Annotated in this window: 56 protein-coding genes (2 of these 56 cut by a window edge); 33 read left to right on the top strand and 23 right to left on the bottom strand. The window is 59.7% G+C overall.

The features are described 5' to 3' along the window. The 9 genes in view from puuE to FGF54_RS10325 are tightly spaced (at most 53 nt apart) and all read left to right on the top strand, a layout consistent with a single transcriptional unit that may run on beyond the window. Positions 1-545: the 3' portion of an allantoinase PuuE gene (gene puuE / locus FGF54_RS10365; protein ID WP_142780201.1), read on the top strand. The gene continues 379 nt to the left of window position 1, outside the view; only the last 545 of its 924 coding nucleotides appear in the window; its start codon lies beyond the left edge, outside the window; its stop codon occupies positions 543-545. Next, positions 545-1042, top strand: coding sequence for a 2-oxo-4-hydroxy-4-carboxy-5-ureidoimidazoline decarboxylase (gene uraD / locus FGF54_RS10360; RefSeq protein WP_142779605.1), 498 nt, complete (start codon positions 545-547; stop codon positions 1040-1042). Before puuE ends, uraD begins: the two co-directional genes overlap by 1 nt. 53 nt (positions 1043-1095) lie before the next feature. Continuing rightward, positions 1096-1386 carry a nucleotidyltransferase family protein gene (locus FGF54_RS10355; protein WP_035220685.1) on the top strand — a complete coding sequence of 97 codons (291 nt, stop codon included), beginning with the start codon at positions 1096-1098 and terminating at the stop codon, positions 1384-1386. After that, positions 1383-1745: a DUF86 domain-containing protein gene (locus FGF54_RS10350; protein WP_035220083.1), complete on the top strand. Its 363-nt coding sequence runs from the start codon at positions 1383-1385 to the stop codon at positions 1743-1745. Before FGF54_RS10355 ends, FGF54_RS10350 begins: the two co-directional genes overlap by 4 nt. Before the next feature lie 3 nt (positions 1746-1748). Then, positions 1749-2249, top strand: coding sequence for an ureidoglycolate lyase (locus tag FGF54_RS10345; RefSeq protein ID WP_142779604.1), 501 nt, complete (start codon positions 1749-1751; stop codon positions 2247-2249). Further along, positions 2246-2602 (top strand): hydroxyisourate hydrolase, encoded by a 357-nt coding sequence (gene uraH / locus FGF54_RS10340; protein WP_035260925.1) that lies wholly within the window; start codon positions 2246-2248, stop codon positions 2600-2602. The genes FGF54_RS10345 and uraH overlap by 4 nt, the downstream gene beginning before the upstream one ends. A gap of 5 nt (positions 2603-2607) precedes the next feature. Continuing rightward, a complete protein-coding gene (locus FGF54_RS10335; protein ID WP_142779603.1) occupies positions 2608-3357 on the top strand; it encodes a metallophosphoesterase in 750 nt (249 codons plus the stop codon). Between the two features lie 52 nt (positions 3358-3409). Beyond that, positions 3410-3661 (top strand): type II toxin-antitoxin system Phd/YefM family antitoxin, encoded by a 252-nt coding sequence (locus tag FGF54_RS10330; protein WP_035260938.1) that lies wholly within the window; start codon positions 3410-3412, stop codon positions 3659-3661. Positions 3662-3712: 51 nt separating this feature from the next. Further along, positions 3713-3997 (top strand): Txe/YoeB family addiction module toxin, encoded by a 285-nt coding sequence (locus FGF54_RS10325; protein WP_206696310.1) that lies wholly within the window; start codon positions 3713-3715, stop codon positions 3995-3997. Positions 3998-4000: 3 nt separating this feature from the next. On the opposite strand, the gene FGF54_RS10320 is transcribed toward FGF54_RS10325, so the two are convergent. Next, positions 4001-5293: a D-alanyl-D-alanine carboxypeptidase gene (locus tag FGF54_RS10320; protein WP_168208129.1), complete on the bottom strand. Its 1293-nt coding sequence runs from the start codon at positions 5291-5293 to the stop codon at positions 4001-4003. Between the two features lie 189 nt (positions 5294-5482). Here FGF54_RS10320 and FGF54_RS10315 point away from each other — a divergent pair, with 189 nt between their 5' ends. Further along, positions 5483-6067, top strand: coding sequence for a TetR/AcrR family transcriptional regulator (locus FGF54_RS10315; RefSeq protein ID WP_142779601.1), 585 nt, complete (start codon positions 5483-5485; stop codon positions 6065-6067). Next, on the top strand, positions 6064-6408 hold the full coding sequence (locus FGF54_RS10310) for a multidrug efflux SMR transporter (protein ID WP_003524247.1): 345 nt from the start codon (positions 6064-6066) through the stop codon (positions 6406-6408). The genes FGF54_RS10315 and FGF54_RS10310 overlap by 4 nt, the downstream gene beginning before the upstream one ends. Before the next feature lie 204 nt (positions 6409-6612). Here FGF54_RS10310 and FGF54_RS10305 read toward each other — a convergent pair whose 3' ends face one another. From FGF54_RS10305 to puuD, 5 genes are all read right to left on the bottom strand, one after another. Then, positions 6613-7746 carry an alpha-hydroxy acid oxidase gene (locus tag FGF54_RS10305; protein WP_168208055.1) on the bottom strand — a complete coding sequence of 378 codons (1134 nt, stop codon included), beginning with the start codon at positions 7744-7746 and terminating at the stop codon, positions 6613-6615. A gap of 79 nt (positions 7747-7825) precedes the next feature. Beyond that, positions 7826-8545 carry a sulfite exporter TauE/SafE family protein gene (locus tag FGF54_RS10300; RefSeq protein ID WP_142780200.1) on the bottom strand — a complete coding sequence of 240 codons (720 nt, stop codon included), beginning with the start codon at positions 8543-8545 and terminating at the stop codon, positions 7826-7828. A gap of 167 nt (positions 8546-8712) precedes the next feature. Then, entirely contained in the window at positions 8713-9642 is a 930-nt protein-coding gene (locus FGF54_RS10295; protein WP_142779599.1) for an IS110 family transposase, read from the bottom strand. 338 nt (positions 9643-9980) lie between these two features. Further along, entirely contained in the window at positions 9981-11291 is a 1311-nt protein-coding gene (guaD, locus tag FGF54_RS10290; RefSeq protein WP_142779598.1) for a guanine deaminase, read from the bottom strand. After that, positions 11288-12550, bottom strand: a complete 1263-nt coding sequence (gene puuD, locus FGF54_RS10285; protein ID WP_142779597.1) for a urate hydroxylase PuuD — start codon at positions 12548-12550, stop codon at positions 11288-11290. The genes guaD and puuD overlap by 4 nt, the downstream gene beginning before the upstream one ends. Positions 12551-13056: 506 nt before the next feature. On the opposite strand from puuD, the gene FGF54_RS10280 reads away from it, so the two are divergent. Next, positions 13057-13395 (top strand): hypothetical protein, encoded by a 339-nt coding sequence (locus FGF54_RS10280; RefSeq protein WP_003524238.1) that lies wholly within the window; start codon positions 13057-13059, stop codon positions 13393-13395. Here FGF54_RS10280 and FGF54_RS10275 read toward each other — a convergent pair. The 5 genes from FGF54_RS10275 to FGF54_RS10255 all read right to left on the bottom strand — a co-directional run bounded on the left by FGF54_RS10275 (position 13371) and on the right by FGF54_RS10255 (position 20337). Then, positions 13371-14300: a LysR substrate-binding domain-containing protein gene (locus FGF54_RS10275; protein ID WP_020810938.1), complete on the bottom strand. Its 930-nt coding sequence runs from the start codon at positions 14298-14300 to the stop codon at positions 13371-13373. The two genes, FGF54_RS10280 and FGF54_RS10275, sit on opposite strands and share 25 nt — an antisense overlap. 237 nt (positions 14301-14537) lie before the next feature. Then, positions 14538-15386 carry a xanthine dehydrogenase accessory protein XdhC gene (gene xdhC / locus FGF54_RS10270; RefSeq protein WP_142779596.1) on the bottom strand — a complete coding sequence of 283 codons (849 nt, stop codon included), beginning with the start codon at positions 15384-15386 and terminating at the stop codon, positions 14538-14540. 10 nt (positions 15387-15396) lie between these two features. Further along, a complete protein-coding gene (xdhB, locus tag FGF54_RS10265) occupies positions 15397-17736 on the bottom strand; it encodes a xanthine dehydrogenase molybdopterin binding subunit (protein WP_168208053.1) in 2340 nt (779 codons plus the stop codon). Positions 17737-17951: 215 nt separating this feature from the next. After that, complete coding sequence (gene xdhA, locus FGF54_RS10260; protein WP_142779595.1) at positions 17952-19421, bottom strand: xanthine dehydrogenase small subunit; 1470 nt, start codon at positions 19419-19421, stop codon at positions 17952-17954. A 139-nt stretch (positions 19422-19560) separates the two neighbouring features. After that, positions 19561-20337: a 3-hydroxybutyrate dehydrogenase gene (locus FGF54_RS10255; protein WP_059754597.1), complete on the bottom strand. Its 777-nt coding sequence runs from the start codon at positions 20335-20337 to the stop codon at positions 19561-19563. 232 nt (positions 20338-20569) lie between these two features. On the opposite strand from FGF54_RS10255, the gene FGF54_RS10245 reads away from it, so the two are divergent. From FGF54_RS10245 to sbmA, 4 genes are all read left to right on the top strand, one after another. Then, on the top strand, positions 20570-21631 hold the full coding sequence (locus tag FGF54_RS10245; RefSeq protein WP_003524232.1) for an LLM class flavin-dependent oxidoreductase: 1062 nt from the start codon (positions 20570-20572) through the stop codon (positions 21629-21631). 54 nt (positions 21632-21685) lie between these two features. Then, a complete protein-coding gene (gene map / locus FGF54_RS10240) occupies positions 21686-22438 on the top strand; it encodes a type I methionyl aminopeptidase (protein WP_065655656.1) in 753 nt (250 codons plus the stop codon). 296 nt (positions 22439-22734) lie between these two features. Further along, on the top strand, positions 22735-23925 hold the full coding sequence (locus FGF54_RS10235) for an MFS transporter (protein WP_142779594.1): 1191 nt from the start codon (positions 22735-22737) through the stop codon (positions 23923-23925). A 182-nt stretch (positions 23926-24107) separates the two neighbouring features. Next, the gene (gene sbmA, locus FGF54_RS10230; RefSeq protein ID WP_142779593.1) at positions 24108-25382 is read left to right on the top strand and encodes a peptide antibiotic transporter SbmA; all 1275 of its coding nucleotides are present in this window, start codon (positions 24108-24110) and stop codon (positions 25380-25382) included. A 46-nt stretch (positions 25383-25428) separates the two neighbouring features. Here sbmA and FGF54_RS10225 read toward each other — a convergent pair whose 3' ends face one another. Further along, positions 25429-26412 carry a polysaccharide deacetylase gene (locus FGF54_RS10225; RefSeq protein ID WP_142779592.1) on the bottom strand — a complete coding sequence of 328 codons (984 nt, stop codon included), beginning with the start codon at positions 26410-26412 and terminating at the stop codon, positions 25429-25431. Positions 26413-26562: 150 nt separating this feature from the next. Here FGF54_RS10225 and FGF54_RS10220 point away from each other — a divergent pair, with 150 nt between their 5' ends. The 5 genes from FGF54_RS10220 (at position 26563) to FGF54_RS27725 (ending at position 30594) form a co-directional block, all read left to right on the top strand. After that, positions 26563-27147 carry an NnrU family protein gene (locus FGF54_RS10220; RefSeq protein WP_065655660.1) on the top strand — a complete coding sequence of 195 codons (585 nt, stop codon included), beginning with the start codon at positions 26563-26565 and terminating at the stop codon, positions 27145-27147. Positions 27148-27303: 156 nt separating this feature from the next. Continuing rightward, positions 27304-27975, top strand: coding sequence for a tetratricopeptide repeat protein (locus tag FGF54_RS10215; RefSeq protein ID WP_142779591.1), 672 nt, complete (start codon positions 27304-27306; stop codon positions 27973-27975). 133 nt (positions 27976-28108) lie between these two features. Beyond that, on the top strand, positions 28109-29539 hold the full coding sequence (gene der / locus FGF54_RS10210) for a ribosome biogenesis GTPase Der (protein ID WP_142779590.1): 1431 nt from the start codon (positions 28109-28111) through the stop codon (positions 29537-29539). 198 nt (positions 29540-29737) lie between these two features. Next, on the top strand, positions 29738-30346 hold the full coding sequence (locus FGF54_RS10205) for a DUF2026 family protein (RefSeq protein WP_142779589.1): 609 nt from the start codon (positions 29738-29740) through the stop codon (positions 30344-30346). Between the two features lie 119 nt (positions 30347-30465). Then, positions 30466-30594, top strand: a complete 129-nt coding sequence (locus FGF54_RS27725; protein ID WP_256366662.1) for a hypothetical protein — start codon at positions 30466-30468, stop codon at positions 30592-30594. Positions 30595-30766: 172 nt separating this feature from the next. On the opposite strand, the gene FGF54_RS10200 is transcribed toward FGF54_RS27725, so the two are convergent. Together FGF54_RS10200 and FGF54_RS10195 are read right to left on the bottom strand one after the other, a co-directional pair. Continuing rightward, positions 30767-31816, bottom strand: a complete 1050-nt coding sequence (locus FGF54_RS10200) for a bifunctional monoglucosyl/glucuronosyl diacylglycerol synthase (RefSeq protein WP_035240305.1) — start codon at positions 31814-31816, stop codon at positions 30767-30769. Between the two features lie 172 nt (positions 31817-31988). Continuing rightward, positions 31989-32909, bottom strand: a complete 921-nt coding sequence (locus FGF54_RS10195; RefSeq protein WP_168208052.1) for a sugar kinase — start codon at positions 32907-32909, stop codon at positions 31989-31991. A gap of 155 nt (positions 32910-33064) precedes the next feature. Here FGF54_RS10195 and FGF54_RS10190 point away from each other — a divergent pair, with 155 nt between their 5' ends. From FGF54_RS10190 to FGF54_RS10180, 3 genes are all read left to right on the top strand, one after another. Then, positions 33065-34729 (top strand): alpha-glucosidase family protein, encoded by a 1665-nt coding sequence (locus tag FGF54_RS10190; RefSeq protein WP_142779588.1) that lies wholly within the window; start codon positions 33065-33067, stop codon positions 34727-34729. Then, a complete protein-coding gene (aac(6'), locus tag FGF54_RS10185) occupies positions 34726-35184 on the top strand; it encodes an aminoglycoside 6'-N-acetyltransferase (protein ID WP_142779587.1) in 459 nt (152 codons plus the stop codon). The genes FGF54_RS10190 and aac(6') overlap by 4 nt, the downstream gene beginning before the upstream one ends. A gap of 494 nt (positions 35185-35678) precedes the next feature. Then, the gene (locus FGF54_RS10180) at positions 35679-36041 is read left to right on the top strand and encodes a hypothetical protein (protein ID WP_246666940.1); all 363 of its coding nucleotides are present in this window, start codon (positions 35679-35681) and stop codon (positions 36039-36041) included. Positions 36042-36107: 66 nt separating this feature from the next. Here the strand turns inward: FGF54_RS10180 and ade are convergent, their stop codons facing one another. Beyond that, positions 36108-37802 carry an adenine deaminase gene (gene ade, locus FGF54_RS10175; RefSeq protein ID WP_142779585.1) on the bottom strand — a complete coding sequence of 565 codons (1695 nt, stop codon included), beginning with the start codon at positions 37800-37802 and terminating at the stop codon, positions 36108-36110. A 278-nt stretch (positions 37803-38080) separates the two neighbouring features. On the opposite strand from ade, the gene FGF54_RS10170 reads away from it, so the two are divergent. Beyond that, the gene (locus tag FGF54_RS10170) at positions 38081-39025 is read left to right on the top strand and encodes an HD-GYP domain-containing protein (protein ID WP_142779584.1); all 945 of its coding nucleotides are present in this window, start codon (positions 38081-38083) and stop codon (positions 39023-39025) included. On the opposite strand, the gene FGF54_RS10165 is transcribed toward FGF54_RS10170, so the two are convergent. Together FGF54_RS10165 and FGF54_RS10160 are read right to left on the bottom strand one after the other, a co-directional pair. Next, entirely contained in the window at positions 39022-39534 is a 513-nt protein-coding gene (locus FGF54_RS10165) for a GNAT family N-acetyltransferase (RefSeq protein WP_168208051.1), read from the bottom strand. The genes FGF54_RS10170 and FGF54_RS10165 overlap by 4 nt on opposite strands. Beyond that, the gene (locus tag FGF54_RS10160) at positions 39531-41720 is read right to left on the bottom strand and encodes an anthranilate synthase (protein WP_142779583.1); all 2190 of its coding nucleotides are present in this window, start codon (positions 41718-41720) and stop codon (positions 39531-39533) included. The genes FGF54_RS10165 and FGF54_RS10160 overlap by 4 nt, the downstream gene beginning before the upstream one ends. Positions 41721-42056: 336 nt before the next feature. Between FGF54_RS10160 and FGF54_RS10155 the strand changes: the two genes are divergently transcribed. Continuing rightward, a complete protein-coding gene (locus FGF54_RS10155) occupies positions 42057-42980 on the top strand; it encodes an extensin family protein (RefSeq protein WP_142779582.1) in 924 nt (307 codons plus the stop codon). 56 nt (positions 42981-43036) lie between these two features. Here FGF54_RS10155 and FGF54_RS10150 read toward each other — a convergent pair whose 3' ends face one another. After that, a complete protein-coding gene (locus FGF54_RS10150; RefSeq protein ID WP_142779581.1) occupies positions 43037-45277 on the bottom strand; it encodes a TonB-dependent hemoglobin/transferrin/lactoferrin family receptor in 2241 nt (746 codons plus the stop codon). 358 nt (positions 45278-45635) lie between these two features. On the opposite strand from FGF54_RS10150, the gene FGF54_RS10145 reads away from it, so the two are divergent. Both FGF54_RS10145 and FGF54_RS10140 read left to right on the top strand, forming a co-directional pair. Continuing rightward, positions 45636-46157 carry a TIGR00645 family protein gene (locus FGF54_RS10145; RefSeq protein WP_003524933.1) on the top strand — a complete coding sequence of 174 codons (522 nt, stop codon included), beginning with the start codon at positions 45636-45638 and terminating at the stop codon, positions 46155-46157. A 100-nt stretch (positions 46158-46257) separates the two neighbouring features. After that, on the top strand, positions 46258-46974 hold the full coding sequence (locus tag FGF54_RS10140; RefSeq protein WP_142779580.1) for a helix-turn-helix transcriptional regulator: 717 nt from the start codon (positions 46258-46260) through the stop codon (positions 46972-46974). Positions 46975-47007: 33 nt separating this feature from the next. Here the strand turns inward: FGF54_RS10140 and FGF54_RS10135 are convergent, their stop codons facing one another. From FGF54_RS10135 to FGF54_RS27200, 4 genes are all read right to left on the bottom strand, one after another. Further along, positions 47008-48159 carry a DUF2333 family protein gene (locus FGF54_RS10135; protein ID WP_142779579.1) on the bottom strand — a complete coding sequence of 384 codons (1152 nt, stop codon included), beginning with the start codon at positions 48157-48159 and terminating at the stop codon, positions 47008-47010. 238 nt (positions 48160-48397) lie between these two features. After that, complete coding sequence (locus tag FGF54_RS10130; protein WP_142779578.1) at positions 48398-48850, bottom strand: pseudoazurin; 453 nt, start codon at positions 48848-48850, stop codon at positions 48398-48400. 113 nt (positions 48851-48963) lie between these two features. Continuing rightward, positions 48964-49545 (bottom strand): thymidine kinase, encoded by a 582-nt coding sequence (locus FGF54_RS10125; protein WP_080851141.1) that lies wholly within the window; start codon positions 49543-49545, stop codon positions 48964-48966. Between the two features lie 98 nt (positions 49546-49643). After that, the gene (locus FGF54_RS27200) at positions 49644-49934 is read right to left on the bottom strand and encodes a hypothetical protein (protein WP_168207949.1); all 291 of its coding nucleotides are present in this window, start codon (positions 49932-49934) and stop codon (positions 49644-49646) included. On the opposite strand from FGF54_RS27200, the gene FGF54_RS10120 reads away from it, so the two are divergent. The 4 genes from FGF54_RS10120 to FGF54_RS10100 all read left to right on the top strand — a co-directional run bounded on the left by FGF54_RS10120 (position 49933) and on the right by FGF54_RS10100 (position 53876). Beyond that, on the top strand, positions 49933-50835 hold the full coding sequence (locus tag FGF54_RS10120; RefSeq protein WP_371733880.1) for a choline ABC transporter substrate-binding protein: 903 nt from the start codon (positions 49933-49935) through the stop codon (positions 50833-50835). The genes FGF54_RS27200 and FGF54_RS10120 overlap by 2 nt on opposite strands. Positions 50836-51120: 285 nt before the next feature. After that, positions 51121-51972: a choline ABC transporter permease subunit gene (choW, locus tag FGF54_RS10115; RefSeq protein WP_059754593.1), complete on the top strand. Its 852-nt coding sequence runs from the start codon at positions 51121-51123 to the stop codon at positions 51970-51972. Next, positions 51969-53015, top strand: coding sequence for a choline ABC transporter ATP-binding protein (choV, locus tag FGF54_RS10110; protein ID WP_065655676.1), 1047 nt, complete (start codon positions 51969-51971; stop codon positions 53013-53015). Before choW ends, choV begins: the two co-directional genes overlap by 4 nt. Before the next feature lie 540 nt (positions 53016-53555). Beyond that, positions 53556-53876, top strand: a complete 321-nt coding sequence (locus FGF54_RS10100) for a helix-turn-helix transcriptional regulator (RefSeq protein ID WP_003524068.1) — start codon at positions 53556-53558, stop codon at positions 53874-53876. A 132-nt stretch (positions 53877-54008) separates the two neighbouring features. Here FGF54_RS10100 and FGF54_RS10095 read toward each other — a convergent pair whose 3' ends face one another. Then, positions 54009-55184, bottom strand: a complete 1176-nt coding sequence (locus tag FGF54_RS10095; protein ID WP_142779576.1) for a DUF3095 domain-containing protein — start codon at positions 55182-55184, stop codon at positions 54009-54011. Positions 55185-55469: 285 nt separating this feature from the next. Here FGF54_RS10095 and FGF54_RS10090 point away from each other — a divergent pair, with 285 nt between their 5' ends. Beyond that, positions 55470-56052 carry the 5' portion of a branched-chain amino acid ABC transporter substrate-binding protein gene (locus tag FGF54_RS10090; RefSeq protein ID WP_065655678.1) on the top strand. 524 nt of this gene lie beyond the right edge of the window, so the window shows 583 of its 1107 coding nt (coding positions 1-583); it begins with the start codon at positions 55470-55472; its stop codon lies beyond the right edge, outside the window.

Below are 56052 nucleotides of genomic sequence, written 5' to 3'. Positions count from 1 at the left end.
ACGGTTATCGCTGGCTGGAGTACAAGGATTTCTCCGAAGAGGAAGAGCGCAAGCATATAGTCGAAGCCGTGCGTCTGCACACGGAGGTTACCGGCGAGCGTCCTTACGGCATGTATCAGGGCAAGCCTTCGGACAATACGCTGCGCCTTGTCATGGAAGAGGGCGGTTTCCTTTATTCTTCGGATTCCTATGCCGACGATCTGCCCTATTGGGTGAAGGGTGCGAAGGACGAGCCTTTCCTGATCATTCCCTATACGCTCGAAACCAACGATATGCGTTTCGCCACGCCGCAGGGCTTCAATTCCGGCGACCAGTTCTTCACCTATCTGAAGGACGCTTTCGATGTGCTTTATCAGGAGGGTGTCGAGGGCGCGCCGAAGATGATGAGCGTCGGCCTGCATTGCCGCCTTGTCGGCCGTCCCGGCCGCGCGGCAGCACTTCGCCGTTTCATCGAATATGTACTCGGCCATGAGAAAGTGTGGATCCCGCAGCGCATCGAGATTGCCCGTCACTGGCATGAACATCACAAGCCGGAGGTGTTTTGATGGTGACGCGTGAGGACTTTGTCACCCGTTTCGGCGGCGTGTTCGAACATTCGCCCTTCATTGCCGAACGGGCCTATGATGCCGGCGGAGCCGGCTTGGAACTGACGGCGAAGGCGGTTCACGCCGTGCTTAGCGCGCAGTTTCGCGCCGCTTCCGAGGCGGAAAGGCTCGGCGTATTGCGGGCGCATCCCGATCTTGCCGGCAAGCTGGCGATTGCGGGCGAGTTGACGGCTGACAGCCGTAACGAACAGGCCGGTGCGGGGCTGGACCGTCTTACCCCGGAAGAGCACGCCCGTTTTACCGAATTGAATGGCGCCTATACCGAAAAATTCGGCTTTCCCTTCATCATCGCGGTCAAGGGGCTGAACAGGCACGATATTCTAGCTGCCTTCGAGACGCGCATCGGCAACGGTGCAGCCGAAGAATTTGAGACGGCGACGGCGCAGGTGGAAAAGATTGCCTGGCTGCGCCTTTCCTCGATGCTGCCGGAAGGCTGAATTGGCGAGCGGTGGCCGTTCTGCTAGAATCGCGCCGTCTGGAGATTGATACCATGAGACCTTCCGAGGTGCTGGAAAAGAACAGGGAAGCGATCCGCGAAGCGACGAAACGCTTCAACGCGGCAAACCCGCGCGTGTTCGGCTCCGTCGCCCGCGGCGAGGACCGGCCGGACAGCGATCTCGACATTCTGGTGGATGCGCTGCCGGGCACGACATTGTTCGATCTCGGCGGTTTGCTGGAGGAATTGAAGGCACTGCTTGGTGTCGAGGTCGACGTCGTCACCTCAGGCGGCCTGCATTCGGATATACGGGCGCGCGTTCTGAAGGAAGCCAAAGCGGTATGAGTACGGATCGGCTTCTGCTCTATCTGAAGGAGATGGATGTTGCCGCCTCCAGAATACAGGATTTCATTCAGGATATGGATGAGGCCGCTTTTTCTTCCGACACGCGGACGCAGATGGCGGTCATGATGGGTCTTGCCCTGATTGGCGAGGCGGTCGCCAAGCTGGACAAGCACTACCCCGCATTTTTACAGCAGCACCCGGAAATCCCCTGGATCAAGATGAAGGGTATGCGCAATCTGATCGTGCATGATTATTTCCGGGCGGAGCTTTCGGTCGTCTGGAAAACGATAACGCAGAGCATTCCGGATCTGCAGGCGCGTCTCTCCCTCCTCCGAAACTGGCATGCCCAAGGTGAATGACATTTGACTGATTTTCTCGACATAAAACCTCTCACCAAAGAGGCGTTCGCATCCTTCGGCGATGTGATCGAAACGACACCCTCCTCCATGCGGCATATCAATGGCGGCCAGACCGAGCGGCATCATGCGCTTGCAGCTCCGGAGGCGGCGGGGGAGGGTGCGCGTGTCATCCTCAATATTTTCCGCGGGCAGCCCCGCGCCTTTCCGCATGAAATCGAAATGATGGAGCGGCATCCGCTCGGCAGCCAGAGTTTTTCGCCGCTTTCCGGCCGACCCTTCCTCGTGGTCGTCGCCGATGACGATGGCGGCCGGCCCGGCCGGCCGCAGGTGTTTCTGGCGCGGGGCGATCAGGGCGTGAATTACCGCCGCAATGTCTGGCATTATCCGCTGATGCCGTTGCAGGCGGTTTCGGATTTTCTGGTTGCCGACCGCGATGGACCGGGTAACAATCTGGAAGAGTATTTTTTCGATGAGCCCTATATGATCGCGGAGCCCAAGCCATGACCGGTTTGACTACCCATGTCCTCGATGCCGCCCAGGGCACGCCCGCCGAAGGGCTGACGATCGAGCTCTACCGGCTTTCCGGCGATCGCCGCGAGAAGCTGAAAACGGTGCAGACCAATAGCGACGGCCGTGTCGATGGCGGGCCTCTGCTCGCCGGAGAGAGTTTCAAGGTGGGTCAATACGAGCTGGTTTTCCATGCCGGCGATTATCTGCGCGGCAAGGGTGTGGCGCTGCCGGAGCCGGCCTTTCTCGATATTATCCCGATCCGCTTCGGCATTGCCGATGAGAGCGGCCACTACCATGTGCCGCTTCTGCTTTCGCCCTATAGTTATTCCACCTATCGAGGAAGCTGATTGCCATGATCTTTGCCGCCATTGCCGATATTCACGGAAACTGCGCCGCGCTCGAAGCCGTGCTGGAGGATATCGCGAGGCTTGGCATCAAGGACATCGTCAATCTCGGCGATTGTTTCAGCGGCCCGCTGGAAGCGGGGTTTACCGGCGATGTGCTTGTTAGCAACTGGATTCCCAGCATCCGCGGCAATCATGACCGGGAACTGATCGACCGTGCCCCGGAGGAGATGGGAAGCTGGGAAAGGCCGGCGCATGCGCAGCTGAGCGCCGCCCATCTGGATTGGCTGCAAACCCTGCCGTTCAGCATGGTGTTCAAGGATGTCGCCTATTGCTGCCATGGCTCGCCGCGTGACGATCTGGAATATTGGCTGGAAACGCTGTCACCGGAAGGCGTTCTGAAATTGCGGCCGCTGGCCGAAATCGAAGCCATGGCGGAAGGCATCACGCAGCCGCTGATGCTGTGTGGCCACACCCATATTCCCCGCACCGTGCAGCTTTCCGACGGCCGGCTGATCGTCAATCCCGGCAGCGTCGGCTGCCCCGGCTGGAAGGACGACACGCCTTTCGACCATCACGTTGAGGCCGGCCACCCGCTTGCCACCTATGCCGTGCTGGAAGAGACCGGGCGTGGCTGGCAGGTCTATTTCCGCAACATCCGTTACGACAATATGGCGATGGCCGAGATGGCGAAGGTCAATGGCATGCCTCGTCTCTCCGATGCGCTGGCGGGCGGTTGGCTTGGCAAACGGGCTTGAATTGCCCAGGGAGTTGTACTATTTATTGTACAACTTTCATCGGGGTTCATCCATGCGTACCGTTATGTTTTCGAAAGCACGCGAATCCCTTGCATCGCTTCTGGATGAAGTGTCGCAGGACCGGGTGACTGTGGAAATCGTGCGCCGCGACAAGCCGTCCGCCGTTCTTATCGACAAGGACGAGTATGAAGGCTTGATGGAAACCTTGCATCTCTGCTCGTCGCCGGAGAATTTCGCCAGACTTAGAAAGTCGATGTCCGATGTGGACGCGGGTACTTTCGAAAGTCATGATCTTATCGACTGATTTTTCAAACCCATCGCGCATGAGTGCGAGCTTCCATCAGGAGAAACTCTCATGCAGCAAAAGGGCGCAATTGCTCTCGGCTGGAGCCATCAGGGCTGGGAAGACTATCTTCACTGGCAGCAATATGATCGCAAGATGCTCGAACGCATCAATGAACTCATCAAGGATTGTCGACGGCATCCATTTGAAGGGATCGGAAAACCTGAGCCACTGCGTTTTCAGTTGAAGGGCCTATGGTCACGCAGGATTTCGCAGGAGCATCGGCTTGTCTACGAGTTGCGCGGCGAAGCGGAAAAGACGGTTCTGATCATTCACCAGTGCCGTTTCCACTACTGATCCTCACCCCTCGCTGGTCATCACCACGCAGGAATAAGATTGCGCCTTCAGTTCCTTGCAGGCGGAAACCGCCGAAGACTGGTCTTCGAAGCCGGTGAAACGGGCGCGGTAGAGGGTTGCCGATCCGCTTTGCACGGCCTCGGTATAGGGAGCGATCCCGGTATAATTTCCGGCGATGTTGGAGCGGGCATTGGCGAGCAGCGAGCGGGCGGCGGCTTCACTGTCGGTGGCGGCGATCTGCACTTCCCAGCGGCTTCTCTGGCCGGCGGAGACGGCAGTGGGGGCCGGCCGCGGGATGGCCGAAACCTGCATCATGTCGGCCATCTGGTTATTCGCCGTGGCGATCTGCATGGCGACCGGATCCTGGCGGCGTTCGGCGAACATCGGCAATGGTACAGAGGCGGGCGGTACTGAGGCGGCGGGCGCGGCTGCGGGCGTCACAGCAAAGGTGCGGCTGACATTGGCGCTGGCAACGAGCTGTTCGGTGTTGCGGCTTCTCGATGCCTGCGGCACGGCCTTGTCCAGAAGGGCGGCCATCTGCGCATCGCGGCTGCGCGCGGTCTTGCCGCCCAGCACGACGCCGACGACGCGGCGACCATTGTGATTGACGGCGCTGACGAGGTTGAAACCGGAAGCATTGGTATAACCGGTCTTGATGCCGTCCATGCCCTGATAACGATACATCAGATTGTTATGACCACGAATGCGTTTTCCCCGGAAGCTGAAGGATTCCATGGCGAAGAGGCCGTATTCCTTGGGAAAGTCGCGCTGCAGCGCCAAGCCGAGTTTCGCCATGTCGCGCGCTGTCGTCACCTGCGATTTGCTGGGCAGGCCGGAGGCGTTGCGGAAGACCGTTTTCGTCATGCCGAGCTGGCGGGCCTTGCGGGTCATCATCTCGGCGAACCTTGCCTCGGAGCCGCCGAGATGATCGCCCATGCCTTCCGCCATGTCATTGGCGGATTTGACGATCATGCCGTAGACCGCCTCGCGCACGGTGAAGGTCTGCCCCTGGCGCACATAAAGCTTCGAGGGGATAACGGCTGCACCGTTCTTGGACATCTTTATCTTCTGGTCCCAGCGAAGCCGGCCGGCATGCAGCGCCTCGAAGGTCATGTAGAGCGTCATCATCTTGGTCAGCGAAGCGGGGTGGTTCAGCACATCGGCATTGCGCGCGGCCAGAACCTTGCCGGTATTGGCATCCATGATGAAGTGGGCGTAGCCGGCCTGGGCAGGCGATGCCTGCAATGAGAGGATCGCGCAAAAGAAGGCGAGTGCGAAGACCCATGCGCCCGCCATTCCCCGTTTGATCGTTCCCGACATAATCCACCCCTTTTGTTCGTCCGCCGCGATGAGCGAAGTTTTACTGACACTTTCCGGCAACAAAACCGCTAAAACTTTAGAGATCGCTTTCATGCTTAATTAAGTATGAATTTCAAGCCGGCGGAAGGCCTCACAATTTCCTTGCAAAGAAACCAACCGTCCGGTATGTTCCGAAGCATGAAAAATGCACATGAACGGAAAAAGCAGCCTGAGATCGTTCGCCGCAGTCTTCTCGATTGCGCGGCGAAACTCGCTGCCGAGCAGGGTGTTGCAGCACTTTCCGTGCAGGCGGTGGCGGATGCCGCCGGGGTGACGAAGGGCGGGTTGTTTCATCATTTCGCTTCCAAGCAGGCTTTGCTGGAGGCGGTGATGGCGGACCTTCTTTCGGCGCTGGACGCGGAAATCGACGCGCTCATCTCACAGGATTGTGAAGCTTACGGATGCTTCACGAGGGCCTATGTGAACGCGGTTTTCGCCGATCGCGACCGGGAATCGGGCAGGCAATGGGCGGCGTTATCGGTGTCGATGGTCGGTGAACCGTCGCTCAGGCGCATGTGGACCAGCTGGTTCGAAGGGCGTCTCATCCGTCATAAGGAAACGGATGAGGGGGTGGTATTGGAACTCGTAAGGCTTGCGGCGGACGGCATCTGGTTTGCCGATCTTCTGGCCGATGACGGCAGGGCAGGTGGCGACAGGGCGGCTCTCAGAGCCCGGATGATCGCGCAGACGAAAAAGGAAATGGAACAATGAACGCGGCTATCTTCACCTACGGGGCGCTCGTCGCGGCCATTGTCTGCGAGGTTATCGCCACCTCGTTCCTGCAGCAGTCGCAGCAGTTCACCCGGCTGTTGCCGACGGTGCTGATGGCGCTGTTTTACGGTGCGGCCTTTTATTTGCTGTCGTTCACGCTGCGGGCGCTGCCGGTCGGCGTGGCCTATGCGATCTGGAGCGGGCTCGGCATCGTGCTGATTTCCGGTATCGGTTATTTCGTGTTCCGCCAGGCGCTGGATATTGCCGCTGTCGTCGGCCTCGGGTTTATCGTGACGGGGGTGGTGATTGTGAATGTGTTTTCGAAGACGGTGGGGCATTGAGACTGGCTGGTGAGGGCGCTCGCGAGGGCAGCATCCGCACGCCGTCACCCCGGACTAGATCCGGGGTCCAGCGCGATCAAGTCCTTGATCGCATAAGGGTCTTTTCACGGCGCAGACGCGCCGTGGCTGGATGCCGGATCAAGTCCGGCATGACGGCAGAGAATGCGCTCCTGCATTTCCGGAGCGCCTTCTGCCTTGTAACCATCACGCCAGAACGCTGCGGTCCACATCCGTAATCAGCCGCTTGCCGCAAAGCGCCATGCTGACATCCATTTCCTTGCGGATGATTTCGAGCGCCGTCGTCACGCCCTGCTTGCCATCGGCGCCGAGGCCATAGAGGAAGGGCCGGCCGATATAGGTGCCTTTGGCGCCGAGCGCCACGGCCTTCAGCACGTCCTGACCGGAGCGGATGCCGCCATCCATATGCACCTCGACTTTATCGCCGACGGCATCGACGATCTTCGGCAGCATGGCGATCGAGGAATGGGCGCCATCAAGCTGGCGGCCGCCATGGTTGGAGACGATGATGGCGTCGGCGCCGGTATCGAGCGAGGCGCGGGCGTCTTCCTCGTCAAGGATGCCCTTGAGGATCAGCTTGCCGCCCCAGCGTTCCTTGATCCATTCGACATCCTTCCACGACAGGCGCGGATCGAACTGCTCCGCCGTCCAGGAGGAGAGCGAGGAGAGGTCGGAGACATTTTTCGCATGACCGACGATGTTGCCGAAGCTGCGGCGCTTGGTGCGGGCCATGTCCATGCACCATTTCGGCCGGGTCGCCATCTGCCAGATATGTTTCGGGGTGAATTTCGGCGGCGCGGACAGGCCGTTGCGCAAATCCTTGTGGCGCTGGCCGAGAATTTGCAGGTCGAGCGTCAGCACCAGTGCCGAGCAGCCGGCGGCCTTGGCGCGGTCGATGAGATTGTTGACGAAGTCCCGGTCCTTCATCACGTAGAGCTGGAACCAGAAGGGTTTCGAGGTGACGGAGGCGACATCCTCGATGGAGCAGATGCTCATGGTGGAAAGCGTGAAAGGCACGCCGAATTCTTCGGCCGCTTTCGCGGCTAGCATTTCGCCATCGGCGTGTTGCATGCCGGTGAGCCCGGTGGGGGAGAGGGCTACCGGCATAGAAACCTTCTCGCCGACCATTTCGGTGGCCAGCGACCGGTCGGTCATATCCACCAGCACGCGCTGGCGCAGCTTTATCTTGGAAAAATCATCCTCATTGGCGCGGTAGGTGCCTTCCGTCCATGCGCCGCTATCGGCGTAGTCGAAAAACATTTTTGGCACACGGCGCTGAGCCTGTTGCTTCAGGTCCGCTATGGTCAGGATTTTGCCCATGGATAAAGCCTTCACATTTGAATGATGGCTTCACATAACATGAATGGGATGGCTGCGACATTAAAATCGACGGGGTCCATCACCAGAAAGCCCGCAAAAACAGCTCGGCTCCCAATAAAAGCAGGCAGATGAGGAACCAGCGCCGGAATGTGGCCGGGCTGACGATGTTACGGATTTTCTGGCCGAGCCACATGCCGAGAAGCGCGGGCATCACGGCGAGTGCGGAAAGCGACAGGTGCTCAACGCGGAAGGCGTTCTGAGAGGCAAGGCCGGCGGCAAGCGCAATGGTCGAAACGGTGAAGGAAAGGCCGAGCGCTTGCACGAGATCGTCGCGGTTGAAACCGAGCGACTGGATATAGGGCACGGCGGGCACGACGAAAATTCCGGTGCCGCCGGTCAGCAGGCCGGTTGTCAGCCCTATGGCCGGTGAGAGCCTGGATTCCAGCCGCGCCGGAACTGAGAGGGGTTTGGCGAAGAGGCTGTAGGCCGCGTAAGCAGCAAGGCATAATCCGAGAGCCGAGGTGGTCCAGACGCCGGTACCTGCCGTCATCAGCCGGATGCCGATGAGGGTGCCGGCGGCGATGGCGATCATCATCGGCCATAGCCGCGCGACGATAGCCCTGAAATCCGGCCCGGCCAGCAATTGCCAGATATTGGTGACGAAGGAGGGCAGGATCAGCAGCCCTGCGGCAATGACTGGGGGCATGAAGAGGCCGAGCACGCCCATGGCGACAGTGGGCAGCCCCATGCCGGTCACGCCCTTGACGATGCCGGCAACGATGAAGGTCGCGAGGATCATGAGCAGGGTAGTTGTGTCTAAGTTCGGCACCGGGCACTCCAGAGGTCATTCGCATTTCGGCCGGGTGATGCCAGCCAGTCATTTGAAGCGAGCGGGTGCGACACGGTTTCTTCTCCCCACCGGGGAGAAGGTGGCCCGAAGGGTCGGATGAGCGACTGTCTTTGATGTCAAGCGTTTTGCCATGGTTTGTTGTCTCTGATGATGGCGTTGAGCATTGTCAGAAGCTTTCGCATGGTTGCGACGGTAGCGAGGATTTTCGGCTTTCCGGCTTGCACGAGACGATCGCGAAAGGCCTTGAGGACTGGATTGTGCCGTGCCGCCACCAGCGCTGCCATAAACAACACCGCCCGGACCTTGCCCCTTCCGCCACCGATGAAGCTTTTGCCCTTCCATTTGCCCGATTGCCGGGTCCAGGGAGCAAGGCCCGCCAGCGAGGCGATTTGACGCCGGTCGAGACTGCCCAGTTCCGGCATCTCGGCAAGAAGCGTGCGCGCCGTTGCAGGCCCCACACCAGGCACGGAGGTCAGCAGCGCCTCGCGCACCCGCCACACGGGGGATTTGCGGATGTGATCGTCCATTTCCGCATCGATGCTGTCCACCTCCCGGCGCAGGGCGGCAAGCAGGCGCTGAATGCTTTTGCGGGTCGATTTCTCCAGCGCCATGCGTAACCGGTTCTCTTCGGCCACGATCATCTGCACGATCTGCCGCCTGCGCTCGACAAGTGCCGATAAAAGCTGGGTTTGCTGATCACGCAGAGGCCGGATTTGTGGCTTGGTGGCAGACACGAAAGCGGCAATCACCGCCGCATCGACCGCGTCGGTCTTGGCCCGGCGACCGATGGCATTGGCATAGGCGCGCACCTGCGCCGGATTGACCACGATCACCGCAAATCCTGCCGCCGAAAGCCGTGCCACGGCCAGCGTCTCGAAGCCGCCTGTGGCTTCCAGTGCCACGATATCGGCATGCACCTCTTTGAGACGCTCTACCAGATCGTCGATCCCGGCATGGCTGTTCTCGACGAAGAACACCGTGCCCGATGCTGCGAACGCCACATCCAGACGGTCCTTGGAAACGTCGATGCCAACACTATTATCCATCTTATCCCATCCTTGCCTAATCGGGCTTCGCACACGCAAGCGGCCCCGGCGACTGTTCGGGTTCGATGAAAAAGCGGAGGGAGACCCGGGCTCATCCACGGGATCAATGTCCCCAGGGGGGATCGGTCTTCCATCCGCCACCGCAGCAGCGAGATTATCACAGCGCGGCGAAATCAAGTTACAAGGGGGCAACGTCGGTGATAAATCGAGAGCTGGCCCCCTCATCCCGCTGCCGCGGACTTCTCCCCGGCGGGGAGAAGAAAGACGCGGCACCCGCTCACTCTAATATGTGACCGATATAAATGAGGCCGCAGCTTTATGTTTCGGCCCCAACCGAACTATGCCAGCACGCTCTTCATTGCCCTGCCGGCCACATAGGTCTCAACCACCGTGCGGTCGTCGCCCATGGTCAGCATCAGGAAGAGTTCTTCCGTCAGGCTGTTCACCACTTCCATCTTCAGCGCCATGGCGGGGGTGGAAGAGGCGTTGAGCACGGTGATGTCTGCGTCCGTGCCGGCCTCCAGCGTGCCGATGCGGTCGACCATGGAAAGCGCCTCGGCATTGCCGCGGGTCATCAGGTACCAGCTTTCCAGCGGGTTGAGGCGTTCGCCCAGCAATTGCTGGATTTTGTAGGCCTCGTCCATGGTACGCAGCATGGAATAGCTCGATCCGCCGCCGATGTCGGTCGCAACCGCGATCCGCACCGGCTTTTCGCGCCGCTGCAGCTTTTTCATCGGGAAGAGGCCGGAGCCGATGAAGAGGTTCGAGGTGGGGCAATGCACGGCCACTGCGCCGGTTTCCGACAGCACATCCGCCTCGCGGTCAGAGAGGTGGATGGCGTGGCCGAGCAGGGTCTTGTTGCCCATCAGTCCGTAACGCACATAGATGTCGGTATAGTCGGTCGCTTCGGGGTAGAGTTCGCAGGTATATTTGATCTCGTCCAGATTTTCCGAAAGATGCGTCTGGATGAAGAGATCGGGAAATTCCTGCGCCAGCGCCTGCGCGGCTTCCATCTGTTTCGGGGTGGAGGTGATGGCGAAGCGGGGGGTGATGGCGACGTGGTTGCGGCCTTTTCCGTGCCAGTCGGCGATGACTTGGCGCGTCTCGTCATAGGAGGTTTCCGGCGTGTCCAGCAGGCCCTGCGGGGCGTTGCGGTCCATCATCACCTTGCCACCCACCATCAGCATGTTGCGCTTCATGGCCTCAGCAAAGAAGGCGTCGGCGGAGGTCTTGTGCACGGAGCAATAAGCGGCGGCCGTGGTGGTGCCGTGGCGCAGCAGTTCGTCATAGAAATGCGTGGCGATGCGCTCAGCATGGGCGCTTTCGACGAAACGGCATTCTTCCGGGAAAGTATAGGTGTTCAGCCATTCCAGCAGGTTGGCGGCATAGGAGCCGATGACCTGCATCTGCGGGAAATGCAGGTGCATGTCGATGAGGCCCGGCACGATGAGATGCGGGCGGTGGTCCTTTTCCTCGATGTCTTCGGGGGCTTGCTTGCGGATATTGGCGTAGTCGCCGATGGCGGCGATCCGGCCGTCTTCGATCAGCAGGCCACCGTCTTCGATATAGAGATAGCTTTGCGTATCGTCGATTGCGAGCGGCGCGCGGCGGAAGCTCAGCAGGCGGCCACGCAGCAGAACCATGCTCATTCAGTCTTTCCTTCGGCTTTTCCTGCCCCGGAAACCGCGCTTTCGTACCAGGCGGTCAGCAGCTTGCGCTCATCCGGGGTGATGGCGGTGATGTTGCCGGGAGGCATGGCATGGCTGCGCCCGGCTTGCAAATAAATTTCACGCGCATGGGCGGCGATCTGTTCGTCGGTTTCGAGCTTCACCGATTTCGGTGTGAAGGGCACGCCTTCCCACACCGGTTCGGCCGCATGGCACATGGAACAGCGGCCCTGGACCACATCGCGCGCCTTGGCAAAATGGGTGTCGGCGACGAATTGCTGCTGCATCGGCGAAAGCGTCGCTGCTTTCTGTTCTTCCTCGCCGGTCAGCACTTTCGGCACGGTGGAGAGCCACATGATGACGATGAAGATGAGGGCGGTCAGCAGCCAGGTCCATGTGGGTTTTCCCTTGCGGGCATGGGTGGTGTTGAACCAGTGGCGGATGGTGACGCCCATCAGGAAGACGAGTGCCGCGATGATCCAGTTAAACTGCGTGGCAAAGGCCAGCGGATAATGGTTCGACAGCATGAAGAAGATGACGGGCAGCGTCAGATAGTTGTTGTGCAGTGAGCGCTGTTTGGCGATGCGGCCATATTTCGGGTCCGGTGTGCGCCCGGCGATCAGGTCGGCGACGACGATCTTCTGGTTGGGGATGATGATGAAGAACACATTCGCCGACATGATGGTGGCGGTGAATGCGCCGAGATGCAGGAAGGCGGCGCGGCCGGTGAAAACCTGTGTGTAACCCCATGCCATCGCCACCAGCGCGACATAGAGCACGATCATCAGGCCCCAGGTATTGTTGCCGAGCGGCGATTTGCAGAGGAAATCGTAAAACAGCCAGCCGATGGCAAGCGAGGCGAGCGACAGACAGATGGCCTGGAACTGGGTGAGCGCCAGCACGGAATGATCGATGAGGAAGAGATCGGCACCGCCGTAATAAACGATGCAGAGCATGGCGAAGCCGGAAAGCCAGGTGACGTAGCTTTCCCATTTGAACCATGTCAGGTGCTCGGGCATCTGGGCAGGCGCAACCAGATATTTCTGGATGTGATAAAAGCCGCCGCCATGCACCTGCCATTCCTCGCCATAGGCTCCCGGCGGCAGATGCGGCCGTTTGACCAGCCCGAGATCGAGCGCGATGAAATAAAAGGATGAGCCGATCCAGGCGATGGCGGTGATGACGTGGAGCCAGCGGACGGCAAAGGCCATCCATTCCCACGCAATGGCATATTCGTACATGCGGTTCCCCTGATCCTTGTGCAGCGCACCTTGCGAGAAATTTGACCTTTAGGAAAGGGAAAAGCAGAGGGTGGGAAGTGATTGTTCACAATCTGACGCCTTTGTGTCCGCAATCTCAGTTGAGTTCGCCCGTGTATGTGGGTTGGCCCGGTAAAGTTGCAGCCGCTCATTCCTGTCGCATAGTTTGTGCTTAGCTGGCTAACGCGACTCAGCTATTATCCTTTGTGCAGTCTGCCGATGTGCTAAAATATAAGGCTGCGGAGTCCTGCGGGGCGCCTTGCCGGAAATCTATTCCGGTTTTACGCCAATGCGCAGGGCTTCCATGACATGTTTCGCTGGCGGTTCTTCCGAAAGCGGGCGCTGCGAACCCTGGGTGGGGGCAGATCAGGGGGCAGGTATCGCAGTTCCCGGTGCCGTTGTGTCCGGGTGGGTGTTGATGTGAAATTTGAATAAAGGGACGCAATGATCTTCCGGCAGCCGCCGTTGTTTCAACGGAGACCATGCCGATGCGCCTTGTTCTGACGGTCCTCTTCTTATCTCTGGCGTTCAGCGCCACCGCGCTTGCCCATGAATCCCACAAGGGGTTCAAATATGAAAGCTATTGCTGCAATGGCGACGCCGAAACCGGCGACTGCCAGATGATTCCCACGCGCAGTGTTCGTGTCACGCCTGACGGTTACGAGGTCTCGCTCGCACCCGGCGATCACCGCATGGTCACCCGACGCCATGTCTTCAACTGGTCGCAGCGCGAGGCAAGACGATCCGAGGATGGCGAATATCATCTCTGTCTGTTTCCGGATGAGGACACGCCGCGCTGTTTTTATGCGCCCGACATGGGGTTTTGAGGAAGTTGCTGCGGCCGGCTTTCCTCGATCCGTTTCAATATCCAGTCGCGAAACAGCCTGATCTTGCGGATGTTCCTGCGGTTTTCGGGGTAGACCAGCCAATAGTTCTTTCCTTCGCTGCTAAGGTGCTCGAAGGGTTGATACAGGCGGCCGAGCGCAATCTCATCGGCATAGAGTTCAGGGGTGAGCATGGCCACCCCCTGGCTGGCGATTGCGGCGGCGGCTTCGAAGGCCTGCACATTGAGGCGGCTGCGGGGATAACGGTCGAGGCCGGGATTTTCAACACCCACTTCCCGAAACCATTGGCTCCACCAGATATCGCCGGGATCGATGATGCGCAGGCGCAGCAGGTCTTCCGGCTTGTGCAATCCGCCGATGCTTTCGGCAAGGCCCGGATGCAGCATCGGCGTATAAACGCCGCGCAGCAATTGATGATAGATCAGCCCTTTGCCGTTATCTTTGCTCCAGCGAATGGCGACATCGCAATCGGACTGGGAAAAATCGATCAATGCGCTTGATGTATCGAGCCGCACGGCAATCGAGGGATGTTCGAGCTGGAAAGCACCCAGATGTCGCGAAAGCCAGCGTGAGGCGAAGGTAGCGGTGGAATGGATTGTCAGGGTCGCGTCGGACGTGTCGCGCACATTGTCGACGGCCTCCCGCAGATTGTTGAAGGCTTCCGCGACTTTCGGCGCAAGTTTCTGCCCGGCCTCGGTCAGCGAGACCTGCCGCGCCTTTCTGATGAAGAGCGGCTCACCGATATTCTCCTCCAGCAGTTTCACCTGATAGCTCACCGCCGTCTGGGTCATGCCCAGCTCTTCGCCGGCCTTGGTGAAGCTCAGATGCCTTGCGGCAGCTTCGAACACCCGCAGGGCGTTCAGGGGAAACTGGCGGGACATTTTCATGGATAAGTTCTCTTTATGCCAATTGCCGAAGGTTTCATTGGTTTTTCTCCGGAAAACAGAGCATTTTTAGCTCAATTCATCAACTGAGCTTCTGATATTTTTGAATGGAGACGAACATGCGCACAGCACTCTTGCGCGCGTGGTCCCGCCTGCGTGCGGGCCTGCGGACAGCGGAACGGTTTACCCTTGAAAGCATTGCGCCGGACAATCTGGCGGATGAAAGCCTGCCGGACGGGCTCAGGCGTGATCTTGGCCTTGAGGATGGCCGTGTCGATTTTCGCTGCGACGGATTTCGGCAGCGGAAAATGCTTGCAACAACTCGGCTGCCACAAGGGCCGCTATGATCGCAGGCCGCTTGTCCCTGACGCTGTTGCCGCCGATGGGCAGGATGAGCTTTGCAAGGCGGGACATGGGCTCTCCTTCCCGCTCCAGCCAATGGGCGAAGGTGGCGCGTTTGGTCTTCGAGCCGATCATGCCGACATAGGCGAGATCGTCGCGGGCAAGCGCTTCCTTCGCGATGAGGAAATCGAGCGCGTGATCGTGGGTGACGATGATGGCAGCCCCGTTTGCAGGAATTTTCGCGACGAGCGCCTCCGGCATGGGGGTGAGTACGGATGCGACGTTCACTGGAAGATCGTGCAATTCGTTTTCCCGCGTTTCCACCACTGCCAGCGTCAGGGGCAGCAGCGACAGCGCTTCAGCCAGCGCCTTGCCGACATGGCCCGCCCCGAAAATGAAGACGGCCGGCTGCTGCTCGGCCTCGCCCTTCACTCTCGCTTCCAGCGCTGCCGCGATTTCCGAAGTTATCAGCCGGAACCGGAGCAGGGTGCGGCCGCCGCAGCACTGGCCGATTTCCGGGCCAAGCGGAATATCCATGCGGTCTTCGGTAGCACCGCTCCGCAGCATGACTCGGGCGTGGTCTATGGCCATATATTCGAACTGCCCGCCGCCAATGGTTTCCCACAGGCCGTCTTGCGAGACCAGCATGAAGGTTCCGGCCTCACGCGGGGAGGACCCTTTCACGGCCTCGATTTCCACAAGGATCGTAGCGGGATATTGCGTGAGGAAGCTGGAGAGGGAAGTCATGGGTCTCCCCTCACACCTTCTTCAGCCGTTCCACCGCCATCAGAACCCGCTCGGGCGTTGCCGGTGCATCGAGACGCGGGCAGACCTTGTAGTCGGCGACGGAGGCGACGGCCATGGAGAGGGCTTCGAGAACAGAGATCGCCAGCATGAAGGGCGGTTCGCCCACGGCCTTGGAGCGGCCAATGGTGGGTTCGGCATTTTCCGCCCATTCCGCCAGCCTGACGTTAAAGCTCTTCGGCCGGTCGGAGGCGAGCGGGATTTTGTAGGTGGAAGGAGCATGGGTGCGCAGCCGTCCCTTGCCATCCCACCACAATTCTTCCGTCGTCAGCCAGCCCATGCCCTGCACGAAGGCGCCCTCGATTTGGCCGATATCGATGGCCGGGTTCAGCGACTTGCCGACATCGTGGAGGATATCGGTGCGTTCCATCATATATTCGCCGGTCAGCGTATCGATCGACACTTCCGAGCAGGCCGCGCCATAGGCGAAATAATAAAACGGCGTGCCACGGCCGGCGGCGCGGTCCCAGTGGATTTTCGGCGTCTTGTAAAAACCGGCGGCGGAAAGCTGCACGCGGGCGAAATAGGCCTTTTTGATGAAGTCGTTGAAGGCGATTTCCTCAAGGCCGATGCGCACCCGGTTCGGCAGAAAGACGACTTCCTCTTCGGGCACGTTCCAGTTCTCGGCGGCGAATTTGACCAGCCTTTCGCGGATTTGACGGGCGGCATCATAGGCCGCCATACCGTTGAGGTCGGTGCCGGAGGAGGCGGCGGTGGCCGAGGTGTTCGGCACCTTGCCGGTGGTCGTTGCCGTTATCTTCACCCGGCCGATATCCACCTGGAAGGCATCGGCCACCACCTGCGCCACCTTGGTGTAAAGGCCCTGACCCATTTCGGTGCCGCCATGGTTCAGGTGGATGGAGCCGTCATTATAGATATGCACCAGCGCACCCGCCTGATTGAAGGCGGTCATGGTGAAGGAGATGCCGAATTTGACAGGGGTGAGCGCGATGCCCTTGCGGATGATCGGGCTCGTTTTGTTGAACTCGATGATGGCGTCTCGCCGGGCGCGGTAGTCGCTGGAGGTTTCCAGCTCCTCGACGATGCGGGCGATGATGTTGTCCTCGACCTCCTGATGATAGGGCGTCGTGGTGCGGCCCGAGCCGGTCTCGCCGTAGAAATTCAGCTTGCGGATATCGAGCGGGTCCTTGCCCACCGCATAGGCGATTTCCTCGATGAAACGTTCCGCGCCGAGCATGCCTTGCGGGCCGCCGAAACCGCGAAAAGCGGTGTTGGAGACGGTGTGGGTTTTCAGCGGCCGCGAGGTGAGGTGTACATGCGGATAGAAATAGCTGGAATCGGCGTGGAACAGCGCGCGGTCCGTGACCGGACCGGACAGATCGGAGGAAAAACCGCAGCGGGCGGCATAGGTGGCGTCGACGGCGTGGATGCGGCCTTCCTCATCGAAACCCAGTTCGTAATCGACGCGGAAATCGTGGCGTTTGCCGGTGGCCGTCATGTCCTCGTCGCGGTCGGGGCGGATTTTCACGGCCCGGTTCAGCTTCTTGGCGGCGATGGCGCAGAGGGCGGCGAACTGGTTGCCCTGCGTTTCCTTGCCACCGAAACCGCCGCCCATGCGGCGCACCTGCACCGTGACGGCGTTGGACGGCACCTGAAGCATATGGCTGACGATATGCTGGATTTCACTCGGATGCTGGGTGGAACTCCACAGCGTCACCTCGTCATCCTCGCCCGGCACGGCCATGGCGATGTGGCTTTCGAGATAAAAATGCTCCTGTCCGCCGATCCGCATCGTGCCGGTGAGGCGGCGCGATGCGACGTCCATTTCGATCTTGGCATCGCCGCGCTTGAGCGTCATCGGATCGATGACCAGCGCGCCGCCATTTTCAATCGCCGTGTCGATATCGGTGAAATGCGGCAGGTCCTTATAGGTGATCTTTGCCTTGCGGGCCGCCTTTCTGGCGATATCGCGGGTTTCGGCAAAAACCGCGAAGATCGGCTGGCCGTGGAATTCCACCTTGGTTTCGGCAAGCAGCGGCTCGTCGTGACGGCCGCCGGAAGAGATGTCGTTTTCGCCGGGCACGTCCTTGGCAACCATGACCAAGAGCACGCCGGGTGTTTTTTCCACTTCCGAAAGGTCCATCGAGACGATTTCGGCATGTGCCCGGTCAGCAAGGCCGAGCGCGCCGTGGATCAGTCCGGCGGGTTCGGGAATATCGTCGATATATTCGGCGCTGCCGGTCACATGCTTATGGGCGGAATCGTGCCGGAGCGAAGCGTGCATCGGGCCGTCGATTTCGGTCTTGGTCTTGTCGAAGCTTGTGGTGTCCATGGTTCAAGCTTCTCCTTCGCAGTCAGAATCGGTGTGTAGAAACGATAACCCATCCTCATTCCTGTTCCCCGGAACAAGCCCGAGGATGTCACAGGAATCCAGCCGACGCGCGTCTGCGCGGCGAGAGAGTCCTTCCAGCCCAAGGACTTGGGCTGGCTGGATTCCTGTGACAAGCACAGGAATGAGGGAGGGTGCGGGTGTCGCCATCGCCATCATCACGCCTCCTCCAGCGAGAAACGGCTGAGTTCCTGTTTTTGCCCCGAAGTCTCGAGGAAAAACCGCGTCAGCAGGTTCTTGGCCGTCAGCTGCCTATATTCGGCAGTCGCCCGCCAGTCGGTCAGCGGGGTAAAGTCCTCGTCCAGCACATCGCGTGCCGCATCGATCGTTTCTTGGCGCCAGGGCTTGCCGAGAAGGGCTGCCTCCAGATGCGCGGCGCGTTTCGGCGTACCGGCCATGCCACCGAAGGCGATGCGGATGTCTTCGACCGCGCCGTCGGCATCGAGCGTCAGGTTGAAGGCGCCGCAGAGCGCGGAAATATCCTCGTCGCGGCGCTTGGAAATCTTGTAGACGGCATAGAGGCTTTCCGGCTTCCGGAACGGAATGAAGAGCTTTTCGACGAATTCGCCGCTCAGCCGGTCCTGTTTGCCGTAATCGATGAAATAGCTTTCCAGCGGCAGGCTGCGGTTACCGGAGGAGGATCGCAAGGTCAGCGTCGCCCCGAGCGCGATCAGCGCCGGCGGCGTGTCGCCGATGGGCGAACCGTTGGCGATATTGCCGCCGATGGTGCCCATATTGCGCACCTGCTCGCCGCCGAGGCGGTCGAACAGCCGGGCAAGCGGCGGGAAATGTTCCGCAATGGTCTTGAAGGCCTGGCTGTAGGTGACGCCGGCGCCGAGTGTCACGCCCTCTTCATCCACGGCGATGGTTTGCAGATCTCCGAGATTGTTGATGAAGATGACCGGGTTCAGCGCCCGCATCTGCTTCGTCACCCACAGGCCGACATCGGTGGAGCCGGCAACGATGGTTGCCTTCGGTTCAGCGGCGTAAATCTCGGTCAGTTCGGCCAGTGTCGCCGGAATGATGGTGCGGTCCTCGCCGTGGGTGACGATGATCGTCTCATTGGCGCGGATTGCCCAGAGCCTGGCCATGATATCGGTGCGGTCCCGTTGCAGCGGGTCGAACAGCGCGCTCGGGCGGGCAGCGGCGATTTTTTCGGCGGCGCGGACTATCGGCTCATAGCCCGTGCATCGACAGAGGTTGCCTTGCAGCGCCTTTTCAATGTCGGCGCGGCCGGGGTTTTCACTGGAAAGCCAGAGACCGTAAAGCGACATGATGAAGCCCGGCGTGCAGAAACCGCATTGCGAACCGTGGAAATCCACCATCGCCTGCTGCACGGGGTGCAGCGTACCGTCGCGGGCGGCCAGATGCTCGACCGTCACGATATGGGTGCCGTGCAGCGAGCCTAAAAAGCGGATGCAGGCATTGACGCTTTCATAACGCAGCGAACCGTCCAACAGCCGCCCTACCAGCACCGTGCAGGCGCCGCAATCGCCTTCGGCGCAGCCTTCCTTGGTCCCGGTCAACCGCTTGCTGATGCGGAGAAAATCGAGAAGCGTGTCTGTCGGTCCGAAATCCTTCAGCGAGATGGTTTCGCTGTTGAGGATGAAGCTGATCGCGTCGTTCATGCAATGCCCTGCTTTTTTTGACCGGCTGCCGAGCCGGTTTCTTGTCATTGTCCCTGCGCATCATATGCACGCCCGCAGGCGTATATCGATTTCCGTTTTGGCAATTCATTGTTTCCAAAACGGAAAGAAACTTCGGCAATTATTGCGCCGTCCAGCCGCCATCCACGGAAATATGGGTGCCGGTGATGTTGCTTGCGGCATCGCTTGCCAGAAACAGCGCGGCGGCTGCCACGTCATCGACGGTGACGAACTGCTTGGTCGCCTGCAGTTCCAGCATCACGTCGTTCTTCACCGCTTCTTCGCTGATGCCGCGCACCTTCGCCATTTCCGGTATCTGCTTTTCAACGAGCGGTGTGAGCACATAACCCGGACAGATGGCGTTGACGGTAACCCCGGTCTGCGCAAGCTCGAGCGCTGCCGTCTTCGTCAGGCCCATGATGCCGTGCTTGGCCGCCACATAGGCCGATTTGAACGGCGAGGCGACGAGACCGTGGGCGGATGCGATGTTGATGATACGGCCTTTGCCGGCCTTCTTCATCAGCGGTATCGCAGCCCGCATGGTATGGAAGGAACTGGTCAGATTGATGGCGATGATCCAGTCCCATTTTTCCGGCGGAAATTCCTCGATGGGCGCGATATGCTGGATGCCGGCATTGTTGACGAGCACATCCACAGAGCCGAGTTTTTCGTTGGCGGAATTGATGAGATCGGCGATCTCGTCCGGTTTCGTCATATCCGCGGGGTGATAAAGCACGCGCCCGCCGCTTTCCGCTTCCAGCAAAAGGCGCAATTTTTCGATCTCGTCCTCATCGCCGAAACCGTTCAGCACAATATTGGCGCCCTCCCGCGCAAATCGCTGCGCAATCGCAAGGCCGATACCGCTTGTAGAGCCCGTCACGATAACTGTCCGATGCATGCTTTCCCCTTTTTGCATTACTTCGCACATGTTTAAGCAAGGTATGCCCAAAGGGGGCGGGCTGGCAATCGCCATTTCGGGCGCCTTTTAAGGGGAGCTCGGTGGCGCGGTGAAACGGGCCGCGCCCATCCATTTTTTCGAAGCTAAGCATCCAGATTTTGCGCCAGATTCTGCATTTGCCTGCGGGGGCTTCCGTCCCTATCTCTGAGGCAAGCAAACAGAGGTATCATCTATGGAACTCGGTCTTTACACATTCGCGGATGTCAATCCCAACCCCGCCGATGGCCGTGGGCCGGAAGGCGCGCGCCGGCTGCGGGAGCTCATCGAAGAGATCGAACTTGCCGATCAGGTCGGGCTCGATGTCTTTGGCCTCGGGGAGCATCACCGTCCGGATTATGTCGTCTCCTCGCCCTCCACGGTGCTGGCGGCGGCGGCGGTGAAGACGAAGAATATTCGCCTGACGAGCGCCGTTTCGGTGCTGAGTTCGGACGATCCGGTGCGGGTGTTCCAGCAGTTTTCGACCGTCGATCTCCTGTCGAACGGCCGCGCCGAGATCATGGCCGGGCGCGGGTCCTTCATCGAATCCTACCCGCTGTTCGGTTACGATCTTGAGGATTACGACGTGCTCTTCGCCGAAAAGCTCGATCTGCTTTTGGCGCTGCGGGAGCAGGAAATCGTCACCTGGTCCGGCACCAAGCATCCCGCCATTAACGGGCGTGGCGTTTATCCGCGGCCGCTGCAGGAGCGTCTGCCGGTCTGGATCGCCGTTGGCGGCACGCCGCAATCGGTGGCGCGGGCAGGCGCCATGGGTCTGCCGGTGGCGCTTGCCATCATCGGCGGTGAATATCGCCGCTTCGCGCCGCTGTTCGATCTCTATCATGAGGCTGCGCGCCGCGCCGGGCAGGAAAAGACCAAGCTGCGCACCAGCATCAATGTACACGGCTTCATTGCCGACACCACGGACAAGGCGGCGGACCAGTTTTACGGACCGCAGGCGGAGGTGATGAACCGCATCGGCCGCGAACGCGGCTGGGGGCCGACGAACCGCGCGCATTTCGATGCGGCACGCGGGCCAGAGGGCAATCTTTTCCTCGGTGAGCCGGAGCTGGTGGCGGAAAAGATCATCAAGGCGCATGGCGTGTTCAGGAATGACCGCTTCCTGCTGCAGATGGCCATCGGCCTGATGCCGCACGATCAGATCATGCGCGGCATCGAGCTTTATGGTACGAAAGTCGCCCCGATCGTCAGAAAAGAATTGACGGGGAGCGCCGATCCGGTGAAAGCCACGGCCTGATGATTGCCAAGGCGGGCGCTTTCAGACCCGCCATACAGAACGACGGACAGAGACATGGTCATTTCCACCGAAGAAGAACTGGTTCTGCTGAAGGACATCGGCCGTTTGTGCGCCGTCGCGATGCAGACCATGGCGGACGCGCTGGAACCCGGCATCACCACGGCCGAGCTGGATGCCATCGGCCGTAAGGTGCTGGAGGATAACGGTGCGCAATCGGCGCCGGAATTCTGCTACAAGTTTCCCGGTGCGACCTGCATCAGCGTCAACGAGGAAGTGGCTCACGGCATTCCGGGTCCCCGCATCATCAAGGCGGGCGATCTCGTCAATATCGATGTCTCGGCGGTGAAGAACGGCTTTTTCGGCGATACCGGCTCGTCTTTCGCCGTGCCGCCGGTGAAGAAGGACATCGAGCGCCTTTGCCGCGATGGCAAGCGCGCCATGTGGACGGGCCTGCAGCAGGTGAAGACCGGCCGGCCTTTCGCCGATATCGGCAACGCCATCGGCGCTTTTGCCAAGAAGAACCGCTATACGCTCATCACCAATCTCGCCAGCCACGGCATCGGCCGCTCGCTGCACGAAGAGCCGAAGGAACTGGCGACCTGGCCGGACAAGGACGAGCGGCGCATCATGCAGGAAGGCATGGTGTTCACCGTCGAGCCGTTTCTCTCGACGGGCGCTTATTGGGCCGAAGATGGCGATGACGATCCCTGGACGCTCTATAGCGATCCGAGCGCGCCGACGGTGCAGTATGAGCATACCGTGGTGGCGACGAAGAACGGGCCGCTGGTGCTGACGCTGGCTGAGTGACAGCTACACCTGCCTCCGTCACCCTCACTTTTAAGGTCGGAGCGAGCGCGTGCCGCTTGTTTCTTCTCCCCGAGGGGGAGAAGTCCGCGGCAGCGGGATGAGGGGGCAAGCTCTCCGAAGTCCGGCAACGTTCCCCCTCATCCGACCCTTCGGGCCACCTTCTCCCCCTCGGGGAGAAGAATACACGGCACCCTCGGAGCGCACCGACGCTCACCGCGTGACCGATAACGACCGCTTATAACGCCGATCAAAATAACTCGCTTGTCCCTTATCCGCCCCGTTGCGATAAGCCATGCATGAGCATCGACAAGCCACTTTCCGCCAAACATCTGACCGCACTTGGATTTTCCGGGGCGCTGATGATGGCCTCCGCCATGGGTTTCGGCCGCTTTTCCTTCACCCCCATTCTGCCCGGCATGATGGCGGATGTTCCGCTTTCGGCGGGGGATGCGGGGATCGTGGCGGCTGGGAATTTCGCCGGTTATCTGGCCGGGGCGGTTCTGGCGGCCTATTCGTGGGGTTCGGGACGGGAACGGCTGGTGGCGCTTTGCGGCCTGTTTTCCACCGGGGCATTGCTGCTTGCCATGGCGGCTTTCAACTCCGTCGCGGCTTTCACCGTCATCCGGTTTCTGGCCGGTGTCGCGAGCGCACTGACCATGATCTTCACCTCGCAGATCGTTATCGGCCATGCCGTCAAGGCGGGCAGGGACAGCGTTCAGGCGCTGCATTATGGCGGCGTCGGTGCTGGCATCGCGATCTCCTCGCTTGCGGTCTATCTGATCGGCGTCGTTTTTGACGGCGGCGGTTCCTCATGGCGGGAGGAGTGGATCGCAGGTGCCGTCTTTTCCTTCATCACGTTCATTCTCGTCTGGCGGGTGCTGCCCGCAGGCCCGCCGCGACATGCATCCTCTGTGGCGGAGCCGCCGCTCCACTGGACGCGGCCGCTCTTCCTGACGACGCTGGCCTATGGGCTTTTCGGTTTCGGTTACGTCATCACCGCTACCTTCATCGTGGCGATTGCCCGCATGGCCGCCGCCGGCGCTTTCGTGGAGTTTCTGGCCTGGTTCATCACCGGCTGCGCCGCCGCCATTTCGCTTTTCCTCTGGAAACCGGTCTTGAAATCGCAGGGGCTGAAACGCGCCTTCGTCATCGTTCTTGCCGTGGAAGCCGCCGGCGTCTTCGCTTCCGTGATGTTGCCGCCGGTGCCGGGTGTTCTCGCCGGAGGCCTGCTTCTCGGGCTGACCTTCATGGTCATCACCGCCTATGGCCTGCAGCTCGGTCGGGAATTTGCCGGGCCGAGCCCGCGCCGCGCCTTTGCGCTGATGACGGCTGCTTTCGGCACGGGCCAGATTGTCGGGCCACTCGCCGCCGGCTGGATTGCCGAGGTGACGGGAAGTTTTACCGCGCCCAGCATTCTCGCTTCGGCTGTGCTCGTCGTCAGCATTCTGCTGATGCTGCCAGTGCTTGCCACGGAGCGGCGGCGCTAGGCTGCGGCCGTCTTTTCCTGCCTTTCATCCGGTGTTTCCGGTGGCCATCGCCCGCCATCTGCGCCTTACATCTTGTTAAGGTCAGCGCTTCTTCATTGCTGTGCACAAATTTCTGCCCTAGGTTCGGGCCAATAAGTGCTTCGCCAATAATGGCTGATTTCAAACGCGCGTGAGTTCGAAACGTGTTTCATTCCTTCTTTCCCAAACCGAAAATCTTCTTCACGTCGGCCTTCGTCTGGGCGATGGCCATGATCGGCGTTTGGTATGCCGGCGGCCGCAATTGGGGCGCCGCCATTGGCTTGCCGCCTTTGCCTGCCGGACAGGAGCCTGTCATCGGCGTTTCGGTTTTCTGGTCCACGCCGTTCCTGTGGTTCTACATCTATTATGCCGTTGCCGCGCTGATCTTTTCCGCATTCTGGTTCTGGTATCGGCCCCATCGCTGGCAAAACTGGTCAGTGCTCGGTTCGGCGCTTATTATTTTCGCGACGTATTTTTCGGTGCAGGTGAGTGTTGCGGTGAATGCCTGGTACGGGCCGTTCTACGACCTTATCCAGCAGGCTCTGGCGCGAACGGCGCCTGTTACGGCTGAGCAGCTATATATGGGGTCGCTCGGTTTCGCAGGCATTGCCTTCGTCGCCATCTTCGTTGGCGTTCTAAATCTGTTTTTCGTCAGCCACTACATTTTCCGGTGGCGCACGGCGATGAACGAATTCTACATGTCGAACTGGGATCGTCTGCGGCATATTGAAGGTGCCTCGCAGCGTGTGCAGGAAGATACGATGCGCTTTTCCTCCACGGTCGAGGGGCTGGGCGTGGGCTTCGTGCGCGCGATCATGACTCTGATTGCATTTCTACCTGTACTGTTCACTTTCTCGGAAACCATCACGGACCTGCCGTTTTTCGGGACCGTGCCGCATGCGCTGGTATGGGCTGCGATCGTTTGGTCAGTGTTCGGAACCGTTTTCCTGGCGCTCGTTGGTATCAAACTGCCCGGCCTCGAGTTCCGCAATCAGCGCGTCGAAGCGGCGTATCGAAAAGAACTTGTCTATGGTGAAGACCATGAAGATCGCGCGGATCCCCTGACCATCAGCGAGTTGTTCGCGAATGTCCGGAAGAATTATTTCCGCCTCTATTTCCACTATCTCTACTTCAATGTCGCCCGCATCTTTTATCTGCAGGCGGACAACATCTTTGGCACACTGGTACTCATCCCGTCGATCGTTGCCGGCAAGGTAACGCTCGGGCTGATGAACCAGGTACTCAACGTCTTTGAACAGGTCCGTGGCTCGTTCCAGTACCTCGTCAACTCATGGACGACCATTGTTGAACTCCTGTCGATCTACAAACGTCTTAAAGCCTTCGAAGCGGCCATCGAAGGGCAGGAACTGCCTGAAATCGACCAGCGCTACCTGCTTCGGGAAGCAAGAGGCGGCGAGCTGGATGCTGATCGACCCTGACAAACAAAAAGGCGGCCAATCGGCCGCCTTTTTTCATGAAGAGGTTTCAGCCCTCGGTCTTCAGCTTCTTGCGCGCCTCGATCATCGGCATCGCCTCGGCATAGCTCACGCAGGCGACATCCTGCTTGCCGCAGACCTCGCGCAGCAGCCGTTCATAGGCGTTCCAATAGGCGCCGCCGTTCATCTTTACGAAGTGAAAGCCCATCTGTAGCGGAATGCGCTCGCCATTATATTGCCTGTCGAATGCATTGCGGAAGGCGGTATAGGCGCGCTCCTCGAATTCCTTCGAACGATCCGGCGTCTCGACGCCGATGGAGTGGCGGATGAAGAGATTGTAGTCCATGGCGATGATCGGGCGGTTGCCCGGACCTTCGGGAATGAGCGGCAGGCCGAAATGCTCTATGCCGTCGCGCTCCACCGGCCATTCCGGTCCCTTGGTGATGCTGGTGGCGTCATAAACGAAACGGTGCTTTTTCTGCGCTTCGGTCAGCGCCGGCCCCTGCGAGAGATAGGGCGCGCGGAAACCATTGATCTTTTTCACCATCTCGCGCCAGCCTTCGGGTTCCTCGCCCTTTTTGCCGATCATCTGCCAGGCGTTTTCCAGCGTGCTGGTGAAGGTGGTGAATTCGCCGTCCCATTGTTCGGCGGTCCATTGCCCGCCATCGAAATGGCCGCAGGTGTGGTTGCCGATCTCGTGACCTTCGCGATAGGCGGCCCAGATGTTTCTGAGCCTTGCCTCCACCTCTTCCGGCGACTGGCCGAAACCGACATTGGAGCGACCCGCCTTCTGGCCGGGTCCCTGATAGGTCTTGGCGCTGGTCTTCCTGTCCATCACCAGCGTGCAGGCCAGGAAATAGGTGAAATGCGCGCCGACTTGCTTGCCCGTCGCCCGGCTTCTTTCCCACAGCGAATTGTCGCCCGCGCCGTCGAAGGACACGATGACGAGCTGCTTCGGCTTCTCAGCCTCTTGCGCAAAAGCGGGAAGGGCGGCGAGAAGCGACAGGGAAAGGGCGGCAAATGGGCGAAACATCAGTCATCCGTCATATGAAACACCGTGGCCTTTTGCGGGTGGAATAAGGCGAAGCTTTGAATAGTCTGGCGTTTTCGTGACTTTCGGCCTAATTCCTGTTGCAGCTTGCGGTGATAGGGCCGCTTCGTTCCACCCGGGGGACCGTGTTTCATGCTTTTTCTCGCACTCTGTCTTGCCTTGTTCCTGCTGACGCATCTTTTGAAGGTGGTCGCACCGCAATTTCGCGCGCGGATGATCGCGTCGATGGGCGAAGGCCCTTTCAAGGGCGTCTATTCGCTCGTCAGCCTCATCACGCTCGGCCTTGTCATTTATGCCTTCGGGGAAGCGCGGCAGGAAACCGGCATGTTGTGGTATCCGCCGGTCTGGATGAGCCACATTGCCGTGACCCTGATGCTGCCGGCGATGATCTGTCTTATCGCCAGCCTCATCCCGGCTGGCCACATCGCGACGAAGACGAAACATCCGCTCATTCTTTCGGTCAAGATATGGGCGCTCGCGCATCTTCTGGCCAATGGCGAGACGTCTTCCATTCTTCTTTTCGTATCGTTCCTCGCCTGGGGCGTGGTGATGCGGATTTCGCTGAAGCGCCGGGAACGGGCAGGCGAAAAAGTGGTCCGGGACTTCGTTTCAGGCCGTTACGATCTGGTGGCCGTTGTCGGCGGCATCGTCCTGTGGGGTGCTTTCATCCTGAAACTGCACGAATGGTTGATCGGCGTTCAGCCCATCGTCCTGTAGGAAATCAACGTTTCCCCCTTACATATCAGGCAAAATAGGCTAGAAGGCCGACCATGACCCGGTTGGCCTTACTTTTGCCGATCCGGGTAAGCGGCTTGGTATGTCCGCGGACGGATGGATCGGGACACGATCTCCGCGCGGGTAACGGAGAATTTGATGGCAAACGAGAATGATACCTTTATCCGCGAAGTGAACGAGCAGATCCGTTCCGAGCAGCTGTCGCGCTTCTGGGGCCGTTACGGTATCGTGGTCGTGGGTGCGGCCGTTCTCGTGGTTCTCGGCGCCGCCGGCGCCGGTATCTACGAATACTGGAACACCAGCCGCGCTTCCAATTCCGGCGACCAGTTCCTTGCGGCGCTGAAGCTTGCTTCGGACAACAAGACGGATGAGGCGCTGAAGGCCTTCGCCGATCTCGAAACCTCCGGCCATGGCAATTATCCGGTTCTGGCGAAGTTCCGCTCGGCCACGCTGCTGTCGCAGAAGGGCGATGCGGCCGGCGCGATCGCCGCCTTCACCGCCATTGGCAACGATACGTCCGCGCCGCAGGTCTTCCGCGATACCGCCAAGGTGCGCGCGGCCTGGCTGCTGGTGGACAACGGCACCTATGATCAGGTCGTCGCACTGGCCGAGCCGCTGAGCACTGAGGGCCAGACCATGCGCGCTTCCGCCCGCGAAGCTCTGGGTCTCGCCGCCTACAAGGCCGGCGATTTCGTCAAGGCCAAACAATGGTTCGAGCAGATCGTCAGCGACGCGCAGGCGCCGCGCAACGTGACGAACCGCGCGCAGATCATGCTCGACAATATCACCGCTTCGGGCAAAGCTGCTTAACGCCGCTTCGCCACGCGAGATCGCCCCGGCATTTCTTCGCATTGCCAAAGCGATCCAACTCTTTATTTTACGCATGTCTTTTGCCCAAAACAGGTAACGTTTTGGGCAGACGTGCTTCAAGGAACCAGGATCAATGAGCTTCACCGTCGCCATAGTCGGGCGCCCCAATGTCGGCAAGTCCACGCTTTTCAACCGTCTCGTCGGAAAGAAGCTGGCGCTGGTGGACGATACGCCGGGTGTGACCCGCGACCGCCGCCCCGGCGAGGCGAAGCTTGTCGACCTGCGTTTCACCATCATCGATACCGCCGGTCTGGAGCAATCCGGGCCGGAAACGCTTCAGGGCCGCATGTGGGCGCAGACCGAAGCGGCAATCGACGAAGCCGATGTGACGCTGTTCGTCGTCGACGCCAAGGCCGGCCTGACGCCTGCCGATGAAACGCTGGGCGAAATGCTGCGCCGTCGTGGCAAGCCGGTGGTGCTGGTGGCCAACAAGTCCGAGGCGCGCGGTTCCGATGCCGGTTTCTACGACGCCTTCACGCTCGGCCTCGGTGACCCGTGCCCGATCTCGGCCGAACACGGTCAGGGCATGATCGACCTGCGCGACGCCATTGTCGAGGCAATCGGCGAAGACGTCGCTTTCCCGCCTGAAGTGGATGAGGCGGAGACGGATATCGTTCTGCCGCGCAGCGAGCCGGGCAGCGACGATGAAGAAGACGAAGAGCCGGTCTATGACGAGACCAAGCCGCTGCGCGTCGCCATTATCGGCCGGCCGAATGCCGGCAAGTCGACGCTCATCAACCGCTTTCTCGGTGAAGACCGGCTGCTGACCGGCCCGGAAGCGGGCATTACCCGCGACAGTATTTCGGTCGAATGGGACTGGCGCGGCCGCACCATCAAGATGTTCGATACCGCCGGCATGCGCCGCAAGGCCAAGGTGACGGAGAAGCTGGAAAAGCTTTCGGTGGCGGATTCGCTGCGCTCCATCCGTTTTGCCGAAACCGTGGTGATCGTGTTCGACAGCACCATTCCCTTCGAAAAGCAGGATTTGCAGCTCGTCGATCTCGTCATCCGCGAGGGCCGCGCTGCCGTGCTCGCCTTCAACAAATGGGATCTGGTGGAAGACCCGCAAGCCTATCTGGCCGATCTGCGTGAAAAGACCGAGCGGCTGCTGCCGCAGGCGCGCGGCATCCGCGCCGTGCCGATTTCCGGCCAGACGGGTTATGGCCTCGACCGGCTGATGCAGAATATCATCGATACCGACAAGATCTGGAACCGCCGCATCTCCACCGCCCGCCTCAACCGCTGGCTGGATTCGCAGACGACCCAGCATCCGCCGCCGGCCGTTTCCGGCCGCCGCCTGAAGCTGAAATATATGACGCAGGTAAAGGCCCGCCCGCCGGCCTTCATGATTTCCTGCACGCGGCCGGAAGCTATTCCGGAAAGCTATACGCGTTATCTGGTGAACGGTCTGCGCAAGGATTTCGACATGCCGGGCGTGCCGATCCGTGTGCATTATCGGGGTTCGGATAATCCGTTCGAGAGCAAGGCGAAGAAGCGGCGATGATCTGACGCAGGGCGTCGCGGCCTGTTTCTTCTCCCCGCCGGGGAGAAGATGGCCCGAAGGGTCAGATGAGGGGGCAACCTCTCCGCATATCGTTGGCCTTGCCCCCTCATCCCGCTGCCGCGGACTTCTCCCCCTCGGGGAGAAGAAACAAGGGGCACCCGCTCGTCCCAATTTCACGGTTTTGAAGAATAAAAGACCATGCTGATCAAGCAGACCGACTATCACCGGATTTACCGCGTCATCAACAGCCTGCTCATCAGCCAGAATGCCGATCCCGCCTCGGCCTCCATGTATTTCAGCACCTTCGGCGCCTTCATCCTGCAGCAGCATTACAAGGTGAAGGCGGTGCCGAAGGGCGGGCTTGCGGCCTATAATCTCGGTGGAACCGTGCTGCTGTTCGCCGATCACCGCGAAGACGGTTATGTGACGGGTGCGGGCGAGAATTTCCATTGCTGGATCGAGGCGGATGGCTGGGCGATCGATTTCATGGCGCCGGCATTTTCGGAAGGTGCCGGTGGGCTTTCCGTGCCGGCGAAAATGTTCCAGCGGCCGCTTGTCGCCATGGCGGCATCCATCAACGATCTCGGGCAATCCGGCGATTTCTTCTATCGCTCCGAACCCGAAGCCACGGCCAAGCGCTTTGCCGACTGGCACAGGCAGGCGATGATCGGCGATATGGCGAGCGTTGCCGCCAACTGGTTCCGCAAGTCGCCGAAACAGATGGCCGCTTCGCTTTCGGTAACGGATCGCGACGGCAAGGCGCGGACCGTGCCGCTTTCCGGCCAGATGCTTACCGGAGCATGGTGAAGGCGGGTTACGCCGCGCAGTGTCGATCCTCAAGGTTTTGTCAGCAAAAGGCCTTTTGAGGCAATGTTGCTACGCAGGCTGGGCTTCACCATCTCGCACTCACGCCGCCCGACAGTCTGGTGCTGGTTTTCCACGGGACGGTGGCTGTCATACCCAACAGCGCCCTGCCGATTGCTGCAATGGACATCATCGAGAAGATCAATCGCTGGTGCGCAGCCCAGCAGAAAGAGCTTCTTCCCTTGTCCTGAGGCGGTATCATCCGGAAACAGAGGACGGCCAGCGTGTTCTCGCGGCAGCCGCCTGACGTCAATCAGCAGCCCGACCCCGTTCTAAAGATAACGGCAGTCGCGTCCTGATTGCCTTGTGACATTCCCGCTTCGTTTCGTCCACCGTTCCCGAACAGAATTTCGGGGATCGCCTTTATGCAAGTTGAGAACGCGACAGCAGCGGCAGGGATTTTCCTGCCGCGTGAATGACATTGTCGAGGAACTGCCGCGAGGCTTTTTCCCAGCTGTAGCTTCTGGAAAGCGCCAGCGCCTCCTGCGGCGAACAATGAAGCGCCGCAAGACAGGCATCGCGAAGATTATCGTCCAGCGCACCGGCTGCCGGGTTGCCGCCGAGAATGTCGATCGGTCCGGTGACGGGGAAGGCGGCCACGGGCACGCCGCTTGCCAGCGCTTCCAGAATGGTGTTGCCGAACGTATCGGTCTTGGAGGGGAAAACGAAGACATCGGCCTGCGCATAGGCATCGGCCAGCTCCTCGCCGGTCTTGACGCCGGTGAACAGCACATCAGGATATTTCTCCTGCAATTCATGGCGGGCGGGGCCGTCGCCGATAACGACCTTCGAACCCGGCAGGTCCAGTTCCAGAAATTCCGGCAGGTTCTTTTCCACCGCCACACGTCCCACCGTCATGAAGATCGGTCTCGGCAGGTCGAAAGGCAGCTTTGCCTTCGGGCGGGGATGGAAAAGTTCGGCGTCGATGCCGCGGCTCCAGCGCTTCAGATTGCGCACGCCGCGCGCTTCCAGTTCGGTCTCAAGGCTCGGCGTCGCCACCATGCAGGTGTTGCCGCCATTGTGGAACCAGCGCACGAAGGCATAAAGCCAGCTTTCCGGGACGGGGAAACGCGCCGCCACATATTCGGGAAAGCGGGTGTGATAGCTGGTGGAAAAACGCATGCGGTTCTTCACGCACCAGCGCCGCGCCATGAAACCCAGCGGCCCTTCCGTCGCAATATGCACGAAGGAAGGCTGGCTTTTTTCGATCTCCGCCGCCACACGACGATAACCGGCGACCGAGAGGCGGATTTCCGGATAGGTGGGGCAGGGGATGCTGTAAAAACTCTGCGGCGTGACCATGCGCACATCGACGCCGAGCCGCGCGAGTTCGGTATTGGTGTTTTCTATGGAGCGAACCACGCCGTTGACCTGCGGGTGCCAGGCATCTGTGACAATCGTGATTCTCGTCATGAAACACTGATCCTGCTCATCTGCGCGCGGGCGAATCCCCATTGCCCGGCTTCTGCCCGTATATGCGGCGTGCGTGTTACAGGATCATGTCAGGGTGTGTGACGGCGGGGAAGTGTGGTTTGCGCGCAGAAGTTTGCGGTTGTCCACGGCGCTTCCCCGGTGCGGCGGAGCCTTATCCCACCAGCGGCAGCAGTTCGGGGCTGATCAGCGCGCCGTGGTGGCCGATGACGGTTGCCGCCGCCCTTGCCGCGAAGGTGGCCGCTTCCTCCGGCGAACTGCCGGTCACATAACGGGCGAGGAAAGCGCCGTTGAAGCTGTCGCCGGCGCTTGTCGTATCCACCACGTCCACGGCCTTCACCGCCGGGGCGTGACTGCGGCTGCCGCCGAAATCGAGCGTCGCACCCTTGGCGCCGTCCTTCACGACGATGTTTTCGACGCCAAGCGAACGGTAGCGGTCGATGGTCGCTTCCACGGAGACATCGCCGAAATGGCTCGCCTCGTCATCGAAGCTTGGCATGACAAGCGTTGCGGCGCGTGCGCCGTTGGAGATGGTCTCGAGCATCGTATCCTTATCCGCCCACAGGCGCGGGCGGATGTTGGGGTCGAAGACCACCAGCTTGCCCGCCGCCCTGGCGCGGCGCAGTTCGGCGAGGAACGTATCGACATCATGGGCGGAGGCGAGAATGGCGAGCGTGATGCCGGAGAAATAGACGACATCGGCGCTTTCCACCGTCCTGCGCAGGTGGTCCGCATCGGCGGCCAGCTGCCTTGCGGCGGCGGCGTTGCGCCAGTAGCTGAAGGTGCGCTCGCCGTCCTTCAGGTTGATGAGGTAAAGGCCGGGCGTGCCGCCATTGATGCGGCGGATTTTCTCCGTGCCGATGCCGGCACCCGCGATGAAGGTGAGCATGTCTTCAGAAAGAGGATCGTCGCCGAGTGCGGTGAAATAATCGACCGACCAGTCGCCCGGCAGGCAGGCCCGGGCATACCAGGCGGTATTGAACGTATCGCCGGCAAAACCCTTGCGCAGCAGCCCGTTGCCGGCCTGCGACAGTTCCACCATGCATTCGCCAATCGACAGAAACCGTCCGCCCACGCCGTCATCCTCCCGTTTTTTCCAGCCATGCGGCTTACGACGAGTGCGCGCCGCTGACAAGGGCGGTTCTGGCCGTTTGTGCATGTGCGAAGTTCCGGTTTACGCGGAGGCAACGGCTTTATATTCTCTGGCAAGACGCCCACAGGAGATCGCCGATGACGCTGCCCTATGCCCCGGTCCACAAACCTCAAGCACAATCGGACTGGTGGAAGGGAGCGGTGATCTATCAGGTCTATCCGCGCTCGTTTCAGGATACGACCGGCGACGGCTATGGCGATCTTGCCGGGGTGACGAAACGCCTGCCCTATATCGCCTCGCTCGGTGTCGACGGCATCTGGCTCTCGCCCTTCTTCACCTCGCCCATGGCCGATATGGGGTATGACGTTTCCGATTATTGCAATGTCGATCCGATGTTCGGCACGCTTGCCGATTTCGACGCGCTGATGGCAGAGGCGCACCGGCTGGGGCTGAAGGTCATCATCGACCAGGTCATCTCGCATACGTCGGACCAGCATCCCTGGTTCGTGGACAGCCGGGCGAGCCGCACCAACAGCAAGGCCGACTGGTATGTCTGGGCCAATCCCAAGCCGGATGGCACGGCACCCACCAACTGGCTTTCCGTGTTCGGCGGCCCGGCCTGGGAATGGGACGGCGTGCGCAAGCAATATTACATGCACAGCTTCCTCGCCTCGCAGCCGGATTTGAACTTCCACAATCGCGAGGTTCAGGATGCGCTTCTGGAAACCGTGCGTTTCTGGCTGGATCGCGGCGTGGATGGTTTCCGGCTCGATACCGTCAACCATTATTTCCATGACAAGCTTTTGCGCGACAACCCGCCGCTTTTCGACGAGGAAAGTTTCGGTCTCGACGCCTCCGACGTCAATCCCTATGGCATGCAGGACCATCTCTACGACAAGACGCGGCCGGAAAACGTGGCCTTCCTGAAGCGTTTTCGCGCGCTGCTTGACGACTATGAGGGCCGCGCCACGGTGGGCGAGGTGGGAGACGGGGCGCGGTCGCTGAAGACGGTGGCGGCCTATACGTCCGGCAATGACAAGCTCAACATGTGCTACACTTTCGACTTGCTGGGGTCGGATTTCAGCGCGAAGCATCTGCGCGCCTCGGTCGAGACCTTCGGCAAGGTGGTGACGGATGGCTGGGTGTGCTGGGCCTTTTCCAACCACGATGTGGTTCGCCATCTCAGCCGTTTTTCCGAAAGTGCGGAGGAGCAGGTGCGGGTGGCGAAGCTTGCCATCTGCGTTCTCGCCAGCCTGCGCGGTTCCATATGCCTCTATCAGGGCGAGGAACTGGGTCTGACCGAGGCGGAACTCGCCTTCGAGGACCTGCGCGATCCCTACGGCATCCGCTTCTGGCCCGCCTTCAAGGGGCGTGACGGATGCCGCACGCCGATGGTGTGGGAAACCGGCAAGCCGAATGCCGGTTTTTCCAACGCTGAAAAGCCCTGGCTGCCGGTGCCCTATGTCCATGCCATGCAGGCTGTGGATTCGCAGGAGCGCAAGCCGGACTCGGTTCTGAACCATTACCGCGCCGTCTTGTCATTCCGAAAAGGTCACGGCGCGCTGCGCGATGGCGATATGCATTTTATCAAGACCAATCTCGATGTGCTGGCCTTCACGCGCCAGAAGGGGGATGAAAAGCTGCTCTTCGTTTTCAACCTCACCCGTGAGGCGGTGGAATTCCCGATACCGAAGGCCATGCGGGTCACGGATATACTGCCGATGCCGGGTTTCGCACCGTTATTCGATGCGGGTATCGTGAAGCTCGAGGGGCTGGATGTGTTTTGCGGGGTCGTTGCATGAGCGGGCAATTTGCCATCGAGACGGCTGACGAAGCATCGCTCGATGAGTGGTCGCTTCTGCGGCACCGTTTGTGGCCGGATGCTTCACCCGCCGAACACCGGGCGGAGTTGCAGGACGTCTCCGACAATGAGGTTGGATTTATTGCCTATGATCCGGCGGGCATGGCCATCGGTTTTGCCGAAGCCAGCCTGCGGCAGGATTATGTCAACGGATGCGACACCTCGCCCGTGGCGTTTCTCGAAGGCGTTTATGTGGAGGAGGCGTTTCGCAAACAGGGCGTTGCGGCTGCATTGATTGCCGAAGTAACCCGTTGGGCGACGAGCAAGGGTGTGAGCGAACTTGCTTCCGATGCCGATATTTCCAATGTCGATTCACATCGCATGCATGCGGCGCTGGGATTTGAGGAAACGCAGCGGGTGGTTTATTTTCGCAAGTCTCTGCCTTTGGGTTCATGACCTCTCGACACTGTTAGGCCAGCGGATGATGTCAGTCTTCGCGGCCGCCTTTCGCCGATCAGATGCGGCGCCATGATTGCGTGTTGGGCGTTGAATAGTACTATTTAAGTATTGATGAATTTTATAATATCTTAAATTTTAATTATTTCATGATTAAAACTTATGTTTAATCATATTAATGACGATTAAACAGTATTTTTTTCAAATTTACTTCTCTTTTGGCGAGCTTTGAGCAAGCTTCCAGTATTAATCATTGAAACCTACAGATTTTCGGTCTCCACCCATAAAGTGAAGCAGGGATTGTCATGTCCGTTTCAATCAAGAATTTCAGTCAGCCCAATACGGCGAATTCCACATCGTCAAGCGCCAAAGCTAAGGCTGCCCTTCCATCCATCCGAGAGGTCTTCCTTTCCGGACAATCGGCAGCCCGCGCATCAACACCGAAACCAGCCCCCAAAACCTCGTCAGCCGATTATATCGCATCGCCCGCCTTCATGCGGAATCTGAGGGCCAAGCTTTCCCTGGCGGGGGACGATCCGGCGCAATATCTGCGCGCCCGGTCGATGATGAGTGCTCTCGAGCGTGGGGCCTTGCAGGTTTCGAACCCCACCCAGGGCAAAACGATCAATGCGTGGGATCCGAACCAGAAAAAAGCCAAGCCGACGACAGCCACTGACATTGCCAAGACCAACTGGGTGGATTTCCTCAACACGCAGCTGAAGCGCAGCGAAGACGGCGAGCTTTCCAGGGATGGAAGCGGCAGCTATGTCGACAAGGCGACGGGAAAACACGCCTATTTTGGCCGGGTCGCGGGCAAATATTATTACGTCACCTGGCCTTCGGAGACGAAAGCATGAGGCCGCTCTCGCGGCCTCAAAACGCGGATTGAGCGTTTTCCACTGCCTCCGGTCGGCAAGCCACGGTCAGATCAGCGCAAACCGGTCCACATCCACCATACCCATATCGGAAATCTTCAGATGCGGGATGACGGGCAGGGGCAGGAAGGCGACCTGCAGGAAGGGTTCTTCCAGCGTCGTGCCGAGCGCATAGGCTGCTTTTCTGAGCGTGTGCAGCGTATCGCGAACGGTCTCATAGGGTTCGAGGCTCATCAGTCCCGCGACGGGCAAAGCGATCTCGCCCGTCACCCTGCCGTCTTCCACCACCACGAAGCCGCCCTTGATTTCGCCGAGCCGGTTGGCGGCCAGCGCCATGTCGTCCTCGCTCACGCCGACAACGCAGATATTGTGGCTGTCATGGCCGACGGTGGAGGCGATGGCGCCCTTTTTCAGGCCGAAGCCCTGAACGAAACCGTTGGCATGGTTGCCGTTCTTGCCGTGGCGTTCGATGACGGCGACCTTGATGATGTCGTTCGCAAGATCGACGGTGGTCTGGTTGCCATCCGTCGGCAGCCTGTAGCGGCGGTGCTCGGTAATGATCTTGCCGGGAAGCACGCCCATGACAGGGCTTTCGCCCTCCGTGACCGGCACGCCGAAATGGGAAGCGAGCACGGGTCTTGCCTTGACGCTGTCGAGGCCGACGGGTGCGACCGGTTTGCGCGTGGCAAAAAGGGCGTCATCGACGATCCTGCCGCCGGAAAGCACCATGCTGGCCTTGCAGTTCTGCAGGCTGTCGACGATCACAAGATCGGCCCGCCAGCCCGGTGCGACAAGGCCGCGGTCGCGCAGGCCGAAGGCTTTTGCGGCGGAAATGGAGGCGGCGCGGTAGATGGCGAGCGGTTCCACGCCGCTGGCGATCGCGGTACGGATCATATAGTCGAGATGGCCCTGTTCGGCGATGTCGAGCGGGTTGCGGTCATCCGTGCAGAGGGCCAGATAGGGCGACAGGCGCTCGGTGATGATCGGCATCAGGGCGTGCAGGTCCTTCGAGACCGAGCCTTCGCGCACCAGAATATGCATGCCCTTGCGGATTTTCTCCAGCGCCTCAGTCGCGCTCGTGCATTCATGTTCGGTGCGGATGCCGGCAGCGAGATAGCCGTTCAGTGCCGTGCCGGAGAGAAGCGGTGCATGCCCGTCGATATGCTGGCCCTGAAAGGCCTCGAGCTTCGCCATGCACACCGGATCCTTGTGGATGACGCCCGGAAAATTCATGAATTCGGCAAGCCCGATGACCTTTGGATGATCGCGAAACGGCAGCAGCTTTTCGATGGGCAGATCGGCGCCGGCGGTTTCCAGATGGGTGGCGGGCACGCAGGAGGAGAGCTGCACCCGGATGTCCATGATGGTTTCCATGGCGCTGTCGAGGAAGAACCGAAGCCCCTCAACGCCCAGAACATTGGCGATCTCATGCGGGTCGCAAATGGCGGTGGTAACGCCATAGGGCAAAACGCAGCGGTCGAATTCGTGCGGTGTCACCAGCGACGATTCGATATGGAGATGCGTATCGATGAAACCCGGAACGACGATCTTTCCGGAAATGTCGATTTCCTGTCGCCCCTTGTAGTTCTCGCAGGTGCCGACGATGGTGTCGCCACAGATGGCGATATCCGAAGCGACGAGTTCTCCGGTGACGAGGTCGAAGAAGCGCCCGCCCTTGAGAACCATATCCGCCGGTTCACGGCCCGTACCCTGATCGATGCGCGTTTCAAGTCTGGAATTCATGCGGGTCTCTTCGGCTCCTGATTTACGTCGTATGCGAGAATTTTTACTATTTACATTCTATGGTTGTTTCTTGGTCTATTCGGATTGATTCTTTGAGTTTTAAATATATCCAGAGTAAAAAATTTTCATATTTGTGTTATCTAATCTTTCGAGGTGCAAGTTTAGGCAGCGTTGGGAAGACTTGACTTCACCTTTATAGTTTAGCCGGTTACGTGCCGACATTTTTACGAATTACGGTTTCAGGTTATCATTCCCGGGAAGGAAAATAAAAGCATCTGATGCTCAAACGAATTTCCACCCAGCAACTGACGATTGGCATGTTTATCGAAGCGATCGAAGGAACGCTTTCGAACCAGGGATTTTTAAAACGGCACCGCTTTCTTTTGCGGCACGAGGAATTAATGCGTCAATTGAAATCAAGCGGCGCCGAAAGCATCGTCATCAACACGGCCAAGGGATACGATACCGAAGGCAGCGCGCGTTCCGCGGCGGTTTCGCCGCAACCGGGCAATTGCCCGGAAACCGTCGCCGCCGTCACCCATGCCGTACGCTCGGCCGCCGATACGATTGCCGAGACCTTTGCCTCCGCAGAAGTCGGCGGCATTGTTTCGCTGAAGGGCATGGCTGCGGCGGCGGGCAAGATTTCCGATGCCGTGCAGTCGAACCCGGCGATTTTCATCGGGGTTACCCGCCTGAAATCGAAAGACGAAACGACCTTCGTGCACTCGGTCTCCGTCAGCGGGCTGATGATCCTCTTCGGCAATTATCTCGGGCTCGACAGGGGAACGGTCAATCTGCTCGGCATCAGCGGGTTGCTGCATGATATCGGCAAGGTGGAAATCCCCTCATCGATCCTCAACAAGGCGGAAGGGTTGAGCGCCAGCGAGCGGGAAATCATCAATCTCCATCCCGCATTCGGCCGGGATATATTGTCGCGCAACGCGCAGATGCCGGAGATGGTGCTCGATGTCTGCTTCAATCACCATGAGCGGATGGATGGCGGCGGTTATCCGAGCGGTCGTGCGGGCAGCCAGATCAGCCTCTATGCGCGTATCGCGGCGATTTGCGACGTCTATGACGCCATCACCTCGGTCAGGCCCTACAAGAAGCCGTGGACGGCGAATGACGCGCTGACCTGGATGCTGCGGCGGGAAGGGCATTTCGACATGCAGTTGCTGAAGAAATTCGCGCTGTGTATTTCCGCCTCGCTGCCGAGGGGTTAGTTGCCGAAGATGATCGCCATGTTCAGGCTGTCGATGTAACGCCCGTCGACCAGAACGGTGTCACGGCCCCGGCCTTCATGCACAAAACCGATCTTTTCATAAAGCGCGATTGCTCTCGTATTGTCCGCATGCACGCTCAGCTCCACGCGGTGCAGCCCGCATTGACGCGCGGCATCGAGCGTCTGCCGCATCAGCCGTCCGCCCAGCCCCTTGTCGCGATAGGCGGGCAGGATGCCCATGCCGAGCGTGCCGCGATGGGCATGGGTGGGTCTGCTCTCGCGGCGAATATCGCACCAGCCGACCACCTTGCCATCCGCAATCGCCACGAATTGCGGATGGTTGTTTTCGATCATGTCGAGAACGAAGGCGCGGACCGAATCGAGCGGCGGCGCCTCCAGGAAGCTCAGATATTTCCGCTCGCGCGACACCGCATCGAGAGCACGGTGAAAGCTCTCAACGTGCTCCGCCCGGATGGGTTCGATGCTGATGGCGTCGGCAGCAGCCATCATGCCGCCTTCGTCTTCGCCTTGCGGGTCAGATGCACCACGACGTTTTCGATCATGCGCATGCCGGCGTCCTGGCCGAGCGTCATGATCGATTCCGGGTGGAACTGAACGGCGGCCACCGGTTCCTTGGCATGTTCGATGCCCATGATCGTGCCGTCCTCGCTTTCCGCGGTGATGATGAAATCACGCGGAAGGGTGGAGGGGTCGGCGAAGATCGAGTGGTAACGGCCGACGGTTACTTCCTTGCCAAGACCGGAGAAGACGAGACCCGGTTCCAGCACGCGGATGCGCGATGGCTTGCCGTGCATCGGCACCGCGAGCTGGCGAAGTTCGCCGCCATAGGCTTCCGCCAGTGCCTGAAGGCCGAGGCAGACGCCGAAGATCGGCAATTCGCGGGCGCGGGCGGCCTTGATCGTCGCCTTGCAGTCGAAATCCGTCGGGCTGCCCGGTCCGGGGGAGAGCACGACGAGATCGGGCTGGAAGCGATCGAACACCTCTGCCGCAACCGGCGTTCTGACGGTGGAGACGGTCGCGCCCGTCTGGCGGAAATAATTCGCCAGTGTGTGCACGAAGCTGTCTTCATGGTCGACGAGCAGGATCTTCACACCGGTGCCCACCTTGGCGGCGTCGCGCTTGGTGGAAGCGGCGTTGGTGCCTTTGGCATCGCGAATGGCGGCGATCATGGCGGAGGCCTTCAGTTCGGTTTCGGCTTCTTCTTCCTGCGGATTGGAATCGTTGAGCAGCGTCGCACCCGCACGCACCTCGGCAATGCCGTCCTTGATGCGGATGGTGCGCAGCGTGAGCCCCGTATTCATGTCACCGTTGAAACCGACCATGCCGATCGCGCCGCCATACCAGGCGCGCGGGCTCTTTTCATGGCCCTCGATGAAGCGCATGGCCCAGAGTTTCGGCGCACCGGTGACGGTGACGGCCCAGGCGTGGCTGAGGAAGCCGTCAAAGGCGTCCATGTCATCGCGCAGGCGGCCTTCGATGTGGTCCACCGTGTGGATGAGGCGCGAATACATCTCGATCTGGCGGCGGCCGATGACCTTTACCGAACCCGGTTCGCAGACGCGGCTCTTGTCGTTGCGGTCCACATCCGAACACATGGTGAGTTCGGATTCGTCCTTCTTCGAATTGAGCAGTTTCAGAATCTGCTCGCTATCGGCAATCGGATCGTCGCCGCGCTTGATAGTGCCGGAAATCGGGCAGGTCTCGATGCGGCGGCCGGAGACGCGCACGAACATTTCCGGCGAAGCGCCGACCAGATATTCCTGATGGCCGAGATTGATGAAGAAGGAATAGGGCGAGGGATTGATCGCCTTCAGGCGGCGCGAAATCGCCGACGGATTGCTTTCACAACGCTCCATGAATTTCTGGCCGGGAACGACCTCGAACAGATCGCCGCGGCGGAAGCTTTCCTTGGCCTTCACCACCAGTTCGGAATATTCACCGGGACGGTGATCGCCCTTCGGCGGAATCGTGTCCGTGGTCTTGAAGGGATCGGGCGCAATGTCGGAGGACTTGCCGTCTGTCGTCACGCCGCCCTTTTCGAAATCGTAACGGTCGATCCAGGCCTTGGCGGAATAGTGGTCAACGACGAGGATTTCGTCCGGCAGAAACAGCACCATGTCGCGCTGGTCTTCCGGGCGCGCCAGCGACAGCTTGATCGCATCGAACTGGAAGGCGAGATCGTAACCGAAGGCGCCGAACAGGCCGATGGCCGAATCCGCATTCGAATAGAAAAGGTCGACGATGGCGCGCAACGCCGTGAAGACGGTCGGGATTTTCGAGCGTTCTTCCTCGGTGAAAACGCGGTCCGGCTCGTTGACGGTGAGATCGAGACGGCGCGTGGTGGAAGCGCCAAGCGTGAGATCGGGCGTCGCCTTCAGCTTTTCGGTGATGAAGGAAAGCAGCACTTCGCCGCGACCATTATAGGCCTCGATCCACATCTTGCGGCCGAAACAGGAAATGCCGAGCGGCGGATCGACGATGGCTGTATCCCAACGGGTGTAACGGCCCGGATATTCATAGTTGGACGAAAAAACCGCGCCGCGATGGGAATCGAGCTTTTCGATATAATTATCGATGGCGCTGGCGTAATCGGCGGGCCGACGCTTTCGGCTGACCTTGATGCCGCCTTTCGTCTCGTAGGTTTCCGCGCCGTCATCCTGAATGATCGTTACCATTTCTTTCGTACTCGTTTTTTCGCATGTCGTTATCGCAAAACCGTCAAGCACTTTTGCGCGCATGCTTTCTGTTGTTCAAGCCCGATGACAGGCGGCAAAATAACAAAAAAGCCGCCTGAAAATTCGGGCGGCTTGGACTTTGTCTGAAGACATGACTGGTCAAGGCCGCGAAAAGCTGCCCCACCACCAGTTAGCAATGTTCTTAGACACGATGTTCATGGGAAAATTGTTAGCGTGCACGATCCGCCTTGGCAAGCGGATTTCGGTGAGGGAATGAACCTTACGGGCCGTCGCGGCGTTGCACTCCTGCCGAAACGGTCAGGAGTGCCCCGAAAAATGCTTCATCGCCTGTGTCTTCTGGTAACCACCCTCGCATTGATTTCCGCCTCTGAACCGCCGGCGCAGGTGCCGGTGCCGCAACCGAAACCGGGTGAGGGGCAATCCGCCACCCCTGCGGAAAAGCCATCGGACGAGCCGCCGCAAAGCCCGGTGGAAGCGCCGAAACCAGCCCCGAAACCGCAGGTCCCGGAAGAGCAGAAACCGGATGACGGCAAGACGCCGGCAGACAAGGGGTCCGATGACAGCAGGAAAGGCGTCGAAGGCAAGGCGGGGGAGGGCAAAGAGGATGGTGAACAACGCAAGCCGGATGTTGACGCTGCAAAACCGGAAGAGAAGCCGCCCGAGCCGGTGAGGCCGGAAGACCCGGCCGCGCTTCAGGCATGCCTTGGCGCGTTGAAGGATATCGGCGCGGAATTCAAACAGCTCGAACCGATCCGCGATGCGGAGCAGGGCTGCGGCATCGAAGCGCCTGTCGAGCTTTCCGTGGTTCTGCCCGGCATCAAGCTGGAACCTTCGGGGACCATGCGCTGCGAAACCGCGCTCGCGCTTTCCCGCTGGACAAAGGAAATGATGCTGCCGGCTGCGGCTCTGGCTATGCCGGAGAAAAAGGTGACGGCCATCGCCAATGCCTCGACCTATATCTGCCGCAACCGCAACAGCGCGGAAAACGGCAAGATTTCCGAACATGCCAAGGGCAATGCCGTCGATATTTCCACGATCGCCTTCGATAAGGGCGAGCCGCTTGTGATGAAGCCGCGGGGTGAGGACGGAACGCCGGAAGGCGCTTTCCAGCGCACCATCACGGCCGCCGCCTGTCTGTTCTTCCGCACGGTTCTTTCGCCCGGCAGCGACGCCACCCATCAGGATCACCTGCATCTCGACGTGCTGGAGCGAAAAGGCGGTTATCTCTATTGCCGCTGATAAAAAAGGGGCGACCCGAAGGCCGCCCCGACTGGAGATGATGTTTCTGCCCGGTTTTAGAATTTCTGGGTCAGAGAGATTTTGAAGGTGCGTCCGGCTTCCGTATAGAAGTCCACCGGCTGGTTGACGGTGCTGACGGAATTCGGGTTCACGTCGCGAACGCCGACGGCATTCCAGTATTTCCTGTCGAACAGGTTGTAGATGCCGGCCTGGATGCGCAGGCCCTTGGTCTGTTCCGGTTCCCACCAGCCAGTCAGGTTGAAGACGCCATAGCCGGGGGCGTCGAAGGTGTTGGCCACCCTGTCGTCACGCATGCCGGAGGAGAAGACACCGGTAAATTCCGTGCCCCAGACGTCCTGCTCGTAGCCTATGCCGACGACGGACTTGAAGGGCGCGACCGTGCGAATGAATTCGTTGGTATCGGTGTCCTTGCCATAGGCGTAAGCAAGCGAAGCGTGGGCGAAGAAGCCGTTGGCGAGGTCCTTGCGGACCTTGGCTTCGACACCGGAGATTTCGACGTTGTTACGGTTGCGATAGGTGAAGAGCGATCCGTTGCCCCTGCCGCCGAAGCCGGGGAAGAGCGTTGTCGACGTCGTGTACTGCTCGATGAAGTTCTTGTACTTGTTGTGGAACAGCGTCAGGCTTCCCGTGAGGTCGCCGGAGGCGTAGTTCGCACCGATCTCGAAACCGTTGCTGGTCTCGGGATTGAGGGCGGAGTTGCCGACAACAGCGTAACCGGAGCTGACGTTGGAGAAGTTCAGATACAGTTCGTTGATCGTCGGGGCACGATAGGCCATCGACCATTGTGCGAAAAGCTGCAGTTCGGGCGTGACGTCATAGGTGGCAAGAAGCTTCGGCGAGAAGCGCGAGCCGCTATTGCCGCTCGGCAGGCCGAATGTTCGGTAGCCGCTGTTGCTGGAAACGGAGCCATCGGGATCGTAATCGTAGGAATCGAAGCGCAGGCCGGGGGTCAGGCGGAAGCCGTTGCCGAAGGCGATTTCGTCATCGAGATAAAGACCGAGGCTCTTGCCGCTCACGTCAGGCATGTCCGATTGCGACGACGAGGTCGATCCGGCCGTGTTGGCGAAAAGCTCCTGGCTGAAATCGGTCGTCATGGCGTTGCCGCCGAAACGGACCGTGTGCTGCACGCCGCCAAGCTCGAAGCCGGATTCAAGGCCGCCGACGATGCCGAATGCGCTGTTGCGCGTGCTGTCTTCGCGAATATAGAGCGAATTGTTGGTCAGGCGGTCACCGGCGCCGGATTCCTTGGAAAGACGCGTCCAGTAGAGCGAAAGATTGGCGGCGTCGATGAAGCCGTCGGTCGAGGGCGCTTCGTATTCGTAGTCGAGCGATACGCGATCACGCTCGGTATCCTCGTAGCCCCGGTAGTCGCCGATCCGGTAGGTCGAGCCCGAAACGCTGACGCCCTGCAGGGTCTTCATGTCGCTGCGGTTTCTCAGCGAATAACGCTCAGCCGTCAGCCCGATGCGGTGACCGCCCTCAAGATCCTGGCGGATCTTGAACATCAGGTTGCTTTCATAGGTGTCGGCGGGATTGGGCTTGGTGCGGCGCGTGCCGTAGACATCGGCCGTGCCCTTGTTGTCCGTCTCGTTGCCGCGCTTGTAGGAACCCTGGAACAGGACCGAGGTATTCTCGATCTTCTTGGCGAGGGCGAGCGATCCGCCCACACTTCTGTCTTCGCTGTCATAGGTGGTCTTGGCCACGCCGCCCCAGTCCCTGCCTTCGCCGATCAGGTCTTCCGGCTCGAGTGTGCGCAGCACCAGCGCGCCGCCGAGAGCACCGGAGCCGATACGGCTGGAATCTGCGCCGCGCACCACATCGACCGTCGAGAGCGAGGAAAAATCGAAGCTCGAATTCGTATTGCTCAATGTGGTGGTGGCCTGACCCTGCCGGGCAAAGTTTTCGAAGAAGGGAACGGGAATATTGTCGATCAAGGTGACGACGCGTGCGCCGCCGAGGCCGCGAATGAACAGGCCGCCGGGCCGGCCGGGCTTGGCATCGACGTAGTCGACGCCCGGCTCCGTGCTGTTGCCGAGGTCCTTGATGCTGCCGATGTCCTTCTTGCGGATGTCTTCCGCCGTGGTCTGGCTCGCCAGCGGCGTGTCGGCGGCGGCATTGGCGCTTTTGACGCGCTTGCCCTTGACGACGATCCTTTCAAGCGTGGTGGCGCCGTCCGCCTGCGACGCGGCATCCTGTGCCAGCGCGGGGCCGGCAAGCGGCAGAATAGAGATGGCAGTGCACAGAAGCAGCGCGGAATGCGTGCGCGAAATGGACATTAAGTACCCCCAGGTAGGCGCGCGAATGGGCCACGGCGTGCGAAAGCACGCCGCGCTTGCCGCCGCGGCTGAAACTGTTTTGATTGTTACGGGCGAGCCGATAAGCGAGGACTAAAAAACATGATGATAACTGTCAACATATTATATATGACTTTTTGCATCATGTTTTAAAGCATAACAGTATGTTGCAAAAATATGACGCTTATCCGCTCTCGAACCTGACTGGCGAATGGGGTGTGAAAACGCCACGGTACGGTCAAAGTCCCGACATTGCCGCTTGCTAGGATATTCGCAGCCAGTTTACATGGCGAAACAAACCATGCCCCAACAATAAACAGATTATTAATCGGATACGGAAATGAAGTCTCTTGAACTGCTCGTCGAGCGGATCATCCTCTCCAGCCGCTGGCTGCTCGTCGTTTTTTATCTCGGGCTCGTCGCGGCACTGGCGGTTTATGCGTTTTCCTTCGCGCTCAAGTTTCTGAAAGTTGCGAAGAACGTTTTCACCTACGACGAAGCGGACATGATCCTCGCCATGCTGGGTCTGATCGATGCGGCGCTGGTCGCCAGCCTGATCGTCATGGTGATGATTTCCGGTTACGAGAACTTCGTCAGCCGCTTCGACGATGCCGATGCCGAGGTTTCCTTTCTGGGCAAGCTCGATTCCGGCAGCCTGAAAATCAAGGTCGCGTCGTCGATCGTGGCGATCTCGTCGATCCACCTGCTGCAAATCTTCCTCAACGCCAGTCAATATTCGGACAGCAAGCTGATGTGGTTCACCATCATTCATCTGGCTTTTGTCGTCTCGGCGGTCATGCTCGGTTTCCTGGAAAAACTGATGGCCAAGCCGAAGGACAAATCCGAAAAGCCGGTGCTTTGATCAGGATGGTCCAGCCGATATGAAGGTCACAACCCCGTTCTGGCCATGCCGCATGTTTCTCGCTCCGGGCGCTGCGTCCCGGCGTGTCGAGGGTGCGTGAATGGTGAAGACGGAGCGTCAGGCCAGACTTTGCGACGATCTGTCGGCTGCTGCCGACAAATCGCAATGGCTGGAGGCGCTGCGGGAAGTGATGCGCGCCTTCGGTTACGCCTATGTGACCCTTTTGCGGTTGCCCGGCGGACAGAATGCCTATGCCTTGCCGACGGTTGTCGAAAGCAGCCTGCCCATCTGGGTCGTCAATGCGATGACCAGGGACGGCGCGCTTGGGGACTGTCCCGTCATCAAGCGCGGCGCGTCGTCGATGATGCCGCAATATTGGTCGCTGCAGGATCCGAATATTGCCTGCGGACCGCTGGTGGATGCGGCGGCCTCGCTGAGCAGCATGGGCATTACATCCGGTCTGATGGTGCCGGTGCACGGGATGTACGGCAACCGGCATCTGATGAATTTCGCGGGCGATCGCGATATCCTGCCGCAAGCCGCGCTCAACGAGCTGGGCATGATCGTGCTGCATGCGCTGGAGGTTTATGACCGGCTTTGCCGCACCAGCTCAAAAGGTCCATCGCCTTTGACGAAGCGGGAACTAGACGTTGTGCGCTGGACGGCGCAGGGAAAGACCTCCGTGGAGATCGCCGAGCTTCTGTCCATCTCGGAACATACCGTCAATGCCTATATGAACAATGCTATCCGCAAGCTCGACTGCGTCAACCGCACCCAGCTCGTGGCCAAGACCATACGCCTTGGCCTGATAGACTGATCGATCCTGTCGTTCCCCGGGGCAGGCCTTGCCTTACCGGTCGAGAACCGAGCGAAGCTCGACGAGATTCGAGCGAACCCGCAAAACGTAAAATCCCATGGTGGCGAGGTGCGAGGGCATGATCCAGCCGCTTTCCTCACCATTGGAAATGATCGCCGGCTGAATGCGCAGGGCTGCGCGGGTCTGCAACAGCGTGTCGTTCCACAGGCTGGTCAGGTTACGCTCGCGGATGACCTGTGCGAAGTCCGATCCGGCGGCGGAAAGCACGCCGTAATAGCCGTAGAGCTGGCCATAGGCGAACCAGAAGCGGTCGTCGGCGCGCGTATCGAACCAGCCGCCATTATAGTTTTCCGAACGTTCGCGCAGAATTGCAGACGTGGAGCCGATATCGCCGGCGATACGGTCGATGAACTGGATGAGGTTGTCGGCGCGGGTATCGAAGACGGCCTTGCAGGCGGCAAGCTCGCCGTTGAAGGCCTGGAAGCTGCGGATGGCGGCGCGGTAATAGGCCGGCGTCGGGGTCTTCGGGCCGAAGGGATCGAGGCCGAAATACCAGGAATATTCGCTGAACTGCATGTTCCCGCGCGCTTCCTGGAGATTGTTGTTGATGCCGGAGGTTCCGCGCACGCGGCCGAGCGTATCCACCAGTTCCACCGAGGTGCGGCGCACGGCCTGGTTTACGCCGCGCTGGAAAGACGCCTTGTTGTCCAGAAACGGCGTGCTGTCCCAGTCCATGCCGAAAAGTCCGAGACGATAGAGCAGCATGGAGGAAATCCATGCGTTCTGGTTGACGTTGAAATCGGTGAGATCGGCGGCCGCGTCGACGATGGCCGAACGCTGGCAGACCGGCGCGGATGTGTTTGCCGCGGCGCCCGTCGCGCCACCCGCCGGGGCGGCAGCGGGCAATTCCTGCCCGGCAGGCACGGTGCGCTCTTCAAGCTTGTAGCGCGCGACGTAATCCGGGTCGAAATTCGTCCAGACCTGGGTTTGCCAGATGAAATATCCGTAAAAGCCGGCAAGAAGAATGACGATGAGGGCAATCGGGCCCTTGATGAGCCAGTTGCGGCCGCTGTACCAGCCATGGGCGGCCATGAAGGGCCACAGAAGCCAGGCGACGAGAAGACCGGCGGCCCTGCCGATGGCGCTGAAGGCTGCCTGAATCAAAGCGGTGATCCGGTCGATCATGTCGTCATAGTCTCCTCTGCCCGTGGGGCTGGACGCCGGAAGAAAAACACGCGGCCCACCCGCGCCCTTGGGCGCTTCGTATAAACCGCGGTCATTTACTGTCTTCCAGATATGTCCCGGTCAACCGGGATACAACATGATTGCGAAACTTTTCTCAACCTGCGGTCCGCGCCGGCCATTATGGCTTTCCACACCGATTGTGGAGCAACAGCCGCCGCGGAACCGAAGGGATATGCGCCTAGAGGCCGAGCTTGGCGATCTCGTCGTTCAGCCGGTCGCGTGCCTTTTTCGGCAGTTTGCCGTTCTTGACGGCGTCGAGATTGGCCGGCGCGGCATCGCCGACGACAACGAGCGCGATCATGCCCATGCCCAGATGCGGTGTGCATTTGACGACGTAGGCGCCTTCCTTCTCGACCGTCAACTTCACCGTCTCGTTCATCTTGCCCTTGAAGTCTGCGACACCCTCGGGGATCATGTCCTTCACGGCTGCCGCATCATGGCCCTTGTCGACCGGGACGAAGGTGATGACGTCGCCGACGGCGGCCTTGACGGTTGCGGGCTCGAAGACCATCGCCTGACCGTCGCTGCCCTTGTTGAGCATCTTCACTTCGATGTCGGCAGCAAGGGCGGGAAAGGCGAAAAGACCTGCGAGAATGGCGAGGCCGGCGAATTTGGCAGTTCTGTTCTGCATAGTTTTGCTCCTGAGAGAAAGCACATCCACGCGAATGTGTCGCCGTCGTCTTAGCCCAGGAGCGGGGGAGCCATCTTTGCGGAAAATCAAATGCGGCAACCGGACGCAGATGTTCACTCGCCCTTGAACGTCTCCACCCAGTGGCGGCGGCAGAAGGAAACATATTTCTCGTTGCCGCCGACATCGATCTGCGCGCCTTCCGTCACGACCTTTCCTTCATTGTCGAAGCGGGCCACCATCGTTGCCTTGCGGCCGCAATGGCAGATGGTGCGGATTTCGCGAAGCTCGTCGGCAATGGCGAGCAGTTCTTTCGAGGCGGGGAAAAGCTTTCCCTGAAAATCCGTGCGCAGGCCATAGGTCATGACCGGGATGTTCAGCCTGTCGACAATGTCGGCAAGCTGCCAGACATGGTGTTCGGAGAGAAAGTTGGCTTCATCGATGAAAACGCAGGCGACCGGCGCTTCGGCAGTGAGGGCCGATACCTCGGCGAACAGGTCGGTATTGTCATCGAAGGTCAGGGCGTCGGAGGAGAGGCCGATGCGCGAGGCGACACGGCCGACGCCGGCCCGGTCGTCAAAGGCAGCCGTGAAGATCAGTGTGCGCATGCCGCGCTCCTGATAATTGTAGGATGCCTGCAGCAGCATGGTCGATTTGCCGGCGTTCATCGTCGAATAATTGAAATAGAGTTTTGCCATTATCCACTCCCGGAGCGCCCTTGCGTCCTTCGGACGCTTCTTAACAATGCTCCAACCTGTTGAATCGGCACATCGCGACTCACAGAGCCGATTCTCGTTTATGCCGATGCTGCAGCCAGCGTCTTTTGACGGCGAAGAAGCGGATTGAAAAGTGCCGCAGCGGGAAAAACACAGATTTCCGCAACCGGACTGTTTGTCGCATTCGGGCGTTGAAAGCCGGCGATTTTCACGATTTTGTCGCAAACGGTGCGCCAAAGCACGCAAATGCGCGCGAGTTGATTGTGTCCGGCAGATATTGATAATGGCAAGGGAACGAAAAAACAGGGAGCAAGCCATATGTTTGCAAATAGAAGCCGCTGTCTGGCCTTGGCCGCAGCAATCTCCTCCATGACGTTCAGTGCGGCCGGTGCTGCGGAGCCGGCAAGCTGTGGCACAGTGCGCTTTTCCGATGTGGGCTGGACAGACATCACCGCCACGACGGCGACCGCCACCGTGCTTCTGAAAAGCCTTGGCTATGAAACCGACGTCAAGCTTCTCTCCGTACCCGTTACCTACACATCCCTGAAAAACAAGGACATCGACGTCTTCCTCGGCAACTGGATGCCGACCATGGAGGGCGATATCGCGCCCTATCGCGAAGACAAATCCGTGGAAACGCTGCGGGAAAACCTGACCGGCGCGAAATACACGCTGGCGACCAACGCCAAGGGCGCCGAACTCGGCATCAAGGATTTCAAGGACATCGCCGCCCACAGCGCCGATCTCGGCGGCAAGATCTATGGTATCGAGCCGGGCAATGACGGCAACCGCCTGATTCTCGACATGGTGGCCAAGGACAGTTTCGGTCTGAAGTCATTCGAGGTGGTCGAGTCGTCCGAACAGGGCATGCTCTCCCAGGTGGGGCGCGCCGAAAAATCCGGCGAGCCCATCGTCTTCCTCGGCTGGGAACCGCATCCCATGAATGCGAATTTCAAGCTGACCTATCTGACCGGCGGCGACGAGGTGTTCGGCCCCAATCTCGGTGGCGCGACGATCCATACCAATGTCCGCAAGGGTTACGTCGAGGAGTGCCCGAATGTCGGCGCCTTCCTCAAGAACCTGCAATTTTCCCTGCCCATGGAAAACGAGATCATGGGCAAGATCCTGAATGACGGCCTTGAGGGCGAGGCGGCTGCAACCGTCTGGCTGAAGGCCAATCCGACGGCGATCGAGCCCTGGCTCGCCAACGTCAAGACCAAGGACGGCAGCGCCGACGCCCTGCCTGCCGCCAAGAAGGCTCTCGGCCTCTAAGCCGCAAGACGATGCATGACTGCATCCGGCCTGCGCGGCAGGCCGGATCAGCGGGAAATAACGATGCCCATGCATGACCTTGCCTGTGAATTTTCAGACATTGAAGGTCATGCGCCAGCACCGCGTCCGGCAGTTCCGCTGCCGGCCGTCATTTCTGCATTGGAGCAATCCCGGTGAAACGGGATGACGATGCTCTATTTCTTTGTTGTCTGCGCAATTCCGGACGCAAAACCGCTCTGCACTTTTGCCGGAATTGTTTTAGTTCACGAAAGGTCTTTTCTTACCGTGGAATGGCTCAGCGCTCCTGAAAACCGCCTGCCCGTCGGCCGATATGCCAAGGAGGCCATTGACTGGCTGACCGGCAATCTCGCTTTTTTCTTCGATTGGCTTTCCTTCATTTTCCAAAGCGTCATCAACGCCCTGCTTTATGTGCTGCAGGCGCCGCATCCGCTCATCATCGTGGCGATCCTGACGGCGCTTTCCGCCTGGACGCGCCGCTCCGTCGGCATGCCGGTCTTCACGGCGCTCGGCCTGCTGCTCATCATCAATCTGGGCTACTGGAAGGCGACGACGGAAACGCTGGCGCTCGTCATCGCCGCCAGCGCCGTGTGCATGATCATCGGCATACCGCTCGGCATATTGGCGGCGCGGCGAAAATGGATCTATGCCGGCATGCGCCCGGTGCTGGACCTGATGCAGACCATCCCCACTTTCGTTTATCTCATCCCGGCGCTGGTGCTGTTCGGTCTCGGCATGGTTCCGGGGCTCATCGCCACCGTCATCTTCGCCATTCCGGCCCCGGTGCGGCTTACCCGCCTCGGCATCGTGTCGACGCCGCCGGCGCTGGTGGAGGCGGCCGTCGCCTTTGGCGCGACGCCGTCGCAAGTATTGCGCAAGGTGGAGCTTCCCTTCGCCGCGCCGCAGATCATGGCCGGCCTTACCCAGACGATCATGCTGTCGCTGTCGATGGTGGTCATTTCCGCCCTGGTGGGCGCCAACGGTCTGGGGGTGCCGGTGGTGCGCGCGCTCAATACCGTCAATATAGCCATGGGCTTCGAAGCGGGGCTGTGCATCGTCATACTGGCGATCGTTCTCGACCGGCTTTTTCGCCTTCCCGGCGCGGAGGATGATCTATGAGTGACGCCATCATCTTCGGAAATGTCGATATCGTTTTCGGCGACCGGCCCGATGCGGCGCTGCCGCTGATCGACAAGGGCAGCACGCGGGACGAGATCAATGCCGAAACCGGACTGGTTCTCGGTGTCGCCAATGCCTCGCTCTCGGTCAGCGAGGGCGAGATACTCGTGCTCATGGGGCTTTCCGGTTCGGGCAAGTCGACCCTGCTCAGGGCCGTCAACGGGCTTGCGCCTGTGGTGCGCGGCAATGTCGGCGTGAAGACCAAAACCGGCTATGTCGATCCCTATCGCTCGACGGCGAAAGCGCTGCGCGACCTGCGCATGCACACGGTCTCCATGGTCTTCCAGCAATTCGGCCTTCTGCCCTGGCGCAATGTGGCCGATAATGTCGGCTTCGGGCTTGAGCTTTCCGGTGTGCCGGAAGCCGAGCGCAAGCGCATGGTGGCCGAGCAGCTGGAGCTGGTCAATCTCTCCGCCTGGGCCGACCGCAAGGTGGGAGAACTTTCCGGCGGCATGCAGCAGCGTGTGGGGCTGGCGAGAGCCTTTGCCACCGGCGCGCCGATCCTGTTGATGGACGAGCCGTTCTCTGCGCTCGACCCTCTCATCAGAAGCCGCCTGCAGGACGAGCTTCTGGAGTTCCAGAGCCGGCTGAAGAAAACGATTCTCTTCGTCAGCCACGATCTGGACGAGGCCTTCCGCATCGGCAACCGTATCGCCATGATGGAAGGCGGGCGCATCATCCAGTGCGGAACGCCGCAGCAGATCGTCAAGCAGCCGGCCACGCCCTATGTCGCGGATTTCGTGCAGAACATGAACCCGATCTCCATGCTGACCGCCGCCGATGTGATGAAGCGTGGGGTGGACGAACGCAACGGGCAGATGACAGTCGCCGCCACCGCGCGCCCGTCATCGCCGCTGATCGATATTCTCGATGCGCTGTCAAAACATTCCGGCGCGATCGGCGTCGTCGACAACGGTGCGATCGTCGGCACGATTTCGGCCGATGAAGTCGTGGCGGGGCTGACGCGTCACCGCAAAAAATAGTGATTCGCCTGTCTGAAAAAGAAAGGGCCTTCCATGGAGGGCCCTTTTTCTGTTTCCAGATGATCTTCGCGGCGCAAGTTATACCTTCCCACGGTAGCAAAGAATATTTTTGATATCACAAGTTATGCATGAAAATAATTACTAATAAAAATCATATTGCAAACTTAGAGAAAATTGCGCAAAGTTAATCTAGATTCTTTAGCTCGCTGCTAAATTTAAGGTGGTAATAGATCGCAGCCTCAAAATCCGGCATTGGGTAACAAGATTTCGGCGCTCAACTTTTGATCGTTTATTGCTTATAAATACTGCCGCTAATACATATGTTTATCATCAAATTGACAAAAAACAGGCAAAAAGCTGATAATTTGGTCACAATATTTTAAGTAAATAACCGGTGAAGAATAGTCTTTGAAAGGGACACGATATAAGCAAGATTTAGGTATATACAACGTATCGACTGAATTATAAAAACACCTTTTGGAACACCTATAATAGCCACCATGACCGTCTTTTTCGACTGTCATCAGGAGACTTGAGCGTATGGATAACCAATCTCTGTCGGAACATAGCATCGCCGCTGCAGACTTGCTCTCAGCCATGGCGAATCCCAAGCGCCTGATGATCTTGTGCACGCTGGTGGATACGGAAGTGCCGGTCGGTGTTCTCGCTTCACAGGTTGGTCTCAGCCAGTCCGCTCTCTCGCAGCATCTTTCGAAATTGCGTGCCCAGCGGCTGGTGAAGACACGACGGGATGCGCAGACCATCTATTATTCCAGCAATTCCGAATCCGTGAAAAAAATCCTCGCATCCCTCGAGGAAATTTACTGCCAGGCGCAGAAGAGCAGCAAGACCGCTGCATGAGCCCACGGCCCTGTTAAGGCCCGGCAGCATCACTAGATTGAAACCGGCGCGCGACGCCGGTTTTTCTTTTCATTGGCCTTCGCTGCGGGCGCATCCGGCACAGGAATCGGGGGCTGCGTATTGGAGCGCTTTTCAGACCGGCGCAGCAAGCTGTATCTGCTGCTTGAGACGGCTTGCCGCAGCCGCATATCCGCCGTCGGCACCATCCACGAAATGCATATGGTCTCGCGAAAGCGGAGACGGAACGATACAGGTCATCAATGCGGCATCCTGTTCGTGCAGGCCGTAATAACAGCTTCCCGAGAGGCGGCCCTGTTCCAGCCGCGCGCGGATTTTTTCGAGCCGTGCGGCGTCGATATCCACCGTCATCTTCAGGCCGTCGTCGAATTTCCTGAAATCGGTGTTGCTCGCGACCGAACGCCGGTAGCGTATCGCATTGAACGGTCCGAACGAGAGCCCCGTCACGCTCAAGAGATTGACGAGCAGGGACTCGCCGAGAACGCGAAACGAGCGGCGCGTCTTGCCCCAGACATCGCGATAGGCAGCGCCGGCACGGGCTTCGAGGCCGAGACCCTCGCGCACGAAACCGAGTTTCGGCCCATCCTCCGGCACGGGGTGGCCGTGTCTTGCGTCCTGTTCGGCCAGATCGACAAGATCGACGACCAGTTGGCGAAATGCCGGCATGTCCCGCGACGGCCCCGGCACGGCGATGATCGACACCACCTTGCCATGGGTGGCAGGAATGGGGTTCCAGCGGCATGAAAGGCCGGTGAGATCGGGGCGTTCGCCCTTTTCGGCTGCCGGCAGGGCATATTGCCCCTCCTTCATTCGCGCTTCCGCCCAACTGTTGCCGCCGCCCGAAAACATGGCGTAGGAAACGTCCTCGCTCGCCTGAAAGCGCGCGACACGAATGTCGAAGCCATTTTCACGAATATCCTCGACGGGAACCAGCGCCACGCGCATGGCAAGATCGAGATCGTCTTTCACCCAGCGCTGTACATTCGAAAGCGCGGTGCGTGCGACAGACAGCCCGTGCGGCGGCACCGCGACGGCAGCGCCATCGCCGCCGAAAACGAAGGGCAGGTCGTGACGGCCGAGACTGTTCGATACGCCCGATATGACCGCCGCACCCGCCATGTTGACGGCCTTGTAGCGGCCGGTGCCGATTGCCGAGGTCGAATCGATGATATCGGCGATGGCCAGCCCCCATCCCGGCGGCAGGGCGCGATAAAGCGCCGGGTCGGCCACGTCTTCAAAATGCCGGAAGACGGGCAGGCCCGTCAGAAATTCTTCATCTGCTGCGATCATGGCGTATTATCCTCCAGCGGCGGCCAAACGCCAAGCGTTTACGGAAGGTCGATGCGTCCATTCACACGGCGCAATCGTAGCCGATCCGGCGAATGATTTACCGCTAATAGAGCTAATCCAGCAAAGTGACTTGCATAAATCATCAAACCTTCCGTATGAGTTGAGTGGAAGGCTCGGAATTCAAAAATGGAACGAGTTTTCGCCGGGAGGCGTCCGATAGTTTCATTCGGTCGGCGCCCCATGGCGCTCACCGGGTCCCGCGACCCCCTTTAAGGAGACACCAGGATGAAACTGAAGACATTGACCAGCGTGACGCTTGCAGCGTCCTTCGCATTCGCACCCCTTGCTCATGCCGAAATCGTCATCGGCCTGATTGCGCCGCTCACCGGTCCTGTCGCCGCCTATGGCGACCAGGTGAAGAACGGCGCCCAGACGGCAGTCAATGAAATCAACAAGAAGGGCGGCATCCTCGGCGAACAGGTCGTGCTGAAGCTTGCCGATGACGGCGGTGAGCCGAAGCAGGGCGTTTCCGCAGCCAACCAGCTGGTTGCCGAAGGCATCCACTTCGTCGTCGGTCCGGTGACGTCCGGCGTCGCCATTCCGGCATCGGATGTCTTTGCCGAAAACGGCGTGCTGATGGTGACGCCAACGGCGACCGCGCCGGGCCTGACCAACCGTGGCCTTGCCAACGTTTTCCGCACCTGCGGTCGTGACGACCAGCAGGCCGAGGTTGCGGCGAAATATGTTCTCGCCAACCTCAAGGACAAGAAGATCGCCATCATTCACGACAAGGGCGCTTACGGCAAAGGTCTGGCGGACGCCTTCAAGACCACGCTGAATGCCGGCGGCGTGACCGAAGTTCTCTACG

The sequence above is a fragment of the Agrobacterium sp. T29 genome (assembly GCF_006970545.1).
Taxonomy (GTDB): domain Bacteria; phylum Pseudomonadota; class Alphaproteobacteria; order Rhizobiales; family Rhizobiaceae; genus Agrobacterium; species Agrobacterium leguminum.
The sequence above is the reverse complement of the archived record's forward strand: the minus strand, read 5'-3'. Positions and strand labels throughout refer to the sequence as shown.

Bases quoted from the DNA above. Each gene is read 5' to 3' on its own strand.
- uraD (WP_142779605.1), top strand. From the start codon at position 545: ATGGTGACGCGTGAGGACTTTGTCACCCGTTTCGGCGGCGTGTTCGAA.
- FGF54_RS10355 (WP_035220685.1), top strand. From the start codon at position 1,096: ATGAGACCTTCCGAGGTGCTGGAAAAGAACAGGGAAGCGATCCGCGAA.
- FGF54_RS10350 (WP_035220083.1), top strand. From the start codon at position 1,383: ATGAGTACGGATCGGCTTCTGCTCTATCTGAAGGAGATGGATGTTGCC.
- uraH (WP_035260925.1), top strand. From the start codon at position 2,246: ATGACCGGTTTGACTACCCATGTCCTCGATGCCGCCCAGGGCACGCCC.
- FGF54_RS10335 (WP_142779603.1), top strand. From the start codon at position 2,608: ATGATCTTTGCCGCCATTGCCGATATTCACGGAAACTGCGCCGCGCTC.
- FGF54_RS10330 (WP_035260938.1), top strand. From the start codon at position 3,410: ATGCGTACCGTTATGTTTTCGAAAGCACGCGAATCCCTTGCATCGCTT.
- FGF54_RS10325 (WP_206696310.1), top strand. From the start codon at position 3,713: ATGCAGCAAAAGGGCGCAATTGCTCTCGGCTGGAGCCATCAGGGCTGG.
- FGF54_RS10320 (WP_168208129.1), bottom strand. From the start codon at position 5,293: ATGGCGGGCGCATGGGTCTTCGCACTCGCCTTCTTTTGCGCGATCCTC.
- FGF54_RS10315 (WP_142779601.1), top strand. From the start codon at position 5,483: ATGTTCCGAAGCATGAAAAATGCACATGAACGGAAAAAGCAGCCTGAG.
- FGF54_RS10310 (WP_003524247.1), top strand. From the start codon at position 6,064: ATGAACGCGGCTATCTTCACCTACGGGGCGCTCGTCGCGGCCATTGTC.
- FGF54_RS10305 (WP_168208055.1), bottom strand. From the start codon at position 7,746: ATGGGCAAAATCCTGACCATAGCGGACCTGAAGCAACAGGCTCAGCGC.
- FGF54_RS10300 (WP_142780200.1), bottom strand. From the start codon at position 8,545: ATGATCCTCGCGACCTTCATCGTTGCCGGCATCGTCAAGGGCGTGACC.
- FGF54_RS10295 (WP_142779599.1), bottom strand. From the start codon at position 9,642: ATGGATAATAGTGTTGGCATCGACGTTTCCAAGGACCGTCTGGATGTG.
- guaD (WP_142779598.1), bottom strand. From the start codon at position 11,291: ATGAGCATGGTTCTGCTGCGTGGCCGCCTGCTGAGCTTCCGCCGCGCG.
- puuD (WP_142779597.1), bottom strand. From the start codon at position 12,550: ATGTACGAATATGCCATTGCGTGGGAATGGATGGCCTTTGCCGTCCGC.
- FGF54_RS10280 (WP_003524238.1), top strand. From the start codon at position 13,057: ATGCGCCTTGTTCTGACGGTCCTCTTCTTATCTCTGGCGTTCAGCGCC.
- FGF54_RS10275 (WP_020810938.1), bottom strand. From the start codon at position 14,300: ATGAAAATGTCCCGCCAGTTTCCCCTGAACGCCCTGCGGGTGTTCGAA.
- xdhC (WP_142779596.1), bottom strand. From the start codon at position 15,386: ATGACTTCCCTCTCCAGCTTCCTCACGCAATATCCCGCTACGATCCTT.
- xdhB (WP_168208053.1), bottom strand. From the start codon at position 17,736: ATGGACACCACAAGCTTCGACAAGACCAAGACCGAAATCGACGGCCCG.
- xdhA (WP_142779595.1), bottom strand. From the start codon at position 19,421: ATGAACGACGCGATCAGCTTCATCCTCAACAGCGAAACCATCTCGCTG.
- FGF54_RS10255 (WP_059754597.1), bottom strand. From the start codon at position 20,337: ATGCATCGGACAGTTATCGTGACGGGCTCTACAAGCGGTATCGGCCTT.
- FGF54_RS10245 (WP_003524232.1), top strand. From the start codon at position 20,570: ATGGAACTCGGTCTTTACACATTCGCGGATGTCAATCCCAACCCCGCC.
- map (WP_065655656.1), top strand. From the start codon at position 21,686: ATGGTCATTTCCACCGAAGAAGAACTGGTTCTGCTGAAGGACATCGGC.
- FGF54_RS10235 (WP_142779594.1), top strand. From the start codon at position 22,735: ATGAGCATCGACAAGCCACTTTCCGCCAAACATCTGACCGCACTTGGA.
- FGF54_RS10225 (WP_142779592.1), bottom strand. From the start codon at position 26,412: ATGTTTCGCCCATTTGCCGCCCTTTCCCTGTCGCTTCTCGCCGCCCTT.
- FGF54_RS10220 (WP_065655660.1), top strand. From the start codon at position 26,563: ATGCTTTTTCTCGCACTCTGTCTTGCCTTGTTCCTGCTGACGCATCTT.
- FGF54_RS10215 (WP_142779591.1), top strand. From the start codon at position 27,304: ATGGCAAACGAGAATGATACCTTTATCCGCGAAGTGAACGAGCAGATC.
- der (WP_142779590.1), top strand. From the start codon at position 28,109: ATGAGCTTCACCGTCGCCATAGTCGGGCGCCCCAATGTCGGCAAGTCC.
- FGF54_RS10205 (WP_142779589.1), top strand. From the start codon at position 29,738: ATGCTGATCAAGCAGACCGACTATCACCGGATTTACCGCGTCATCAAC.
- FGF54_RS10200 (WP_035240305.1), bottom strand. From the start codon at position 31,816: ATGACGAGAATCACGATTGTCACAGATGCCTGGCACCCGCAGGTCAAC.
- FGF54_RS10190 (WP_142779588.1), top strand. From the start codon at position 33,065: ATGACGCTGCCCTATGCCCCGGTCCACAAACCTCAAGCACAATCGGAC.
- FGF54_RS10180 (WP_246666940.1), top strand. From the start codon at position 35,679: ATGCGGAATCTGAGGGCCAAGCTTTCCCTGGCGGGGGACGATCCGGCG.
- ade (WP_142779585.1), bottom strand. From the start codon at position 37,802: ATGAATTCCAGACTTGAAACGCGCATCGATCAGGGTACGGGCCGTGAA.
- FGF54_RS10170 (WP_142779584.1), top strand. From the start codon at position 38,081: ATGCTCAAACGAATTTCCACCCAGCAACTGACGATTGGCATGTTTATC.
- FGF54_RS10165 (WP_168208051.1), bottom strand. From the start codon at position 39,534: ATGATGGCTGCTGCCGACGCCATCAGCATCGAACCCATCCGGGCGGAG.
- FGF54_RS10160 (WP_142779583.1), bottom strand. From the start codon at position 41,720: ATGGTAACGATCATTCAGGATGACGGCGCGGAAACCTACGAGACGAAA.
- FGF54_RS10155 (WP_142779582.1), top strand. From the start codon at position 42,057: ATGCTTCATCGCCTGTGTCTTCTGGTAACCACCCTCGCATTGATTTCC.
- FGF54_RS10150 (WP_142779581.1), bottom strand. From the start codon at position 45,277: ATGTCCATTTCGCGCACGCATTCCGCGCTGCTTCTGTGCACTGCCATC.
- FGF54_RS10145 (WP_003524933.1), top strand. From the start codon at position 45,636: ATGAAGTCTCTTGAACTGCTCGTCGAGCGGATCATCCTCTCCAGCCGC.
- FGF54_RS10140 (WP_142779580.1), top strand. From the start codon at position 46,258: ATGGTGAAGACGGAGCGTCAGGCCAGACTTTGCGACGATCTGTCGGCT.
- FGF54_RS10135 (WP_142779579.1), bottom strand. From the start codon at position 48,159: ATGATCGACCGGATCACCGCTTTGATTCAGGCAGCCTTCAGCGCCATC.
- FGF54_RS10130 (WP_142779578.1), bottom strand. From the start codon at position 48,850: ATGCAGAACAGAACTGCCAAATTCGCCGGCCTCGCCATTCTCGCAGGT.
- FGF54_RS10125 (WP_080851141.1), bottom strand. From the start codon at position 49,545: ATGGCAAAACTCTATTTCAATTATTCGACGATGAACGCCGGCAAATCG.
- FGF54_RS10120 (WP_371733880.1), top strand. From the start codon at position 49,933: ATGACGTTCAGTGCGGCCGGTGCTGCGGAGCCGGCAAGCTGTGGCACA.
- FGF54_RS27200 (WP_168207949.1), bottom strand. From the start codon at position 49,934: ATGGAGGAGATTGCTGCGGCCAAGGCCAGACAGCGGCTTCTATTTGCA.
- choV (WP_065655676.1), top strand. From the start codon at position 51,969: ATGAGTGACGCCATCATCTTCGGAAATGTCGATATCGTTTTCGGCGAC.
- FGF54_RS10100 (WP_003524068.1), top strand. From the start codon at position 53,556: ATGGATAACCAATCTCTGTCGGAACATAGCATCGCCGCTGCAGACTTG.
- FGF54_RS10095 (WP_142779576.1), bottom strand. From the start codon at position 55,184: ATGATCGCAGCAGATGAAGAATTTCTGACGGGCCTGCCCGTCTTCCGG.